45 protein-coding genes (2 of these 45 only partly in view) are annotated in these 57,671 nt (G+C 70.4%); 20 read left to right on the forward strand and 25 right to left on the reverse strand.

Features of this window, described 5'->3' with window-relative positions; genetic code table 11:
- Positions 1-481: the 5' portion of an SDR family oxidoreductase gene (locus AC6JA9_RS11370; protein WP_497959666.1), read on the reverse strand. The gene continues 389 nt to the left of window position 1, outside the view; the window shows 481 of its 870 coding nt (coding positions 1-481); it begins with the start codon at positions 479-481; its stop codon lies beyond the left edge, outside the window.
- A gap of 101 nt (positions 482-582) precedes the next feature.
- Here AC6JA9_RS11370 and AC6JA9_RS11375 point away from each other — a divergent pair, with 101 nt between their 5' ends.
- The gene (locus AC6JA9_RS11375) at positions 583-1,407 is read left to right on the forward strand and encodes a helix-turn-helix transcriptional regulator (protein WP_223750336.1); all 825 of its coding nucleotides are present in this window, start codon (positions 583-585) and stop codon (positions 1,405-1,407) included.
- Positions 1,408-1,790: 383 nt separating this feature from the next.
- On the opposite strand, the gene AC6JA9_RS11380 is transcribed toward AC6JA9_RS11375, so the two are convergent.
- From AC6JA9_RS11380 to AC6JA9_RS11390, 3 genes are all read right to left on the reverse strand, one after another.
- Positions 1,791-2,711 carry a hypothetical protein gene (locus tag AC6JA9_RS11380; RefSeq protein ID WP_497959667.1) on the reverse strand — a complete coding sequence of 307 codons (921 nt, stop codon included), beginning with the start codon at positions 2,709-2,711 and terminating at the stop codon, positions 1,791-1,793.
- A 141-nt stretch (positions 2,712-2,852) separates the two neighbouring features.
- Positions 2,853-3,953, reverse strand: coding sequence for an outer membrane protein assembly factor BamB family protein (locus tag AC6JA9_RS11385; protein ID WP_497960666.1), 1,101 nt, complete (start codon positions 3,951-3,953; stop codon positions 2,853-2,855).
- A gap of 19 nt (positions 3,954-3,972) precedes the next feature.
- The gene (locus tag AC6JA9_RS11390) at positions 3,973-4,755 is read right to left on the reverse strand and encodes a helix-turn-helix domain-containing protein (protein WP_497959668.1); all 783 of its coding nucleotides are present in this window, start codon (positions 4,753-4,755) and stop codon (positions 3,973-3,975) included.
- 98 nt (positions 4,756-4,853) lie between these two features.
- Between AC6JA9_RS11390 and AC6JA9_RS11395 the strand changes: the two genes are divergently transcribed.
- Complete coding sequence (locus tag AC6JA9_RS11395) at positions 4,854-5,681, forward strand: NAD-dependent epimerase/dehydratase family protein (protein ID WP_223785939.1); 828 nt, start codon at positions 4,854-4,856, stop codon at positions 5,679-5,681.
- A gap of 63 nt (positions 5,682-5,744) precedes the next feature.
- Here the strand turns inward: AC6JA9_RS11395 and AC6JA9_RS11400 are convergent, their stop codons facing one another.
- From AC6JA9_RS11400 to AC6JA9_RS11455, 12 genes are all read right to left on the reverse strand, one after another.
- Entirely contained in the window at positions 5,745-6,518 is a 774-nt protein-coding gene (locus AC6JA9_RS11400) for a PIG-L deacetylase family protein (protein ID WP_223750339.1), read from the reverse strand.
- Positions 6,515-7,801, reverse strand: coding sequence for a glycosyltransferase family 4 protein (locus tag AC6JA9_RS11405; protein WP_223750340.1), 1,287 nt, complete (start codon positions 7,799-7,801; stop codon positions 6,515-6,517). Before AC6JA9_RS11405 ends, AC6JA9_RS11400 begins: the two co-directional genes overlap by 4 nt.
- Positions 7,798-8,664, reverse strand: a complete 867-nt coding sequence (locus AC6JA9_RS11410) for a sugar phosphate isomerase/epimerase family protein (RefSeq protein ID WP_223750341.1) — start codon at positions 8,662-8,664, stop codon at positions 7,798-7,800. The genes AC6JA9_RS11405 and AC6JA9_RS11410 overlap by 4 nt, the downstream gene beginning before the upstream one ends.
- Positions 8,665-8,667: 3 nt before the next feature.
- Complete coding sequence (locus AC6JA9_RS11415; RefSeq protein WP_497959669.1) at positions 8,668-10,143, reverse strand: YcaO-like family protein; 1,476 nt, start codon at positions 10,141-10,143, stop codon at positions 8,668-8,670.
- A complete protein-coding gene (locus tag AC6JA9_RS11420) occupies positions 10,140-10,973 on the reverse strand; it encodes an MBL fold metallo-hydrolase (RefSeq protein ID WP_473571109.1) in 834 nt (277 codons plus the stop codon). The genes AC6JA9_RS11415 and AC6JA9_RS11420 overlap by 4 nt, the downstream gene beginning before the upstream one ends.
- The gene (locus AC6JA9_RS11425) at positions 10,964-11,998 is read right to left on the reverse strand and encodes a Gfo/Idh/MocA family protein (RefSeq protein WP_223785942.1); all 1,035 of its coding nucleotides are present in this window, start codon (positions 11,996-11,998) and stop codon (positions 10,964-10,966) included. The genes AC6JA9_RS11420 and AC6JA9_RS11425 overlap by 10 nt, the downstream gene beginning before the upstream one ends.
- 1 nt (position 11,999) lies before the next feature.
- The gene (locus AC6JA9_RS11430) at positions 12,000-13,199 is read right to left on the reverse strand and encodes a class I SAM-dependent methyltransferase (protein WP_267697283.1); all 1,200 of its coding nucleotides are present in this window, start codon (positions 13,197-13,199) and stop codon (positions 12,000-12,002) included.
- Positions 13,196-14,128: an HD domain-containing protein gene (locus AC6JA9_RS11435; RefSeq protein WP_497959670.1), complete on the reverse strand. Its 933-nt coding sequence runs from the start codon at positions 14,126-14,128 to the stop codon at positions 13,196-13,198. Before AC6JA9_RS11435 ends, AC6JA9_RS11430 begins: the two co-directional genes overlap by 4 nt.
- A 7-nt stretch (positions 14,129-14,135) precedes the next feature.
- On the reverse strand, positions 14,136-15,362 hold the full coding sequence (locus AC6JA9_RS11440; RefSeq protein WP_223750346.1) for an inositol-3-phosphate synthase: 1,227 nt from the start codon (positions 15,360-15,362) through the stop codon (positions 14,136-14,138).
- A 200-nt stretch (positions 15,363-15,562) separates the two neighbouring features.
- Positions 15,563-17,005 carry an MATE family efflux transporter gene (locus tag AC6JA9_RS11445; RefSeq protein ID WP_497959671.1) on the reverse strand — a complete coding sequence of 481 codons (1,443 nt, stop codon included), beginning with the start codon at positions 17,003-17,005 and terminating at the stop codon, positions 15,563-15,565.
- 266 nt (positions 17,006-17,271) lie between these two features.
- Positions 17,272-17,547 (reverse strand): hypothetical protein, encoded by a 276-nt coding sequence (locus AC6JA9_RS11450; RefSeq protein WP_141329207.1) that lies wholly within the window; start codon positions 17,545-17,547, stop codon positions 17,272-17,274.
- A 96-nt stretch (positions 17,548-17,643) separates the two neighbouring features.
- On the reverse strand, positions 17,644-17,955 hold the full coding sequence (locus AC6JA9_RS11455) for a hypothetical protein (protein WP_223785955.1): 312 nt from the start codon (positions 17,953-17,955) through the stop codon (positions 17,644-17,646).
- On the opposite strand from AC6JA9_RS11455, the gene AC6JA9_RS11460 reads away from it, so the two are divergent.
- The 3 genes from AC6JA9_RS11460 to AC6JA9_RS11470 all read left to right on the forward strand — a co-directional run bounded on the left by AC6JA9_RS11460 (position 17,893) and on the right by AC6JA9_RS11470 (position 22,094).
- Complete coding sequence (locus AC6JA9_RS11460; protein WP_223785947.1) at positions 17,893-18,111, forward strand: DUF1993 family protein; 219 nt, start codon at positions 17,893-17,895, stop codon at positions 18,109-18,111. The two genes, AC6JA9_RS11455 and AC6JA9_RS11460, sit on opposite strands and share 63 nt — an antisense overlap.
- 217 nt (positions 18,112-18,328) lie before the next feature.
- Positions 18,329-20,830, forward strand: coding sequence for an eCIS core domain-containing protein (locus tag AC6JA9_RS11465; RefSeq protein WP_497959672.1), 2,502 nt, complete (start codon positions 18,329-18,331; stop codon positions 20,828-20,830).
- Between the two features lie 238 nt (positions 20,831-21,068).
- Positions 21,069-22,094 (forward strand): alpha/beta hydrolase, encoded by a 1,026-nt coding sequence (locus AC6JA9_RS11470; RefSeq protein ID WP_497959673.1) that lies wholly within the window; start codon positions 21,069-21,071, stop codon positions 22,092-22,094.
- Positions 22,095-22,229: 135 nt separating this feature from the next.
- Here the strand turns inward: AC6JA9_RS11470 and AC6JA9_RS11475 are convergent, their stop codons facing one another.
- Positions 22,230-23,450 (reverse strand): CapA family protein, encoded by a 1,221-nt coding sequence (locus AC6JA9_RS11475; RefSeq protein WP_223750354.1) that lies wholly within the window; start codon positions 23,448-23,450, stop codon positions 22,230-22,232.
- A 161-nt stretch (positions 23,451-23,611) separates the two neighbouring features.
- On the opposite strand from AC6JA9_RS11475, the gene AC6JA9_RS11480 reads away from it, so the two are divergent.
- From AC6JA9_RS11480 to AC6JA9_RS11525, 10 genes are all read left to right on the forward strand, one after another.
- On the forward strand, positions 23,612-28,750 hold the full coding sequence (locus AC6JA9_RS11480) for an amino acid adenylation domain-containing protein (RefSeq protein ID WP_497959674.1): 5,139 nt from the start codon (positions 23,612-23,614) through the stop codon (positions 28,748-28,750).
- Positions 28,747-30,255, forward strand: a complete 1,509-nt coding sequence (locus AC6JA9_RS11485; RefSeq protein ID WP_223785951.1) for a condensation domain-containing protein — start codon at positions 28,747-28,749, stop codon at positions 30,253-30,255. Before AC6JA9_RS11480 ends, AC6JA9_RS11485 begins: the two co-directional genes overlap by 4 nt.
- A complete protein-coding gene (locus AC6JA9_RS11490) occupies positions 30,252-31,451 on the forward strand; it encodes a cytochrome P450 (protein ID WP_408891239.1) in 1,200 nt (399 codons plus the stop codon). The genes AC6JA9_RS11485 and AC6JA9_RS11490 overlap by 4 nt, the downstream gene beginning before the upstream one ends.
- Before the next feature lie 242 nt (positions 31,452-31,693).
- On the forward strand, positions 31,694-33,022 hold the full coding sequence (locus tag AC6JA9_RS11495) for a hydroxymethylglutaryl-CoA reductase, degradative (protein WP_497959675.1): 1,329 nt from the start codon (positions 31,694-31,696) through the stop codon (positions 33,020-33,022).
- A 191-nt stretch (positions 33,023-33,213) separates the two neighbouring features.
- Positions 33,214-35,478, forward strand: coding sequence for a family 2 encapsulin nanocompartment cargo protein terpene cyclase (locus AC6JA9_RS11500; protein WP_497959676.1), 2,265 nt, complete (start codon positions 33,214-33,216; stop codon positions 35,476-35,478).
- A gap of 60 nt (positions 35,479-35,538) precedes the next feature.
- Positions 35,539-36,936, forward strand: coding sequence for a family 2B encapsulin nanocompartment shell protein (locus AC6JA9_RS11505; protein WP_408891237.1), 1,398 nt, complete (start codon positions 35,539-35,541; stop codon positions 36,934-36,936).
- 22 nt (positions 36,937-36,958) lie between these two features.
- Entirely contained in the window at positions 36,959-38,359 is a 1,401-nt protein-coding gene (locus AC6JA9_RS11510) for a family 2B encapsulin nanocompartment shell protein (RefSeq protein ID WP_497959677.1), read from the forward strand.
- A gap of 152 nt (positions 38,360-38,511) precedes the next feature.
- Entirely contained in the window at positions 38,512-40,848 is a 2,337-nt protein-coding gene (locus AC6JA9_RS11515) for a DUF1588 domain-containing protein (protein WP_223785956.1), read from the forward strand.
- Between the two features lie 5 nt (positions 40,849-40,853).
- Positions 40,854-42,254, forward strand: coding sequence for a DUF1552 domain-containing protein (locus AC6JA9_RS11520; protein ID WP_497959678.1), 1,401 nt, complete (start codon positions 40,854-40,856; stop codon positions 42,252-42,254).
- Between the two features lie 301 nt (positions 42,255-42,555).
- Complete coding sequence (locus AC6JA9_RS11525; RefSeq protein WP_223750512.1) at positions 42,556-43,857, forward strand: DUF2254 domain-containing protein; 1,302 nt, start codon at positions 42,556-42,558, stop codon at positions 43,855-43,857.
- 144 nt (positions 43,858-44,001) lie between these two features.
- Here AC6JA9_RS11525 and AC6JA9_RS11530 read toward each other — a convergent pair whose 3' ends face one another.
- A complete protein-coding gene (locus AC6JA9_RS11530) occupies positions 44,002-45,756 on the reverse strand; it encodes a c-type cytochrome (protein ID WP_497959679.1) in 1,755 nt (584 codons plus the stop codon).
- 512 nt (positions 45,757-46,268) lie between these two features.
- Between AC6JA9_RS11530 and AC6JA9_RS11535 the strand changes: the two genes are divergently transcribed.
- Entirely contained in the window at positions 46,269-46,919 is a 651-nt protein-coding gene (locus AC6JA9_RS11535) for a TetR/AcrR family transcriptional regulator (RefSeq protein WP_223750514.1), read from the forward strand.
- A gap of 30 nt (positions 46,920-46,949) precedes the next feature.
- Here AC6JA9_RS11535 and AC6JA9_RS11540 read toward each other — a convergent pair whose 3' ends face one another.
- Positions 46,950-47,279, reverse strand: a complete 330-nt coding sequence (locus AC6JA9_RS11540; protein ID WP_141332079.1) for a hypothetical protein — start codon at positions 47,277-47,279, stop codon at positions 46,950-46,952.
- Between the two features lie 154 nt (positions 47,280-47,433).
- On the opposite strand from AC6JA9_RS11540, the gene AC6JA9_RS11545 reads away from it, so the two are divergent.
- The 3 genes from AC6JA9_RS11545 to AC6JA9_RS11555 all read left to right on the forward strand — a co-directional run bounded on the left by AC6JA9_RS11545 (position 47,434) and on the right by AC6JA9_RS11555 (position 49,432).
- Positions 47,434-48,624, forward strand: a complete 1,191-nt coding sequence (locus AC6JA9_RS11545; protein WP_408891234.1) for a glycosyltransferase family 39 protein — start codon at positions 47,434-47,436, stop codon at positions 48,622-48,624.
- A 65-nt stretch (positions 48,625-48,689) separates the two neighbouring features.
- A complete protein-coding gene (locus tag AC6JA9_RS11550) occupies positions 48,690-48,905 on the forward strand; it encodes a hypothetical protein (protein WP_223750516.1) in 216 nt (71 codons plus the stop codon).
- A gap of 41 nt (positions 48,906-48,946) precedes the next feature.
- Positions 48,947-49,432, forward strand: a complete 486-nt coding sequence (locus AC6JA9_RS11555; RefSeq protein WP_497959680.1) for a YybH family protein — start codon at positions 48,947-48,949, stop codon at positions 49,430-49,432.
- On the opposite strand, the gene AC6JA9_RS11560 is transcribed toward AC6JA9_RS11555, so the two are convergent.
- Positions 49,429-50,097: a hypothetical protein gene (locus AC6JA9_RS11560; RefSeq protein WP_426747485.1), complete on the reverse strand. Its 669-nt coding sequence runs from the start codon at positions 50,095-50,097 to the stop codon at positions 49,429-49,431. The genes AC6JA9_RS11555 and AC6JA9_RS11560 overlap by 4 nt on opposite strands.
- Positions 50,098-50,132: 35 nt before the next feature.
- Between AC6JA9_RS11560 and AC6JA9_RS11565 the strand changes: the two genes are divergently transcribed.
- The gene (locus AC6JA9_RS11565) at positions 50,133-51,170 is read left to right on the forward strand and encodes an AraC family transcriptional regulator (RefSeq protein WP_426747484.1); all 1,038 of its coding nucleotides are present in this window, start codon (positions 50,133-50,135) and stop codon (positions 51,168-51,170) included.
- 108 nt (positions 51,171-51,278) lie between these two features.
- Here AC6JA9_RS11565 and AC6JA9_RS11570 read toward each other — a convergent pair whose 3' ends face one another.
- From AC6JA9_RS11570 to AC6JA9_RS11590, 5 genes are all read right to left on the reverse strand, one after another.
- Positions 51,279-52,001 (reverse strand): helix-turn-helix transcriptional regulator, encoded by a 723-nt coding sequence (locus AC6JA9_RS11570; RefSeq protein ID WP_497959681.1) that lies wholly within the window; start codon positions 51,999-52,001, stop codon positions 51,279-51,281.
- On the reverse strand, positions 51,985-53,130 hold the full coding sequence (locus tag AC6JA9_RS11575; protein ID WP_497959682.1) for an epoxide hydrolase family protein: 1,146 nt from the start codon (positions 53,128-53,130) through the stop codon (positions 51,985-51,987). Before AC6JA9_RS11575 ends, AC6JA9_RS11570 begins: the two co-directional genes overlap by 17 nt.
- 123 nt (positions 53,131-53,253) lie before the next feature.
- A complete protein-coding gene (locus AC6JA9_RS11580) occupies positions 53,254-54,678 on the reverse strand; it encodes a DUF1552 domain-containing protein (RefSeq protein WP_497959683.1) in 1,425 nt (474 codons plus the stop codon).
- Positions 54,675-56,198, reverse strand: coding sequence for a DUF1592 domain-containing protein (locus AC6JA9_RS11585; RefSeq protein ID WP_497960668.1), 1,524 nt, complete (start codon positions 56,196-56,198; stop codon positions 54,675-54,677). The genes AC6JA9_RS11580 and AC6JA9_RS11585 overlap by 4 nt, the downstream gene beginning before the upstream one ends.
- Before the next feature lie 420 nt (positions 56,199-56,618).
- On the reverse strand, positions 56,619-57,671 hold the 3' portion of the coding sequence (locus AC6JA9_RS11590; RefSeq protein WP_223750521.1) for a hypothetical protein. It continues 324 nt past the right edge of the window; 1,053 of the gene's 1,377 nt are visible here — the last part of the coding sequence; its start codon lies off the right edge, out of view — the gene reads right to left on this strand; the stop codon is at positions 56,619-56,621.

Here is a 57,671-nt window from a genome sequence, read left to right on the forward strand (position 1 = left end):
CATGGACGGAGGGCGGCAGCCGCACCGTGGCCACGCGGACGCCGCGCTCGGCCAGCTGGATGGCCGAGGCCTCCGAGCGGCGCGGATAGTCGGCGTGGTCGACCGGCAGGTCGGCCTCGGTGGGGATGCGGCCGGGCGCCAGCCTCGCCATGCCGGACGTCACCAGCAGCGGCTTGTCCGTGCCGGCCAGGGCTTCACCCAGTACCTCGATGGCGCGCTGGTCCTGTCTGGCGTTGTCGGCGAACTTCGAGAAGTCGTGATTGAAGGCCAGGTGGATGACCGCATCGGACTGCCTGGCCGCGTCAGCCAGCGCCCCCAGGTCGTCCAGGGTGGCGCGCAGCACCCGGGCGCCGGTCCGCGCCAGTCCCGCCGCCTTGTCCTCCGAGCGGGCGAGCCCCAGCACCTGGTGCCCGGCCCCCAGCAGCTCCTGGACCACGCGCGAGCCGACCCACCCCGTGGCTCCGGTCACGAACACGTTCATGTGCACCTCCTGTTTGCGTGAGAGGCAGGCACTGTGGGCGCGTTCTTCATCCTGTTAAAGTCGAGAGCTTATCCAGGTATGGCGACCAACAGGATGGGCGTATGGCCAACGAGACTCCACTGGGTGCCTATTTGAGGGAGCGGCGGACCCGGCTCGACCCGATTGCGTTGGGCTATCCGGCCGGGCGGCGGCGCACGGCGGGGTTGCGGCGCGAGGAGGTGGCGCAGCGGGCCCACATCAGCCCCACCTGGTACAGCTGGCTGGAGCAGGGCCGGGGCGGCGCGCCCTCGGCGCAGGTGTTGGACCGCCTGGCGCAGGCGTTGATGCTGACCGACGTCGAGCGCGAGCACCTGTTCCTGTTGGGGCTGGGGCGGCCACCGGAGGTGCGGTACCGGCCCGTCGAGGGCGTCACACCGCGCTTGCAGCGCGTGCTGGATGCGATGGGCGTCTGCCCGGCGATGGTCCACACCGCGACGTGGGACATCGTGGCCTGGAATCGCGCCGCGACCGTGGTCCTGTCCGACTACGGCACGCTGCCGCCGGACCGCCGCAACGTGTTGCGCCAGATATTCCTGAACCCGAAGGCGCGCGAGCTCAACTTCGATTGGGAGTCGGTGGCGCGGTTCGTGGTCGGTGTGTTCCGCGGCCACGCGGCGCGCGCCGGGGCGGCCCAGACGGTGCAGCCGCTGGTCGACGAGCTGTGCCGGGACAGCCCGGAGTTCGCGGCGATGTGGCGCGAGAACGACGTGAGGTCCTTCGGCGAGGGCGTGAAGCGGCTGCGCCACCCCGTGCTGGGTGCCCTCACGCTGGAGTACTCGTCGTTCGCCGTGGATGGCCGGCCCGACCTGGCCATGCTCGTCTACAACCCGATGGAGGAGGCGGACGCGGTGAAGATTCGCGGGTTGATGGAGGGCCGGGGCGCATAGGGGCTTTGCGCAAGGGCCTCACGCGAAGCGCAGGCCCGAGAGCTGCTCCGACTCGTGCCACGACCGTCGGGCGGCCGCCTCGTCCCTGGCGGCGCGGGGGCACCTTCGCGTCAGCGGGCAAGCCCCGCGTCTCTCCGAGGTTCCTCGGGCCGTGGTAGCGAGCGGGTTGATGGGCGTGCTCTCGCCCCTCGTGCGAGGACTCGCGCCACGCTGAGCGAGGTTCGGGCAGGGCCGCAACCTGCGCGACTCCCGCTTCACCTCGCGAGGTCCGTGGAAACCCAACAGCCCTGCCGGGTTCGACAGGGGAGTCCGGAGCTCGAAGCAGGCAGCGCGGCGGCCTTCCGTGGGGAGGGCCGCCGTCTGCATGCCGGGAGGCACCGTGGCTACTTGGGCACCACCGTGCCGGTGAACGTGCCACTCAGGTCCCCGAACGCGTGGAGGCTGAAGACCATGGTGGACTGGAACTCGAAGGGGGTCGTCTCGGGATAGCCGCCTGGGTCCACGGTGCCCCTGAACGGCTGGCTCTCATGTGAGACGAAGTCGAGCGGAGCGCCGCTGCCCACGCCCTCAATCAGGAAGGTGCTGAGCACCTGATACCCGTTCGGGAGGCTGGTCACCCTGAAGAGGAAGGAGCGCCCCTTGAAGAAGGGGGACACGTGCTTCTCCAGCAGGGCCCCGTCCGGTCCGCCGAACTGGACGAAGATGGGGCCGGTCTCCACGGAGATGGCCTTCGGGCCGCCTCCCTCCCTGACCACGCGAGAGGTCTCGAAGCTGATGACGAAGGGCACGCTCTTGCCCACCAGCGACGCGAACTCGGAGTCCGGAGGACCTTCGTGCTGGGTGAACGTCAGGGTGCCTGAGATGGAGCCCCCGTTGTCCACCTGGATGCCCACGTCCACGCCGCCGCTGCCCGCGAGCTTGAAGAGGTAGCGCACCTCGGTGAGCTTCCCCTGGATGACCGAGAAGGCCAGCACGGAGGGCGACAGTCGCTGGGCGCTCAGGGGCGTACCGGGTGCCGACAGGCGCTCCAGGTGCCAGCTGCCCCCCAGCTCGATGGTGTAGTCGCCCTCGATGAGTGGCACGGTCAACGTGTCGGCGGACGTGTCCGAGATGAACACCGTCTGGGCGCCCGTGATGTTGAACGTGGCGCCGACCAGCTTGACCGCCCCCTCGGGGCTCTGCGCCGTCAGCGGCAACCGCAGCGTCCCCTGGGTGGCTTCGGAGGGCGGCTCCAGCCCGACTCCATCACCGCAGGCCACGAACATCAGCGCGAGGAGACACGTACCCCACCTGCTCAGTCCCATTCCTTGACACTCCTGTATTGAGAGGAATCACGGGTAGGGACGCGTGCCGCGTTCGTCAAGGGGGGGCTGCTCGATTCGTGGCGCAGCCCGCCTCCCAGACCCCGTGCGGTCCACGGAGTGCCCCGGCGCCGTGGGTCGCCGCTACGCCAGCGCGACGACGGCGCGATCACAGCCCACGTAGAGGGTGCCGTCGGCGATGAGCGGTGCCGTCGTCACGCGATAGGGGGCCCTCCACCGCCAGCGCTCCGTCCCGTCCCGAAGCGTCCAGGCGTGTACGGCGTTGCGGGCCCCCATGTAGACGAGTCCCCCGGCGATGGTTGGTGAGGCTGTGCTGGCGGGTGGTTTGTCGAGCGCGACCGACCAGCGCTCCTTCCCGGTCTCCTCGTCCACGGCGTGGAGCCTCGAGTGATAGCCGGTGAAGCACACGACACCGTCCGCGACGGCGGGCGCTCCCCAGAGCGCGCCGGGCGTCTGGTAGGCCCAACGCTGCTCGCCGCTGTCGAGGTCGAGCGCGTGAAGGCGCTGTCCCAGTCCGGACAAGGCATAGACCGTGTCGCCGTGGACGGCGGGGGCTCCGCCATGGCTCATCGAACCGGTCTCCACCGACCAGCGCTCGGCCCCCGTGGCGCGGTCGAGCGCGACCACGTGTCCCTGGGTGAAGCCCTGGCAGGTCCCGACGATGACTTGCTCTCGCGTCACGCTGACCGCGGACTGCACGCTCCCGCCACAGCGGAGCTGCACGCGCCATTGCTCGGTCCCCGTGCGCGCGTCGATGGCGAGGACCGCGCCGGACCGGGTCCCCACATAGACGACGTCGTCGACGACGATGGGCGAGGAGGTCGCCTCGGAGTCGCATGAGACGCTCCAGCGGAGGGCGTGCGTGCCCAGGTCGACGGCGTGACACTGCCCGCCGCCGACGACGAAGAGCAGGCCCCGCGCGACCATCGGATGCGAGAGGCTCTCGGGGCTGGCGCCGCCGACCCGCACGCTCCAGAGCTCCTTCCCCTTCGCGAGGTCGAGCGCGTAGAGCCTGTCGTTGTCGTAGTTCGCGAACAGCACGCCGTCGTGGATGGCGGGCGTGTTGCGCGTCGTCACGAGCGCGCGCGGCGCGAACTTCCAGCGGGCTCGCTTGACCGCGAGCGGTCCGGTTCCCTCGAAGTGTCCGGTCCGCGCGGCATTGGCGCCGAAGAAGATGGAGCGAGATGCGTCCGACAGAGGGGGTCTCCGGCCTGGGGGGGGCAGTGGGGCACTGGCCCGGGTGTCAGCTGATCAACTCCGTCGCTCGGAGCTCACGGAGGAACCCCTGGGGCGTCAGACCCGTGAACGCGCGGAACTCGGCGATGAGGTGCGCCTGGTCGTAATAGCCGGCGTCGGCGGCGATGTCCGCCCAGTGGGCGTGTGCGTCCTCGGATGCGGCGCGCAGCGCGCGATGGAAGCGGACGAGCCTGGCGAAGGCCTTGGGACCCACGCCGACGGTCTCCCGGAACACGCGACGCAGATGTCTGTCGCTCACCCCGATGTCACCCGCGACGTCGTTCACCGAGCCGCTCGAGAGCCGCTCGGCGGCGTCGAGGGCGAGTCGTGGGTGGGCGCGGCGTCCGTCGGTGCGCGCGAGGCGTTCGGCGATGGCGCGCTCCAGGATGTCCGCCGCCTGGGCCGTGTCGTCGGTGTCGCCGAGCCGCTCGAAGAGCCGCCGGGCCGCGGCATCGCCCCACAGGTCCTCGAGTGCGACGATGCTTCCGGCGAGGGCGGAGGCCGGGACGCCGAGCACCGCCTCATGCGCGCCCAGGTGGAGCCGCGCCGTCACGGTCCGCTGTCCGTGGTGGATGTGCTTGCGACGCACCCGCTGCATTCCGCCCATCGCGTGTGCGTCCAGGCCCCTTCGCGCCGCCGGCCCGAACCGAACGACGAGATGGACCTCGGGCCGCGGAATCAGGAGGCCCCGCACGTCGTGGTCGCGCTCGTCCACGAACAGCGCGGCTACAGCGGACGCGACCGAGGCGCCCGGCGCGATGTGATGGCGATGGACAAGGCCCGCATGCATGCCCTGACTCTGGCCCGCGCTCGACGGCGGCGCAAGCGTGGGGGCACGTGTCCGTTTTCTCCAATCCTCGCCGCGCCTGGGCGGGCGAAGGTCGGCCCATGAAAATCCTTGTCACCGGAGCGACCGGAAAGGTCGGAAGCCGACTCACCCAGCGACTCGCCGAGCGGGGCCATGACGTGCGTGCCCTCGTCCGTGAGCCCACACGCGCTGTCTTCCCGAAGGAGGCGCGGGTGGAGCTCGCCCAGGGCGACCTGCTCGACGCGGGCTCGCTGGTGCCCGCCGTGCGCGGCGTCGACGCCGTGGTCCACTGCGCCGCGTTCTTCCGCGGCGCGACGCCCGAGCAGGCGCACGCGGTCAATGACCTGGGCACGCAGCACCTCGCGGCCGCCGCACGTGCCGCGTCCGTGAAGCGCTTCATCTTCACGAGCACCGGCCTGGTCCATGGCTCGACGGGGGGACGGCTCGTCGGCGAGGAAGACTCCTGTGCGCCGACCGTGGCCTATCCGGTGAGCAAGCTCGCCGCCGAGCGCTTCCTCCTCGGAGTCGAAGGGCTCGACGTGCGGGTGCTGCGCCTGCCGTTCGTGTACGGCGACGGGGACCCACATATCGAGGAGGTGGTGCCGATGATGCGCGGCTTCCCGGCGGCCCAACGCATGTCGATTGCCCACCACGCCGACGTCGCGCAGGCCGTGGCACGTCTGCTCGAGGCGCCTTCGCCGGCGCACCGCATCTACAACGTGGTCGACGACGAGGCGCCTGACCTCGCCACGCTCTTCGCATCGGTGGGGCAGCCCCCGCCCGATGGCTCGAACGCCGAGTTCGCGCGCGCTTTCGACGTGCTCCTCGACGGGCGCCGCATCCGCGAGGACCTCGGGTTCAAGCCGGTGTTCCCCCGCCTCGCCGACGCGCTCGCGGCGGGTGCATAGAACAGACGTGCTCCCGGAGCAGCTTCAGCCAGCGAGCCCCGACGCATTCCGCCGAGCCGTGCGTCAGCGCGGGGATGCCGTCGGGAGTTGCTGACCCAGGAAGACCTCCGCGGCTCCCGAGCGTCCGTGGGCCTCCGCCTCCCGGTGGTGGAAGGCTTCCAGCATCGGTCCCACGCCCTCCGCGCCGCCGAACTGGAAGCCCAATTGGGTGCCGTAGCAGAGGCAGCCCTCCACCTTGGTCGTCAGGTGCGCCGTGATGTCCACCGCCAGGGGCCGCGGCTCCCGAGGCAGCGCCGGGTCGGGCTTCGCGCCCGGCTGGCGCACGGCGTAGGGCGTGTCGCGGTAATACCAGACGCGGTGGGACGGGATGCCCAACCCCCGCGCCGCGCGCACCACCTGAACGTGGTCCACGTGGCTCCCCAGCGCCTGCGGCACGAAGACCCGGCTGGGCGTCAGCTCCCACAACACCGGCTTCAGACGCCGCGCCACCTCCGCCTGGATGGCGTCATCCTCTCGCGGGGGATGGAACAGCGCCTCCGCGCTCGCGTAGCCCCGGTGCGGCGCCTCCTCCAGGTCCGCCCACGCCAGGACGTCCACGCCCAGCCGCTTCGCGAACGCCCGGTCCTCCTCTCGCCGGAGGGCCATGTAGTCCACCTCCGGCCCCAGCCCCTTCTCTGTCTGGCATTTCAGCGCGAAGCCCCGGGGCTCCGGCACCGAGCGCGTGAAGACGGTGATGAGCGCCACCGTCCACCCCTTGGCCTTCAAGGCCGCCAGTGTCCCCCCACACGAGAAGGCCACGTCGTCCAGGTGCGGCGACACGAAGAGGGCGGTGCTCATAACAGGTGCGGCGCCGCCCGGAACCTGCACGAGGGGTCCGCGCTCCGCTGCGTCGTCGCCGGGTCATACACGTTCGTCCACCGCGTGTCCGGCCGCGTGCCGGTCAGCGCCTTGTACACCCCCTGAATCTGTCGCCCCACCGTCCGCCACGAGTACAGCTCCCGCACCTCGCCGAGCGCCGTCGTCGCGAGCCGTCTTCGCAGCGGCGCGTCGTCCATCAGCCGCCCCATGGCCTCCGCCAGCGCGACGCTGTCTCTCGGCGGCACCAACAGCGCGTCCCGCCCGTCCTCCAGGCAGTCCACCACCCCCACCGCCTTCGTGGACACGATGGGCAGCCCCGACGCCATCGCCTCCAGCAGCGTGTTGGAGAACCCTTCCGAATACGTGGGCGACACGAACAGGTCCCCACTCCGGTACAGGTCCGGCGCCTGCGCGTAGGTGGACACGCCCGTCAGCTCCACCGTGCCCCGAAGCCCCTCCGCCTCCACGCGCGCGCGCACCGCCTCCACGTCCGGCCCGATTCCAGACACGCGCAGCCGGAACCGGCGCCCCTCCGCCACCAGCCGCTTCGCCGCGTCCAGCAGCTCCATCACGCCTTTTCGCGCGTCCACCCGGCCGTGGTACAGCCACACCGGCACGTCCTGCGGCTCCCCCAGCCTCGACTCGTTGCGCGGATGGAAGCGCTGGGTGTCCGTGGCGCCCGGGACGATGGTGAACCGCTCCAGCGGCGTCCCATGGTGCCCCCGCACCTCCTCCGCGAAGGACCGGCTGCCAATCAACAGCGCCCCCGAGTGGCCCAGCACCGCGAGCATCGCCTGCTTGTGCGTCCCACAGCACGTCCCCACCCAGTGTCCGTCACCGCCCTGGATGGAGACGACGTTGGGCAATCCCAGACGCCGCGAGGCCTCCAGCGCCGCCAGGCCACAGGGATAACCATACTGGGCATGGATGAAGTCGAAGGGCCGGCGCCGGTGCTCGCGAACCACCGTCTCCACCAGGTCCTCCACGTCTTGCTCGAAGCTGGCGGGCTGCCCCTGGTTGATGCGTTGCTCGCCCCGGGATTCGCACCCCAGCACGTGCGCGCCCGGAATCCCTGGCGGCGGCCCGCCCCCATACACCGCCATCCCCGCGGCGTCGTTGCGGTACTGGCTCACCATCGTCACGTCATGCCCGCACGCGACCAGCTCCCGCACCAGGTTGAGCGCATAGACACTCATCCCCGAGATGGCCGGGAAGAAGCGCCGGGAGATGAAGCAGATTCGCAGCGGGCTCACGGTGTTCACGCCGCCACCTCCGCGCCCGTGGGCAGGCGTGCCCTCAGCCACTCCAGCGCCCCGGGCACCATCTGATGCGCCCGGTGCGCATCCCTGGACAACTCCACGCACACCAGCCGGTCGTAGCCCGCGCGCGTCAGCTCCCGCAGCACCGACGGCACGTCCACGTCCCCCTCGCCGAACGGCAGGTGCTCATGCACGCCGCGCTTCATGTCCTCCAGCGCCACCGTGCCCAGCACCGGCGCGAACTCACGCACCGCCTCCGCCGGCGCCCGCTCGCCGGTCACCAGCAGGTGCCCCACGTCCAGGGCCAGGCGGACCGGAGGCGCGCCCGCCGCCACCACCCGCGCCTGCAGCAGGCTCCAGCCGTCCACGGTGTCCACCAGCATCCCCGGCTCCGGCTCCACCGCCAGCACCACCCCGCGCGCCGCCGCGTACTCCGACAGCCGGGCCACTGCGTCCACCAGCCACGGCCAGGCCGCCTCCTGCGTCACCTCGGCGCGGGGCACCCCCGCCCAGAAGGACACCGCTTCACCCCGACACGTCGCGCACACGTCCACCGCGCGCTCCAGGAACTCCAGGCGCCGGGCCCGACCCGCGGCGTCCGGCGTGATGAGCGTGGGCTCGTGCTTGCGCCGGGGGTCCAGCAGGAATCTCGCCCCCGTCTCCACCACCAGCCCCAGCCCCAGCCGCTCCAGCAGCGCGGCGAGCTGGCCGCTCCGCTGCTCGAAGTCCGGCGCGAACGGGTCGAAGTGGTGGTGGTCCAGCGTCAACGCGACGCCGTCGTAGCCACTGTCCGCGATGAGGCGCAGCGCGTCCTCGAAGCGGTGGTTGGACACGCCGTTGGTGTTGTACGCGAAGCGCAGCGCCATGGCTCATTGCCCCCCGAAGCGACGGCTCGTGCGCATCGCGTGCACGGCGTGACGGTCCGGCTCCCGGTAGAGGGGATACAGGCGTCCCACGCGCGCCTCGGCCAGCCGCGTGTCGAACCAGGCGGGACCGCCCAGCCGCGCCTCGGCCTCCGGGGTGAGCCGCACCGGCTGCGCTCCCGGCGGCGGCGCCCCCAGACCCGCCAGCGGCTCACGACGCTCGAGCAGCCGCGCCACGTTGCGCTCGCCCAGCCGGCCATAGGTCATCGTCTCCACCTCCAGCCCCGGCACCACCACCTTCACCACGTGCACGGGGTGGCCCGGAGGCGACAGGTCCGCGACGAGGATGTCGAAGCCCGCCGCGTGGAGCTGCTTCACCACGTGGTCGCACCGCCGCGCGGGGTCCTCCATCCCCGGCACCTGGGGCAGGTCCTCGAAGCGCACGGTGCGCCGGCGCAGCAACGTGCACGCGGTGAGCTCGCGCAGCGCCGAGGCCGGCAGCTGGGACCACTCCGCCATGGCCTGTAGCGCGCGGGGCTCCTCGGAGGCCACGTCCACCAGGGGGACGAACTGCTCCATGTATTCCCGGGGCGCGACGCGGGCCACCTCGCTCATCGGGCCGTGCGAGACGGCCTTGCGCGCCCGGGAGCCCGCGAACTCCAGCAGCGCCTTGCGCAGCGCCCGGTTCCGGTCCCGGTCCGTCGCCTCGCCGCAACCCGTCACGAGCAGCGGCTGGTTGCCCACGGACAGGTCGTGGCCCACCACGTAGACGTTCACGAGGCCGAAGTCGGTGCTCGCCAGCTTCGCCAGCACCTCCACGCCCGCGCGCTGGTAGCGCCCCAGCAGCTCCCGCACGTCCGGGTCCAGCGCCGCGCCCTCCAGGTCCAGCACCACGCCCTGGTCCATCGCGCGGAACTGGAGCCCGTTGCCGTCGCGCTGCAGCAGCTCCAGCAGCGCGTGCGCCAGCGCCTGCTGCCGCGTGCGTCCCGCGCCACGCCCGTTGGTCAAGGGTCTGGCGAGCGGCGTCTTCCCCACCAGGTTCCCGGGCCGCACGGCGATGAACTCCTCGGGCACCAGCACCCGCTCGCCGGTGGACAGGCGCTTCATCTCGCCCCAGACGAGCGGCATGTCGGGCCGGTAGGGACTGCCCGCGGGCAGGCTCAGGGTGAGGGGATTGACCACCGCCTTGGGGCCGAAGGTGGCCACCAGCTCCGCGTAGGTGCCGTGCACGCGGGGCATGCGCAGCAGGGCCTGGTCCGCGCAGACCTCCTCGGCGAGCTCTCCCAGGGCCCCGACGCGCGCCTCCTCCTCGGTGGCGCCGTAGCCGTTGGCGTGGATGATGTCGCCGGGGCGGTCTCCCATCCGCAGGCTGGCGGAGACCACCGGCACGCCCAGCCGGTCCAGCGGGTCGATGCGGAAGATCGGGAACGCTCCCGGAGGCATGACACGGAAATAGGCATCCAGGGCTTCGGTCAGGCTCATGACAGCTCCTCCAACGCAATGGGACGGGTGTGAGGCATGCCCGTGAGCAGCCGGTCGAACAGCGCCAGGGCATGCTCGCGGGTGACGCCGCGCGCGAACTCGAACGGGGTGAAGACGTTCTCGAACGGGAGCCGCTCGAGCACCGCGCGGTAGCGGCGCAGCTCCGCGTGGCTCAACGGAATCGCGTAGTGGAAGCCCTTGTGACACGACAGCGCCGTGGGGCGGCCGCGCGCGTCCAGCTCCACCTTCAGCGCGTCGCCGCAGAACAGCGAGCGGGTGCGCGCGTCGTACAAGGCCGTCTGGCCTTCGTAGTGCCCCGCCACGCAGTGCAGCGTCAGGCCCGGTGCCAGGGTGTGCTCGTCATCCACCGGCCAGCGCACCTGGAAGGCCTTGCTGTAGCGGACCGCGTCCCGGTGCAGGACGAGCAGCGGGTCGAAGCGCTCCTGCAACTGCCACAGCGCCCCGAAGCCGTGCGGGTGCGACGCGGACAGCACCTGGATGCCGCCCAGCGTCTCCAGGAACTCCAGCGCCGGCCGCGAGTACCAGGGCGCGCCCTCGAATGCGACGTTGCCCTCGGGGCGGCGCAGCAGCCACCCCGTGGAGCCCAGGCCGAAGCGCGGCGCGCAAGAGAAGCCCCAGACGCCGGGCAGCGCCTCCTCCCAGTGCGTGCTCAGGCGCTCCGATACCTGGCCCGTCGTCTGGAACTCCCAGCCGTCCGGCGGCAGGGCGTTGCGCACGTCCAGGCAGGTGGGGCAGCCCGCGGGCGGCTGGCGAGCAAACCCCGGCTGCCAGGTGCCGCAGTGGGTACAGGCATAGCGGGTCAGTGACATGGGGGAAACGCCTTCCCGGCGTGGAGCGCCTGCGACAGGAGCCCCACGAGGCGCACGTCGCGCTCCGGGGCGAAGGGCTGAGGGCGGCCGTCCAGCACGCAGTCGGAGAAGGCCTCCACCTGGTTGCGGAAGGGGCTCTGGTCCTCGTCCGGGGACAGGGGGAGCCACGTCTCCTCGCCCGTCGTCGCGTCGGTGAGCGACAGCGTCCCGCCGGGCGTCTGCCCCATCGTCTTGTACGCCAGCGCGCGCGCGCGGGTGCCGATGAGCTCCAGCGTGCGCCGGGGGTACGCGTCCGGGCAGTTGTAGGCCACCTGGAGGACGCCCAGCGCGCCGCCGCGGAACTGGCCCATCAGCACCGCGCCGTCGTCCACCGCGTAGTCATGCACGCGCCGCTGCGTCATCGCGACGAGCGACTGCCATTCATCCCCCAGCACCACCTCCAGCAGGTCCAGCCCGTGGGGCGCCAGGTCGATCATCGCGCCGCCGCCGGCGCGCTCCGGGTCGATGCGCCAGTTGTCGGGCGCCCAGTCCGCGGGCAGCCAGCAGGCGTAGTGGATGCGCGCCTGGGTGAGGGTGCCCAGCACGCCCTCCTTCACCAGCGTGCGCAGCTTGCGGTGCGCGGCGTGGTGGCGCTGGTCGAACGCGGTGGCGTAGTGCACGCCCGCGCGCCGACACGCGGACAGCATGCGCAGCCCGTCCTGCACCGTGATGGCCATGGGCTTCTCGCACAGCACGTGCTTGCCCGCCGCCGCGCACGCCTCCGTCATCGCGGCGTGCAGGTGGTTGGGCGTGGCGATGTAGACGGCCTCCACGCTCCGGTCCGCCAGCGCCGCCTCCAGCGCGGTGTGACGGACGACGTCGTCCGCCGGGATGCGCATCAGCGCCTCCGCGTCCGAGTCGCACAGCGCCACCAGCCGCGCGTTGCGCGCGCCCTGGAGCGCCGGGATGACGTACTCCCGCGCCACCAGACCGCACCCCACCACCGCCCAGCCCAGCGTGCGGCCTCCTGGCTTCGCCCCGGACATGTCACCACCTCTCTGGAAGGTTCAAAAGCCACCGCCGCCTGACGAGCGCGGCCCGCTGCTCGGGCGTCGCGTCGGTGGCGGCCCGCCGCAGCAGGGCCGCGTCCCCGGGCGCGTCCGAGCACAGGTAGTGGGCGCTCGCGTACTCGGCGGCCAGGCCAGGCGTGGGCCACGCGGGGCGCACCCGGCCGTCGTGCGCCTCCAGCAGCGGATTGGGGCTCAGCCTCGCGCCCGGCACGGCCACGCCGAAGTCGATGGACCTGCGTCCCGGCGTCGGGGGCCACGCGAAGCTCAAGGCCTCCGCGCGCTCCAGTTGGGGCAGCGGGGTATCGGCCACGGCGCCCCCGTCAAGGAAGCGGGTGACGAATCCAGCGTCGTCATAGCAGGCGGCCCCGGGCATCAGCGCCGCGTATCCGGCGGGGTCCAGCGGCGTGCCCCCCACGCCCCGCTGGTCGACGTGCCGGTTGTGGGCATGGCCCACGAGCACGCGGCCGGAGGGCCCCGCAACGCGGCGCAGCTCCGCCAGCGCGCGGGCCTTGTCCGACAGGAAGTAGAGCGCGTCGTGACACAGCACGGTGGCGCCCTCGAGCGGCGCGATGGGCAGGTCCGCGGCCGCGTCCGCGCAGAGGAGCACGGCCTGGGGCACGATGAAGTGACGCGCGAGCCACAGCTTGGCGAACACCACGTCCACGCCCACCACGGGGGTGCCCCGCAGGGACACCTCGCGCAGCACCTGGCCGATGCCACACGCCAGCTCCACCACGCACGGCGGCGCGTCCCAGTGCTGCGCCAGCAGGCCCAGCGCGCTCAGGAAGGTGGGCGCGGATTGCCGGTGCGCGAAGTAGGGCGCCACCGGCCCGAAGCCCAGGCGCTCCATGGCCTCGCGAAGCCCCATCGTCCCCGACTCGACGCCCGCCACGACGGCGGCGGTGGAGGACAGGGGAGGGGGCGGCAGGCGCGCATGGTCATCCTGGTCCCGCAGCAGCAGGGCGCGCGCGTGATGGCGGTCGCCCCGCTCCAGCGCGCTCACCACGGCCTCGCGCAGGGCCTCCCGGCCGGTGCGCAGGAAGGGGATGCCGTCCACGACGGGCCAGCACGTGGCGCCATCCGACCAGAGCTCGGGCGACACGCGCGTCAACGGCAGGCCCGTGAGGGGATGGCGCGGATGCGGCGGCGGCGCGGCGGTGTCCCACGGCTGCCTCATGGCCACACCTCCGCTTCGCGAAGCACGTCGTTGCCGAAGGCCTGCAGCGGGCCGGGGTGGAGCAGCTCCAGGTCCTCCAGCGCCTGGCGCAGCGTGAAGGCCGCCGCGCGGGCGTGGGCCTCCAGCTCCAGTACCCGGTCCAGCGTGTCCGCGGCGTTGAAGGCGCGCGCCTCCGCCGAATCCACGTTCCCGGTGAGCGTCAGCGCCTGGCGCACGGCCTCGCGGAGCCGGGGCGGGAGCTGTGTCAGGGCCGCCTCGGTGAGGCGCTTCATCAGGGGCTCGAGCAGGTCCCCCAGCAGCGTCTCGCCGCTGTAGCCCGCGTCCGGCAGCGCCGCGTTGAAGAGGTGATGCGACAGGCCCGCCAGGAAGGGCAGGGCCGGGGCCGCGCCGAAGTGGGGGGACACGAGCACCGCCCCCACCGCCACCGCGTAGCAGTGGTCGGCGTGGCTCTCCTGCGGTGGCACGACGAGGCGCGCCCGGCCGGGGAACGTGGCCCCGGCGCGGGGTTGGTGCACCAGCCGCTCCACGAACGCCGGCGGCGTGCCGGGGGTGGCGTCGGAGGAGGGCATCAGCGCCAGGGACAGCTGCTCGCGCAGGCCTGGGTCCAGCGGCCCCGCCACCGCGTCCAGGCCCCGGCGCAGCACCCGCGTCGTGTCCAGCGGGGACAGCCCCGCCCGCTGGAGGAGGTCCGCGTCCAGGCCGCACAGCCGCACCGCCGCCACCGCGCGCGCAGTCTCCTGGAGCGCCACGGTGCCGGGGTCCATGCCCGCCGCCAGGGCCGCCCACGCGCGACGGAAGCCATGGGCCGCCAGGCCCTCCGGATGGTCCGGAGTGCGGGTGCGCTTGAGGTCCATCAGCTCCGACAGGAGCGGACGCAGCTTCGCCAGGCGGCCGGGGGCCGCCGTCGAGTCACGCGCGGGTGTGTTCATGGTGGTGTCAGCCCCTGATGCGCTCGGGGGCGGACTCCGTGCGCTGCACGCGGCCCTTGGACAGCCACGCCATCAAGCGGCGCTGCTGCTCGGCCATGGCGTGCTCCACCGGCTGGCCGTCCGGCGACATGGGGGCCTTGAAGAAGCACCCCAGCGCGTCGATGACGCCGCCCTCGCCCCGGCGCTTGGCCAGGTCCAACGTGCGCGCCAGCTCCACCACGAGCGGCGCGGCGAGGATGGAGTCCTTGCAGAGGAAGTTGAGCTTGAGCTGCATGGGCTGCCCGAGGAAGCCGGTGACGTCGATGTTGTCCCAGGCCTCCTTGTTGTCCCCGCGCGGGCGGTAGTACTGGATCTGGACGATGTGGTCCTGGACCTTGTAGCCGAGGATGCTGTCCAGGGCCGCGCCCTTGGTGTCGAGCTTGTTCTGCCGCGACGCCGGGTCGTCGAGGGCCTCGCCGTCGCGGTTGCCCAGGATGTTGGTGGAGTACCAGCCGTCCACGTGCAGCGCGCGATCTCTCAGCGCGGGCGCGAGCACCGTCTTGAGCAGCGTCTGCCCCGTCTTGCCGTCCTTGCCGGCGATGGGCGCGCCGGTGCGCTTCGCCAGCTCGAGCAGCGCGGGCACGTCCGCGGCGACGCTGGGCGTGAAGTTGGCGAACGGCACGCCGTCCACGATGGCCGCGTACGCGTAGAGCATCGCGGGGCCGATGTCCGCGTCGTTCGCGTCCAGGGCCTTCTCGAAGGACTCCGGCGTGGCGAACTGGGGCCGGGTGAGGTCCACGCTCTTCTCCGTGGAGGCCAGGTTCACCACCACCACGCGGTCCAGCTTCTCGTCCTTCTTGAAGCGGGCGAGGTCGTCGCGGATGGCCTGCACCTGCTCACGCAGGGAGCGGGCCTTCTTCGCCGTCGTGTCGACGATGTTCTTGCAGAACCTCGGGTTGGAGGCCGCGGCCCAGGGGCGCATGCGCTCCAGCGTGGGCGTCACGGCCGCCAGCTGGGCCTCCGTCAGCACCGCGTGGTTGCGCGCCGCCTTCGCCAGGTCCTCGTCGAACAAATCCCAGCCGCCGAACGTGAGCGCGTCGTACTCCACGAGCCCCAGTCCCTTCACGTCCGCCAGCGGCAGCCCTCGCGTGTCCACGCGCCCCCGGCGCAGCAGCTCCATGCCCGCCACCGCCGTGGTGGCCACCGCTCCGCCCAAACCGACAATCGCCACTCCCAGCCGCTCGTTGCCCGCCATGTCTGACGCTCCCACCAACCGCCGCACCCTGGGACTCGCCGCGGTGGGTCCGGGAGCGCTCCGGGGTGTCGGGCGCCTCCGGTGTCCCGGATACTCCGGGGACTCACACGCTGCGAGAGTTCCGGGAAAGTCGGCACCTGGGTGGGTGCTTTCAACTCTGTCTCCGGGGCGTGCCGAATGTCGGATGCCAGCGGCGTGTATCAGACGTGTCGAAGCTTCCACCCGCCCCTGCGGAAGAGGGCGGCGCTCGTCAGACCCAGCGCGCCGTAGGTGATGGCGATGGCGACGAACGCGCCCGTGGGGCCCCAGCCCAACGGATGGCAGAGGACATACGCCAGGGGCAGCTGGAGGCCCCAGGAGAAGAGGGCGTTCACCACGGTGGGCGTGGTGGTGTCCCCCGCGCCGTTGAAGGCGTGGGGCAGCACGGTGACGAAGGCGTAGAGGGCGAGGCTGCAGCTGACGATGCGCAGGCAGCGCACGGCGTGCAGGGCCACCTCCGGCTCGGAGGTGAAGCGGTGGATGAGGGGCTCGGCGAAGACCAGGAAGCCCACGGCCACCACGCCCAGGAAGCCGAGCGTGTAGAAGCTGGCGCGCCACGCGGCGCGCTCGGCCCGCTCGGTGTCGCCCGCCCCCAGGCTCTGACCCACGAGCGTGCCCGCGGCGTGGGACAGGCCCCAGGACGGCTGCTGGGCGAACAGCAGGATGCGCATGGCCAGCGTGTAGCCCGCGAGCGCCGTGCTGCCGAAGGTGGCGACGATGCGCATCAGCACGAGCCAGCTGGACATGCCCAAGAGCGACTGGAGGATGGCGCCGCCGGACAGCTTGAGCAGCGAGCGCAGCGTGGAGGGCTCCACGCGCAGGTGACGGCGGCGCAGCTCCAGCCGGCCGCTGCCCTGGAGCAGGCGGTAGACCTGGTACAGCACGCCGGTGCCGCGGCCCACGGTGGTGGCCACCGCGGCGCCGGTGACGCCCATCGCGGGCACGGGGCCCAGGCCGAAGATGAACAGGGGCGCGAGCACGATGTTCACGGAGTTGGCCAGCCACAGCGCGCGCATGGAGGTGGCCGCGTCCCCCGCGCCGCGCAGGATGGCGCTGATGAGGAGCAGCAGCATGATGATGGGGAAGCCGCCCAGCATCAGCCGCGCGTACCCCAGGCCGTGCGTCACCACGCCGGGGGATGCGCCCATCGCGGTGAGGATGGGGCGCGCGAAGAGGCAGCCGGCCAGCGCCAGCGGCACGGAGAGGACGAGTCCCAACCCGAGGGCCTGAACGGCGGTGCGCGCGGCGCGCTCCGGGTCCTTCTGGCCGATGCGGCGGGAGACGAGCGCGGTCGCGGCGACGGCCAGCCCCAGCGGGACGGTCCGGAACAGCGTGAGCACGGCCTCGGTGAGGCCCACGGTGGCGATGGCGTCCGCGCCCAGTCGGGACACGAAGAGCACGTCCACCAGGGCGAAGATGGACTCCATCACCATCTCCAGCACCATGGGGACGGACAGCAGCAGGAAGGCGCGGTCCACGGGCCCGGTGGCCAGGTCCTCGGTGGAGCCGCGCACGGCCAGCCAGCAGGAGGCGAGCAGGCCCTTGCCCCCCGAGGTGGCGGGGGTGGCGCCGGGGGAGAAGGCGTCGGGTGGGGGTTGCGTCATGGATTGGGCGTTGCAACGGGATGTTGCATGCCTTTCATCCCGCGCGGTCCCCCGCCTGCCGGTGCCACGGTGCAGGGCGGCGCGAGCAGGCGTCCAACGGCGGTTCGGCCTGGAAGGGGCCTGCTCGGACGTCAGGTCGCTCGAAGTCCACGAGAGGCTCCGAGAACCCACCTTGTTGGAGTCAGCACGGGCCCTTCGATGGACGCCATGCCGGACAGCGCGCTCCCGTCCGTTCAGGTCCTGGACGGGAACGCGGTCGCTCCGGGCTACTTCCGGGAGATCTTCCCGTCCTTGATGATGATGTTCGCGTCACCGTCGAAGGTGATGGTGGTGCCCTGCAGCGTCACCTTGCAGGGCGACGAACCCTGGATGGAGACCGAGGACGTGGTGCTGGCGGAGAACTTCACCGGGTCCTGCTTGCTCCCGCTGCACACGGCCTCGGCGGCGTACGCCTTGGAGTCCTTGTTCTCGTAGCGAAGGGTCAGGGACGCCGCGGCGGAAGTGGACACGAGCAGGGTGAGGGCTGCGATGGCGGTCTTCATGGTTGCGGGCTCCTTGTGTTGTCGAACCGGGAGCATCTTGACCCGTGACCCTGACATCCCATCCGGCGTGGAGCGCGCTCGACGACGCGACGACCATCAATCGTCCAATGCATTATCAAGGCTGGCATCTCCAACATCCTCGTCCTTGTTGCCGAACAGCCGGCGGACCGTATCTCCCAGGGGCTCGGGTCGGATGACCACCTCGCGCGGAAAGCCATTGCCCAACCCGTGCCGGACGAGGGTGACGATAGGTCGGATGCCGCCGTCAGTGGCCTTGGTGACGCGGCGTTGCTGGATGCGCGGCCCGCTGGAGCCGTCGCGGGTGCCTCCGCGGCGGACCTGCACATGTACACGCTCGCTCCGAGCGACCTCGAAGCTGGCTTCGAGCGAGAGGTCGTCATCGCGCACCGCCGTGGCTCGGTGCGCGCCAGTGGGAGGCAGTTCCTGATGGCCTTCGCGATTCCCCACTTCTTCTATCACCTGACCACGGCCTACGGCATCCTGCGCAACGAAGGCGTGCGACTCACCATGGGCGACTTCCTGGGCAACTGGGGCGAGCGTTGAGCGGGACTTCGCCCGCGCCGGGTGACGCCCGAGCCCCCTTCTCTCCTATACTGGGCGCCAGACGCCGTGCGGCTCCATCGTTGTCGTCCAGGGGGAGGAGTGCTCCATGTTCGCGTTCGACCAGAAGCCGCGTCCGTCGTCGGCGCATGCTCCTGCCCCGAAGCGTGAATCGCAGCGCCCGGCCGTCGCGCGCGCCGCATCGGAATCAGGTGGCGGATTGACGGCGCCAGTCGCTCCCGGTTCCCAGTTCGACTTCGCCCGCATCTCCATCACGCCGCCACGGATTCAACGCGAGCTGACCCTCGGCTCACCGGGGGACCCGTTCGAGCGCCAGGCGGACACCGTGGCCGACCAGGTCATGGGGACGCCGCAACCGGCGCCCGTCGGCTCGGGGCTGCACCGGGGGAATGGGGACGTGGGGGCATCGCGTGCGCTCGCGCCGCCGGTCGTCCATGAGGTGCTCGCCCGACCCGGGCGCCCGCTGGAGCCGGCCGCGCGCGACGCGATGGAGGCGCGCTTCGGTGGCGCCGACTTCTCTTCCGTGCGTGTGCATGACGACTCGCGGGCCGCGCAGAGCGCCCTGGCGGTGGGCGCGCACGCCTACTCCGTCGGTCGCGACGTGGTCTTCGCTCCCGGGCGCTACGGGCCGGGGACGGCCGCGGGAGATCGGCTGCTGGCGCACGAGCTGACGCACACCCTCCAGGGCGGTACGCGCACACTCCGCCGGCAGCCCTTGGACACGCCCCTGCTGGGGGCCGACACGGACGAGCCGCAGTCACTGAAGAACAGCGTCAGTGCCACGAACCCGCAGGCCGCCCGGCTGGAGATCGCCAGGATTCACCGCTGGCTGGCCCGGCAGCCCCCCGGGGCCGACAACGCGACGATTCAACATCTGCGCGCCGAGCTCGCCCGCCTGGAGGCCATCGTCGGTCCGGCGTTGCCCAGGACGACGATGGCGGACGCGTTCACCTCCCTCTTCAACACGGAGTTCGCGGACGTGCTGAACGTGTTCGGCGTGCCGGCGGCTCCGCTGACCACCGCGCGGCTCCAGGTGCTCTTCACGAGCACCCAGCGCCAGAAGCTGCGGGACTTCATCGTCTCCAAGCGCATCCCCGAGCGCCTGTTCAACGGCTCCGACCGGGGGGCGACCACGGCGCAGCAGCGCCTGCTCCTGTCGGCCCACATCCTCGCGAAGGGCATCTACCAGCCCGGCTCGTTCGAGCAGCGGGTGCATGCGCAGTTCTGCTTCCACTGGGTGCAGATCGTCCACCACTACGCTGGCGCCACCCCGCCCGGGTCCGGTTTCGCCGGAGGGGTGATGGGGTCCTTCGACCCGCTGGGCGCCGCGATGCTCAACACGGGGAGGTCGATTGACGTCACGAAGCAGGACCGGGTGTCGAAAGACAAGCTTCCCCTCGATGAGGCCGAGGGCGCCGAGATGCCCCCGTCCTGCGGCGCAGGACACCCGGGGCCGGCGCCGAGCACCGTGAAGCCGACCGACGAGGGCTTGGGGCCGCTGCACGAGGGCACGAAGCAGGCGGAGGCGGCGGAGAAGGCGGCGGCGGAGAACCCCGGCAAGGGGTCGAAATACTACCGGCAGCGGCATCTCCCCCTGGCGAAGCTCAACGACATCCAGACGGGAGACTGGCTGTACCTCTACAACGCCAACGCCTCGGAAGGGGGCGGGCACAGCGTCATCTTCTCCCACTGGGAGAAGAAGGATCTCATCCAGACGCCACCTGGAGCCCGCTACCACGTGGCCATCGTCTGGAGCCAGCCGACCCCGGCCAGAGGCGGCGTGCAACACAAGGCGAGGCTGGGCGACCGCTTCGTGCCCAATCCCGGCAACAACCTGGACCCCTACGTCACGCCCGTCACGCACATCGCACGGGTGACTCCCGACACGGGGCCCGCGCTCACCGCGGCGCAGATGCTGCCGGGCCGCACGGGCGCGGCCGCGACGAAGCTGGCGAAGGAGAACGCGGACTTCATCCAGGGCAAGAAGCTCAAGGGCCCGGTGAACCGCAAGAAGCTCGTGACGTGGCTCCAGGCCAGGAACGAGTCCTTCCTGGGCTCGCTGGGGACGCACCTGGACCCGGGACAGCTCGCCGTGCTCCGCGGCGTCAACCGGGGCGACGACCTGGAGGCGCTGGTCCGCCTCTTCCAGCGGCTGCGCACCCTGAGCACCAACGCCAGGGTGCTCGACGCGAACCTCCGCGCCTACAACGCGAAGCTGGACCCGAAGCACCAGGCGGCCAAGGAGGGCAAAGAGGCCGAGGTGGCGGCCGCGACCCGGAAGCTGCGCGCGGTCGACGTGGAGATTGAGGCGGTGGAGAGCGACCCTCGGGTGAATGACCCGACGCTCGTCCGCGAGTTGGAGACCGAGGCGGCCAACCTCCAGCGGCAGCTCTCGAAGCTGGGGGCGGGGCCGGAGCGCGAGGAACTGGAGATGCAGCGGGAGCGTTATCTGGCCAAGGCCGCCGCGGCGCGCGAGGTGCAGCGCAGGAGAGGGGAGCTGCGCGTCGGCCGCGACAAGGCGGTCAAGGCGCGCGACGCGGCGCAGGCCATCAAGCTGCCCTACGGTGTCGTGCACCCCGGCGACCTCGAGAAGCAGGACCTGCGCCGGCAGAACACCGGCCGTCTGGCGGACATCAACGCGGATATCGACTGGAGCGCGGTGGTGGACCCCGCTCCGACCACGACACCCAAGAAACCGTGAGCACGAACGGCCCTGGGGGAATCGGGTCGTTCGACGGCGAGCCTTGCCGCCCAGGCACTCGTTGGAGCCACTCCCCTAGGCCTCCGGACCGCTCGGCCCCGTGGGCTCAGCGGGCCGCTCCAGGTCCGCCATGGTGCTCGGCATGGCTCATTCCATCTCCGCTCCCGTGGCGGTTCCCGCAGGCGTTCGTCGTGCTCCCGCGAAGGAGGGCACTCGGCCCCGCACGTGGCCCGGAGTCTTGCTGGGAGTCCTCCTGACGCCGGTCGCCGGGCTGCTGCTGGCGGCGGCGGCCCGCATTGGCGCCTCGCCTTCGGGGTGGAGCTACTCCGGAGGGCTCGTGCTGGTGGCCGTCGGCCTGATACTGCGTGCCCGGGGCCTGTGGCGAGCGGGGCTCGGGCTCATCGCGCTCGTCGCCTGCTCACGGCTGCTCTTCGCGGACGGCACGCTCCTGGAGACCGTGCGGCTTCCGGAGGGAGGCCACCGGTGGGTGAATCGCCTCGTCGACGAGCGGGACGGGACGCTGTTCGCGGCGCACGCGCTGGTGCGGCTGGGGAAGCTGCCGCGCTCGGAGGCGAGCGGGTTCATCCCCGCGCTGGAGGCAGCGTTCGACCGGATGGAGCTGGCGGAGGGCTCGGTGGCCACGCCCGCGATTGCCACCTACCTGGGGCTTCAGTCGCCGGAGTCCTTCGATGCGCTGGTCATCCCGCCGGCTCGAGGGGCGACGCCGGACACGGCCGTGGTCTTCCTGCATGGCCATGCGGGCAACTTCGCCGTGTACTGCTGGGAGATGGCGCGGGCGTCCTGGACCATCTCCGCGTTGACGGTGTGCCCTTCGGTGGGCCCCGCCGGAGACTGGTGGTCGCCCCAGGGGGCGAGCACCTTGAAGGCGACCCTCGAATGGCTCTCGGCCCGAGGGGTTCGTCGCTTCTACCTGGGAGGGCTCTCCAACGGCGGCGTGGGGGCGAGCCTGCTCGTCAATCGCGTCTCACACCCGGGGTTGGACCTGCGGGGCCTGGTGCTCGTGTCCGGCGCGCGGTCCTCGGCCCCCGTGCCGGAGGTGCCCACGCTGGTGATACAGGGGCGCCATGACTCCATGATGGGCACCCCCGCCATGCGTGCCTATGTCGAGCGCCTGGGGCCGCGAGCCACCTATGTGGAGCTGGACAGCGGGCACTTCGTGTTCCTCGACCGCCATCTCGAGTCAGAGAAGGCCATCTCCCAGTGGCTCCGTCAGCAGGAGGGGCACGACCTGCCCGACACCTGAGGCCGCGGGGCTTCCCGCGTGCAGCCCGCGTCCTGGGGGGCTGGTCGTCGTGGACCCTGAGGACCCGTCCAGGGTGGGCCTCGAGCTGGATGCGTTCGAGCCGCCGCCTCGGCGCAGGCCCCGCCCTGGTCCCGCTCAGTCGGTCGCCGTCGACACGAACTCGATGCACGCGCTGGGCAGTCCGGAGTCGGGCCGAGGAGCGATGAGCCGCGTCGGGAGCTGTTCGGCCGCGCAGCAGCGTTCGAGATAGGCCACCACCCGCCTGCCTTCGTCGCTGTCCGCGGCCACGTGGATGGGCTCGTTGGCGGGATTGATGATGGCGGGGAGGAAGCCCGCGCGGATGCGCCCGGACGGCGTGATGTGGACCACCGCCGCGCCGGTCATCCTCGAGTCCGGGTGGAACGGCAGCAGCGGGTAGCCCTCCCTCGGGCGAATCATGTACTCGCCGAACTTGCGGGCCCAGGCCGCCATCTCCTCCGGCCGTCCCACGCCCAGGTAGCCATCCTTCGCGAGCCGCTCGGTGAGGTTCGGCAGGTCGAACACATAGTGTCCCAGCCCGTAGAAGATGGGCTTGCCGGCGTGGAACTCGACCCCGCGGAGCATGTGGTGATGGTGGCCCAGGACGACGTCCGCCCCGTGGTCGATGGCGAGCCTGGCCGTGCGACGCTCGTGGTCCGTCAGCGAATACGGCACGGTGGAGTCACCCCAGTGGAAGCTGGCGACGACGATGTCCGACTTCGCGCGGGCCTCGGCGAGGCTGTGGAGGAACGCCCGCTGGTCCTCGACCAGCGGCTCGGTGCTCACCACGGGCGCCATGCCTGGATTCCACACGTTCAGGTCCACGGGCGTGTAGCGGGTGTGCGCGCGCAAAGGCGCGAGCCCCGGGACACCGGGTCGCGCCTCATAGCCATAGGGAAACACGGAGCTGAAGGCCAGGAAGGCCAGCCGTCTGCCATTGCGCTCCAGATACACGGGCGCGGTGGCCTCCGCGAGATGGGCGCCCGCGCCCACCGTGGCGATGCCCAGGTCGGCCAGCGTCCCGCGCATGGACAGGAGCGCGGCATGTCCCCCGTCCAGACTGTGATTGTTGGCCAATGAGAGGATGTCGAAGCCCGCCTGGGCCAGGGGGGCGGCGTTCGCCGCGGGCGCGGTGACGGCCGAGCCGGCGCTGGGGGCCCGCTGGATGTCGTCGCTGAAGACGCCCTCGCAGTTGCCGAAGACGACATCACCGGCCCGCAGGACGTCGCGGGCGGAGGCGAAGGCGGTCGCCGGCTCGTCGCGGTCCACGAAGACATCGCCCACGGCGAAGAGCGACAACCCAGGTCCACTTGGAGGCGCGATGTTGTTCGAGGCCACGGTGCACTCCTACATCCTGCGCGGATGCGTTCCTCGCGCCTTCTACCAGACAAGGGTGTCACCGTGGTTTTTCGCGTGTTAAAGGCCCGGAGCCTCGAGCCGCATCGGAAGGCCGCTCCACGCGGCGGTCTCGATGTATGTCATTGCCTCCAGGAGTTCCCTTGCCCGCCACGCCCCCGTCCGCCCTGGTGACAGGAACCGAGTACGAACGCCTGCTCTCCAGCCTCCGTCTGAAGAGCCCCTGGGCGCTCGAGGGACACACCCCGGAAGAGGTGCGCCGTGCGCTGGATGTCGCGGCGCAGGCGGCCCGCGTGCAGGGGGGACGGGTCGACCATGGACCGTGGCGCTCGGTGGTGGACGTCATCGCCGAGCAGTGCCGGCGGCATGCCGACCGCGTCGCGCTCTCGGCGGGTGTTGCTGAAATCACCTACGCGATGCTGGAGGCGCGGACGCGTGCCCTGGCCGCCCGCCTGCGGGCCCGGGGGCTCGGGCGCGGAGACGTGGTCGCGGTGGTGCTGGAGCGGGGCGCGGCCTTCGTCGAGCTCGCCCTCGCCGTCTGGCGCGTGGGCGCGGCCTACCTGCCCCTGGCGCCGTCACACCCCCAGGCGTGGCGCGAGGACATCGTCCGCAGGGTCGGCGCGGCGCTCGTGGTGGGCGCGCCCGAATGCCAGGTGCGGGGCGTGCCCTTCCTGGAGCCAGGGGCCGACGCGGGCGAGGGGCGCGTGGAGGACACGATGCTCGTCCCGGAGGACCTCGCGTACATCATCTGCACGTCGGGTTCGACGGGCGAGCCCAAGCTGGTGATGACCGAGCATCGCGGCGTCGCCAACCTCCTGCATGCGCAGCGGGACTTCCTGGGCGCGCTGGGGCCGGACACGCGGGTGCTGCAGTTCTTCCACCCCTCGTTCGATGCCTCGCTGTTCGATGTGCTGATGGCGCTGCCCAACGGAGGCCGGCTGGAGACGCTGGAGGCGTCGCCGCTCTCCGGAGCGTCGCTGGCCCAGGTGATGGTGGACCGGCGCATCACCCACGCGGTGCTGCCCGCCACGGTCCTCCGCACGCTGCAGCCGGGCGGCTTCCCCGACCTCCAGGTGGTGATGAGCACCGGGGACGTGTGCCTGCCGGAGACGGCCCGTCAGTGGAGCGCGCACCACCGCTTCGTCAACGGCTATGGCCCGACGGAGGTCACGGTGGCCAGCACGCTCCAGGCGGTGCACGACGTGGAGGGGGAGCGCGTGCCCATCGGCCGCCCCCTGTCCAACGACCACGTGGTCATCCTCGATGAGCAGCTGCGCCTCGTACCCGACGGGGTGGCGGGTGAGCTGTGCATCGGCGGGGAAGGGGTGGGGCGTGGGTATCTGGGGCGGCCCGACCTGACCGCCGAGCGCTTCATCCCGGATGCGTTCGGTCCGGTGCCGGGAGGTCGGCTGTACCGCAGCGGCGATTGGGGCCGGTGGTTGCCGGACGGCACGCTGGAGTTCCTGGGCCGGCGCGACGACCAGGTGAAGATTCGCGGCGCGCGCATCGAGCTGGGCCAGGTGGAGGCGGCGCTGGCCGCGCTGCCGGACGTGCGCGACGCGGTCGCCCTCATCGACGACACGCGGGAGCGCCTGCTGGGCTACGTGATGCCCGACACCGGAGCGGCGCTGACCGGCGACGCGGTGCGCGCGGAGCTTCGACGCCGGCTGCCCGGCTACCTGGTGCCGGACGTGGTGGTCGTGGTGGAGGCCTGGCCCCTGAACACCAGCGGCAAGGTGGACCGGGCGCGGCTGCCTCGCCCTCCTCGCGCGGAGCGGACGGACTACCAGGCCCCGCGGTCGCCCGGTGAGGTGGCGCTGGCGGCCATCGCGGCGGCGCTGCTCGGGATGGAGCGGGTGGGGCGCGATGACAACCTGTTCGAGCTGGGCGGTCACTCGCTGTTCGCCACCCAGCTCGTGGCCCGGGTGCGACGCGTGCTGGGCGCGCAGCTGGAGCTGAGCGAGGTGCTCCAGACGCCCACGGTGGCCTGCCTCGCGGCGCGCTTGCAGGAAGCACAGGGTGGGGTGGACCTGGGCCCTCGACGTGGCGCTGTGGGAATGGCGCTCACGCCGTCGTTCGGCCAGGAGCGGGTGTGGCTGATGCACAAGCTCAACCCGGACGCGCGGGCCTATCACACGCAGGCGGTGTTCCGTCTCGAGGGCACGCTGGACCTCGCCGCGCTGCAAGCGAGCCTCACCGACATCGTGCGTCGCCACGACGTGATGCGCTCGCGCTTCCCCGAGGTGGATGGCGAGCTGCGGTGTGAGCTGGAGGCCCCGTGGGAGGTGGAGCTCTGCGTCCAGGACTTCAGCGGCGTGGACGAAGCGCAGCTGGACTCCCACGTGGCGGAGGCGGTCCGGGACGCGGTGCAGGCCCCGTTCGCGCTCGCCGAGGGCCGGCCCTTCCGCTGGCGGCTGCTGCGACTGAGCGCGGGGGAGCACCTGTTCGTGCACGTCGAGCACCACATCGTGCACGACGGCTGGTCCTTCAACGTCTTCGTGCGCGAGCTGCTCAACGGCTACGCCGAACACGTCCGCCACGGCCAGGTGCGGCGCCCCGCGCTGGCGGTGCAGTACTCCGATTACGCGCGCTGGCAGCGCGAGTGGGTGGGGACCGAGGCCGCCGAGGCGCAGCGCCGCTTCTGGCGCCGGGAGCTGGAGGGCGCGCAGACCCTGCTCCAGCTCCCCCGACGGGTGGCCCCCCATGGGCGACGGTTTCGTGGGGTGGCGCCCCGGGTGGAGCTGGACGGTGAGCTCGCGCGGCGCCTCCAGGCGCTGGCGGACCGCAACAACGCGTCCCTCTTCACCACGCTCCTCTCCGCGTTCTTCGTCCTGCTGCACCGGTACACCGGCTCCCAGGACCTGCTCGTGGGCTCCTCGGTCGCCAACCGGCGCTGGCAGGACACCGAGGGCATGCTGGGCATGTTCATCAACACCGTCGTCCTGCGGGGCAGGCTCGACGGGGACCCCTCGTTCGAGGAGCTCCTGGCGCGGGTGCGGCGCACCACGCTGGAGGTCTATGACCACCAGGAGCTGCCCTATGAGCAGATCTTCGCGCAGTCGCCCGCGCGGCATCAGGGGGGCTTCAACCCGTTGATACAGACGATGTTCAACTTCCACGACTCGTCGGTGGGCACGCTCGATGCGTCGCCGCTCGACGTCTCCTTCGTGGAGGGGCTGGGCAACGGCTCCGCCAAGTTCGAGCTGTCCGTCGTCGCGGTGCCGCTCTACGCCGAGCCGGGGCACATCCAACGGCTGGCCGGGGACGTGGTGCGCATCCCGCGCTCGGAGGCCCCCGTGCGCTCCAGTCCCCGCTCATCCCTGAGCGGCATCCTGCTCTCGTGGGAGTTCGACTCCGACCTCTTCGAGGACTTCTTCATCGCCGGCATCCTGTCCGCGTATCAGCAACTGCTGCGCTCCATCGTCGACGCGCCGGACACCCGCGTGTCCAGGCTGTCGATGCTGAGCGACGCGGACCGGCGCGCGCTCGTCAGCGTGGGGGCTCGCCAGGAGGCGCCGTCGTATCGGGTGCATGACCTGTTCGCACATTGGACCCGCCGAGCGCCCGACGCTCCCGCGGTGAGGTCCGGCGACCGGGTGCTGACCTATGCCGAGCTGACGCGTCGGGCGGAGCACCTGGCGCACCACCTGCGCGACCTGGGCGTTGGCCGTGAGGCCCTCGTGGCGGTGTGCATTCCGCGCTCGGAAGCCCTGGTCGTGGCCCAGCTGGGAATCCTCATGGCGGGGGCGGCCTTCCTGTCGCTGGACCCTGGTGCTCCCGCGGCGTGGCTGGAGCCGCTCATGCGCGAGGCCGGGGCCCGCGCCCTCGTCACCACGGCGGCGTTGGACGGCCGACTCACCGGTCTGCCCACCGTCGTGCTGGAGGCGCTGCCTCCGGTGTCATCCGGGCCGCTGCCGGAGGGGAGCCCGTCGGACCTCGCCTACGTGCTCTACACGTCCGGGTCGACGGGCAGACCCAAGGGCGTTCAAATCGAGCACCACTCGGTCGTGTCCCTGCTGCACCGCACGGCCCTGGCCGAGGACCTGGGCCCCGGCAAGACGATGCTGGCGATGGCGTCGGTGACCTTCGACATCTCCGTGCTGGAGGTCTGGGGCGCGCTGCTCAACGGCGCCGCCGTCCACTTCCTGCCGCCGGGGTGGGACGTGCCGGGGCTGGCGCGCTGTCTCGTCGACCAGCGCATCACGCATGCGGTGATTCCTCCCGTGGTGCTGCCCCGGTTGGCGGCCGACGCTCCGGAGGCCTTCGCCGCCCTGGACCGCGTGGTGGTTGGTGGAGATGTCTTCCCGGTGGAGGCGTTCCGCGCGCTCCAGCGCGAGGGCTTCACGAAGGTCACGAACGGCTACGGCCCCACGGAGATCACCGTCATGGCCAGCGGACACCGGCTGGACGACGGGGTCGACGCCGAGGCCACCCACGTCCCCATCGGGCGCCCGCTGTTCAATGCGCACCTGGTGGTGCTCGACGCGCACGGGCAGGTGGCTCCGCCGGGCGCGGTGGGGGAGCTCTGCATCGGTGGGGCCGGTGTCGCGAGAGGCTACCGCGACCAGCCGGGCCTCACCGCCGAGCGCTTCGTACCGGACCCCTTCGGGACCCATCCGGGGGCGCGGCTCTATCGCAGCGGGGACCTTGCTCGGTGGTTGCCAGGAGGCGTCATCGAGTTCCTGGGCCGCCGTGATGAGCAGGTGAAGGTCCGTGGCGTCCGGGTGGAGCTGGCCGAGGTGCGCGCCGCCCTGGCCGCGCATCCCGGCGTGGTGGACGCGCTCGCGCGGGTCGACTCGCGGGGCGGGGAGGCTCGCCTCGTGGGCTATGTCGTGGCCGGGGCGGCGACCCAGGTGTCGGGGCAGGCCGTGCGCGAGGACCTGGCGCGCAGGGTGCCGGCGCACCTGGTGCCTTCGGAGGTCATCGTCCTGGCGTCCTGGCCGCTGACTCAAAACGGGAAGGTGGACCCCTCGCGGCTGCCCACGACGGACCGGCGCCCGGACGCGCCCTACACGGCGCCGAGGACCGAGGCCGAGGTCCGTGTCGCGTCGGTGGTCACCGAGCTCCTGGGCGTGAGCCGGGTGGATGTGCATGAGAGCCTGCTCGCGCTCGGCATGCATTCGCTGCAGGCGATGCGGCTGGCCTCGCGGCTGAGCCGGACGGTGGGGCGCGAGGTCGGGCTCGCCACCATTCTCACCGGGCCGACCATCGCCCAGCTCGCTCATGCGCTCGCCGAGGCTCCGGTCGCGAAGCCCACCATCAAGAGGCTGCCACGCGGATGACGACCGTGTTCCCGATGTCGTTCGCCCAGCAGCGGCTGTGCTTCCTGCACCGGATGGACCCCACCGGCGCGGCCCACGCCACCGTTCGCTGCCACCGTGTCACGGGGCCCCTGGATTCGCGAGCCCTGCAAGAGGCCCTGGACGCGCTGGTGGCCCGGCACGAACCGCTGCGCACCGTCTTCCCGCTGGGGACGCAGCAGCTCATCGCTCCGGAGGGGCGCGCGCAGGTTCGCTTCGTGGAGGTCAAGACGGAGGCCGAGGCCCTGCGACACGCGCACGAGGAGGCGCTCCAGCCGTTCGACCTGGAGCGCGGTCCCTTGCTGCGGCTCACCGTGCTGCGGCTGGAGCCCCGGACGCACTTCCTCCTGTTCGCCGTGCACCTGCTGGTGGCGGACGGCACCTCGCTCCAGGTGTTCACCGAGGAGCTGGCCATCGCATACCGGGCAGCGCTCCTGGGGCGGCCTCCCGCCCTGCCCGAGCTGCCCGTGCAGTACGTGGACTGGGCCGCATGGCAGCGCGAGCAGCTCACCGCCGAGCGGCGCGAGTCGCTGTCGCGCTGGTGGAGGGAGCAGCTGTCGGGTGTCCCCCTGTTCCTGGACCTCGTCCCTCCGCGTCCCGTGTCGGGGCGGGGACGGCGCATGCACCGGGTGCTGCCCGCCGCGGTCTCCGACGGCGTGCGTGCCCTTGCGAGCACCGAGCGTCAGACGGTGTTCACGGTGCTGGCCGCCGCCTGTGGGAGGGTGCTCGGGCACCGTGCGGGACGTGAGCGGGTGCTGCTGGGGCTGGCCGTGGCGAACCGGGACCTGCCCGAGGTCGAGCGGGTGCTCGGGTTCTTCGTCGAGACCGTGGTGCTCCAGGTGGACCTGCGTGGTGACGTCGACCTCCGCGCGCTGCTCACCCGGGTGGCATCGGCCACGGCGGCGGCCACCGCGCACAAGGCCCTGCCCTTCGAGCAGCTCGTCGCGGACCTGGCTCCGCCCAGGGACCCGACGCGCTCTCCCGTCGTCCAGGTCAACTTCGCCTACCACCCCGTGGGCACGGCGGGCGCCCTGTCATTGCAGGACTGTGAGGTGACGGAGCTCCTGCTGGACCTCCCCTCCGCGAAGTTCGAGCTGACCGTTCGGGTGGAGGAGCGCTCCGACGGCGCGTTCACCGTGTGGGGCGAGTTCGACGAGAGCCTCTTCGAGCCCGCCTTCATCGAGGCGCTGCTCGCGGACTACGAGGACGTCTTGCGGACGGCGACCCCCGACGCGCGGACCTCGCCTCGGCGCTCCTCGACCCGGGAACAACAGCTTGGCCGCATCTTCGCCGACGTGCTGAAGGTCGCCTCGGTCGCTCCGGACGACGACTTCTTCCAGCGCGGCGGCCACTCCTTGCAGCTCGTCGAGGTCGCGGTCCGCATCCGGAATGAACTGGGCCAGGACCTCGGCTTGCGCGAGCTGTACCAGCATCCCACCGTGGCGGGCATCGCCGCCCGGCTCGACCGAACAGGAGCCCCCCGATGAGCCCTTCCTACCCCTTCCCCAAGGACTGGAGCCTCCCGCTGGAGCCGCCCGCTGAATACGAGCGGCTGCGCAAGCAGGCCCCGGTCTGCCCCGTGAAGTTGTGGGACGGAAACACGCCGTGGCTGGTGAGCCGCTACAGCGACGTGCTGGCGGTGCTGGGAGACCCCCGGCTGGTCGCGGACTCCACGCTGCCGGGGTTCCCGCACCTGTCGCCCGCGGCCGCTGCTCGACAGGGCAGGCCGCTGGCCTTCTTCCTGCGCCCGGATGCGGAGTATCGGGCGCAGCGGGCCATGCTCGTGCAGGAGTTCATGCCCCGGCGGATGGAGGCCCTGAGGCCGCGCATCCAGGCCACCGTGGACGCGGCGCTCGACGCGATGCTGGCCGCCCCGAGGCCCGTGGACCTGATGTCGGCGTTCGCGCTCCCCGTGGCCCTGCAAGTCATTGGCGATCTGCTCGGCGTGCCCCAGGAGGGTGCCGAGGCGCTGCACGTGCTGAGCAGGACCGTCGGCTCGCGTGCGTCCTCCCGCGAGGAGGCGACCGCGGCCTTGATGGCGTTGGATGATGTCTTCCTGCGCCTGGTGGAGGACAACCTGCGTGAGCCTGGGGACACGCTCATCGGTCGCGTCGTCACGGAGCAGGTGGCGACGGGGAAGCTGAGTCCCCCGGACGCGGCGTCCCTGTTCCACGCGCTGTACTACGCCGGGCACGGACCGTCGGCGTACATGTTCGGACTGGGGACGCTGGCGCTGCTCATCCACCCCGAGCAGCTCGCGAAGTTCCGCCAGATGGAGGACCCCGCCGCCATCACCGCGGCGGTGCAGGAGCTGCTGCGCTTCGTCAATGTCTCACATCTCGCCCGGCAGCGCGTCGCCACCGTGGACCTCACCGTGGGCGGTCAGCTCATCCGCGCGGGGGAGGGTGTCCTCGCGCAGCCGGACTCGGCCAACCGCGACGGCACGGTCTTCGAGGCGCCGGACCGGCTGGACCTCCAGCGGGAAGCGCACCGCAACTTCGCCTTCGGTCACGGCATCCACCTGTGCACGGGGCGCGCGCTGGCCCTCATCGAGTTCGAGGTGGTGTTCAAGACGCTGTTCCAGCGCATCCCCACGTTGCGGCTGGCCGTGCCGCTGGAGGAGGTCCGCTTCAAGAAGGACGAGAACCTGCTCGGCGTCCATGAGCTGCCGCTCACCTGGTGACTCGCGGCCCTCGGCTCCGGTGAATCCGCGAGCCAGTCGGTTCGCGGTGTGCGCTTCCTGGTCGCCAGTGGGTGTGCCGGGTCTGTGATTCGGTGAGTTGACGCGTCAGCCACGGGGGTTGACACGTCAACCGAGGAGCCAGGCTGTTTCATCCTCCTCGAATCCCGCGAGATGTGGCCCGGCGCTTCATGGCGCCACCGTTGCAAGGGGGCCCGCTCCAGGTTCTGCACCGAAGGAACAACATGTCCGACACCGTGACCTCCCGGCTCCCGAGCTTCCACAAGCTGCCGATGGAGGAGCGCCACGCGCACCTCGCTCGAATGTTCCGGCTCCAGCCCGAGGACCTGCGACAACTGCTGGGCTCCGAAGCGCTGCCGCCTGTCCTGGCGAACCAGATGATCGAGAACGCGGTGGGGACGTTCTGCCTGCCGCTGGGCCTGGGCCTCAACCTCCAGGTCAACGGGCGCGACCTCCTGGTGCCCATGGCGGTGGAGGAGCCGTCCGTCGTGGCGGCCGTGTCCTTCGCCGCGAAGATCGTCCGCGAGTCCGGTGGCTTCACCGCCGAGGCGGACCCCTCGCTGATGATTGGCCAGGTGCAGGTGTCGCGCTACGGCGACCCGAAGGTGGCCACCGAGCACATCCTGGCGCACAAGGAGCAGCTCCTCGCGCTGGCCAACAGCTTCCACCCGGCCATGGTGGCGCGCGGCGGTGGGGCCAAGGACGTGGAGGTGCGCGTGCTGCCAGCGCCCGAGGGCCCGTGCGGAGAGCCGTTGCTCATCGTGCACCTCCTCATCGACACGCAGGAGGCGATGGGGGCCAACCTCATCAACACCATGGCGGAGGGCGTGGCGCCGCTCATCGAGCAGCTCACCGGCGGCAAGGTGTACCTGCGCATCCTCTCCAACCTGGCGGACCGGCGGCTGGCGCGCGCCATCTGCCGCATCCCCGTGCCGCTCCTGGCGGACTTCGAGATGCCGGGCGAAATCATCGCCGAGGGCATCACCCAGGCCAGCCGCTTCGCCGAAGCCGACCCGTACCGCGCGGCCACGCACAACAAGGGCGTGATGAACGGCATCGACGCGGTGGCCATCGCCACGGGGCAGGACTGGCGCGCGATTGAAGCCGGCGCGCACGCCTTCGCCTGCCGCAGCGGGCAGTACCGTCCGCTGTCCACCTGGTACCTGGAGGAGGGGCACCTGGTGGGCCGCATCGAGCTGCCCATGGCGCTGGGCGTGGTGGGCGGCCCCATCAAGGTGCACCCCGGCGTGCAGCTGGCGCTCAAGCTGATGCAGACCCCCTCGGTGCGCGAGCTGTCGATGGTGTTCGCGGCGGTGGGGCTGGCGCAGAACTTCGCGGCGCTCCGGGCGCTGGGCAGCGTGGGCATCCAGAAGGGCCACATGGCGATGCACGCGCGCTGCGTGGCGGTGACGGCGGGCGCGCGGGGCGACTGGGTGGAGAAGATCGCCAACCTGCTGGTGAAGGCGGGTCACGTGAAGGTGGAGAAGGCCCGCGAGCTGCTGGCAAGCCTCCCCGCAGAGGACGCCGCCGCCGCGACCGGCACGAGCGTCTGACGCCGCCGCGGACGTGTCATGCGCCCCGTTGACACGTCCTCGGTGACGACTGACGTGTCAGCCGCGCGAGCCGGGGTGTTTCAACCGCTTCGAATCACACGAGAGGCGGCCTGATTCATCCCGGCACCACCGTTGCAATGGGCGCGCGGGCCCGATGAGTTGAATCATCTTGAGACTGGCGAAGGGTGAAGATGTCAAAGGCGCGTCAGAAGCAACCATTCCAGCTGCCTGAGTTCTACGTGCCGTGGCCGGCGCGGCTGAACCCGAACCTGGAAGCCGCCCGCGTGCACACCAAGGCGTGGTCCTACCAGATGGGCATCCTGGGGCCGCCGAGGGACGGGACGGACCGGGAGGTCTGGTCCGAGCGCCGGTTCGACGGCATGGACTACGCGCTGCTCTGCGCGTACACGCACCCCGAGGCGCCGGGGCCGGTGCTGGACCTGGTCACGGACTGGTACGTCTGGGTCTTCTACTTCGACGACCACTTCCTGGAGGTCTTCAAGTACTCGCGCGACGTGAAGGGCGGCCAGGCCTACCTGGACCGGCTGCCGCTGTTCATGCCGCTGGACATGAGCCAGACGCCGCCGGAGCCCGTCAACCCGGTGGAGCGCGGCCTGTGGGACTTGTGGCAGCGCACGGTGCCCGCCATGTCCATGGACTGGCGCCGCCGCTTCTTCGAGAACACCAAACACCTGCTCGATGAGTCGATGTGGGAAATCGAGAACATCAGCGAGGCGCGCGTCTCCAACCCCATCGAGTACATCGAGATGCGCCGCAAGGTGGGCGGCGCGCCCTGGTCGTCGGATTTGGTGGAGGTGGCCGTCGCGGCGGAGATTCCGGACCGGGTGGTGAAGAGCCGGCCGATGCGCGTCTTCAAGGACACCTTCTCCGACGCGGTGCACCTGCGCAACGACTTGTTCTCCTACGAGCGTGAAATCCTGGAGGAGGGCGAGCTCTCCAACGGCGTGCTGGTGGTGGAGAAGTTCCTCGACTGCGACACGCAGCGCGCCGCGGACCTGGTCAACGACTTGCTGACGTCGCGGCTGCAGCAGTTCGAGACGACGTTCGCCACGGAGCTGCCGTGGCTCTTCGCGGAGTACGGACTCAACCCGGTGGAGCAGGCGCAGGTGCTCACGTACCTGCGGGGCCTCCAGGACTGGCAGTCCGGCGGCCACGAGTGGCACATGCGCTCCAACCGCTACATGAACCAGCACGCCGAGGAGCGCCCGGCGCTGTCCATTCCGGTGCCCGCGGGCCTGGGCACCTCCGCGCTCCGGCTGCCGCTGACGGCGGGCGCGCTGGGGATGGGGCCTCGCGCCCGCTCGCTGAGCCACACGCCGCGCCAGCACGTGGGCCCCACGACGTTGCCGAAGTTCTACATGCCGTACAGCACGTACCTCAGTCCCCACCTGGACCATGCGCGGAGGGCCTCCAAGGCCTGGGCGCGGAAGATGGGCCTGCTGGAGGTGGTGCCCGGCGTGGGCTTCTACGTCTGGGATGACCACAAGTTCGACGCGGCGGACGTGGCCCTCTGCGGCGCGCTCATCCACCCGGACGCGACGCCCGAGCAATTGGAGCTGACGGCCTGCTGGCTGGTGTGGGGGACGTACGCGGACGACTACTTCCCCCTGCTCTACGCGAACACCCGGGACATGGCGGGCGCCAAGGCCTTCACCGCGCGGCTGGGGCAGTTCATGCCGGACGACGTGGAGACGGCCAGCGCCGCGGTGCCCCTCAACCCGGTGGAGCTGAGCCTGGCGGACCTGTGGAAGCGCACGGCGGGCCCGTTGACGCCGCGCGGCCGAAAGCTCTTCCGCAAGGCCATCCAGGACATGACGGACAGCTGGGTGTGGGAGCTGAACAACCAGCTGCTCAACCGCGTGCCGGACCCGGTGGACTACGTGGAGATGCGCCGCAAGACGTTCGGCTCGGACCTCACCATGTCGCTGGCGCGCCTGTCCCACGGCGACGCGGTGCCGGAGGACGTCTTCAATACCCGCACGTTGCGGGCGCTGGAGAACTCCGCCGCGGACTACGCCTGCTTCGTCAACGACCTGTACTCCTACCAGAAGGAAATCCAGTTCGAGGGCGAGCTGAACAACTGCGTGCTCGTCGTGCAGAAGTTCCTGGGCGTGGACAAGGACGCGGCGGTGCAGGTGGTCAACCAGATGATGACCGCGCGCATGAAGCAGTTCGAGCACCTGGTGGCCAAGGAGCTGCCCGCCGTCATCCGCACCTTCGAGCTGGACGAGAAGGCGCAAGGCAAGCTGCACAAGTACGTGGAGCAGTTGCAGCAGTGGATGGCGGGCATCCCCCGGTGGCACGCGGGCGTGACGCGCTACACCGAGGTGGAGCTCATCCACGACGCGGCGCCGAAGCTCAAGACGGGCAAGCCCGCCCCGCTGGGCACGTCGGCGATGCGCCTCTCCGAGCTGCTTCACGCCACGCGCCCCTGAGAAGTCCCCAGACACATTCCGCAGTGATTTCGAGTCTTCAACTCCGAAGAAGGGTGACCCATGTCCAATGATTCGAAGAAGTTCGACGACAACAACCAGAGCCTGGGCACGCAGGCGGCGCGGCAGCTGGCGACGACGACCAAGTCCGAGCCGCAGATGCAGGGCATCTCCTCGCGGTGGCTGCTCAAGCTGCTGCCGTGGGTGCAGGTGTCCGGCGGCACGTACCGCGTCAACCGCCGCATGACGTACGCGGTGGGCGACGGCCGCGTCACCTTCACCAGCACGGGCGCCAAGGTGGCGGTGATTCCGCAGGAGCTGGGCGAGCTGCCTCTCCTGCGCGGGTACGAGGACGTGGACGCGCTCACCGCGCTGGCCAACCGCTTCGAGCAGAAGGAGTTCAAGGCGGGCGAGGTCATCACCGAGGCGGGCAAGGAGGCCGACTCCATCGTCCTCATCGCGCACGGCAAGGTGAACCGCATCGGCACCGGCAAGTACGGGGAGCCGGTGGTGCTGGAGACGCTGGCGGACGGAGACCACTACAGCTACCAGGCGCTGCTGGAGTCGCAGGACTACTGGCAGTTCACCGCCAAGGCCGTCACGCCCGTGATTGCGCTGGTGCTCCAGCAGTCCGCCTTCGAGACGGTGGTGGCGCAGGTGCCGTCGCTGCAGAAGCACATCGAGAAGTTCAAGGCGCGCTCCAAGAAGAAGCAGGACCACTCGGGCCAGAAGGCGATTGAGCTGGCGGCGGGCCACCACGGCGAGCCGGTGCTCCCCGGCACCTTCGTGGACTACGAGACGAGCCCCCGCGAGTACGAGCTGTCCGTCGCCCAGACGGTGCTCCAGATTCACACCCGCGTGGCGGACCTCTTCAACGACCCGATGAACCAGACGCAGCAGCAGCTGCGCCTGACGGTGGAGGCGCTCAAGGAGCGCAAGGAGCACGAGCTCATCAACAACCGCGAGTTCGGCCTCCTGCACAACGCGGACCTCAAGCAGCGCATCCACACCCGCTCGGGCGCGCCGACGCCGGACGACATGGACGAGCTGCTCGCGACGGTGTGGAAGGAGCCGTCGTTCTTCCTGGCGCACCCGCGCGCCATCGCCGCCTTCGGCCAGGAGTGCAACAAGCGGGGCATCTACCCCACCAGCGTGGAGATGAACGGCAACCACGTGCCCGCGTGGCGCGGCGTGCCGATTGTTTCCTGCAACAAGCTGCCCATCTCCGAGACGCGCACCACCTCCATCATGCTGATGCGCGCGGGCGAGAAGAACCAGGGCGTGGTGGGCCTGCACCAGGCGGGAATCCCCGACGAAATCGAGCCCAGCCTCAACGTGCGCTTCATGGGCATCAACGAGAAGGCCATCATGAACTACCTGGTGACGGCGTACTTCTCGGCGGCGGTGCTGACGCCGGACGCGCTGGGCATCCTGGAGAGCGTGGAGCTGGGCCGCTCGTAGTCAGCCAACGGGAGACCACGTCATGGCGAATCCAGACAGAGAGCTGGCGGCCCACGAGGGCACCAGCCTGAGCACGGCCGGCGCGCGGCAGCTGGCGACGACGACGAAGACGCAGCCGGTGATGCAGGGCATTTCGCCCCGCTACCTCTTGAGCATCCTGCCGTGGGTGCAGGTGTCGGGCGGCACGTACCGCGTCAACCGGCGGCTGACGTACGCGGCGGGCGACGACCGGCTGAACTTCAGCAACATCGGCGTCAAGGTGGAGGTGATTCCGCAGGAGCTGCTGAAGCTGCCGCTGATGCGGGGCTTCCAGGACGCGGATGACCTGCTCATCCGCACGCTGGCGGGACGCTTCACCCAGCAGCAGTACAAGGCCGGGGACGTCATCGTGGAGGCGGGCACGTCCGCGCACCAGGTGTTCCTCATCGCGCACGGCAAGGCGCAGAAGCTCTCGAAGGGCAAGTACGGCGACCCGCTGGTGCTGGACACGCTGGCGGACGGCGACCACTTCGGCGACCAGGCGGTGGTGGAGTCCAACGACGTGTGGCCCTTCACCGTCAAGGCGCTCACGGCCTGCACGGTGATGGCGCTGCCGCAGGACGTGTTCGAGGCGCTCATCGTCCAGTCCCCGGCGCTCAAGGCGCACGTGGACGGCTACAAGGCGAGGCTCAAGAAGCCCCAGGACAAGGCGGGCCAGGCGGCCATCCCGATGTCGGCCGGCCACCACGGCGAGCCCGTGCTGCAGGGCGGCTTCGTGGACTACGAGCTCAAGCCGCGCGAGTACGAGCTGAGCGTGGCGCAGACCATCCTTCGCGTGCACACCCGCGTGTCGGACATCTTCAACGACCCGATGAACCAGACGCAGGAGCAGCTGCGGCTGACCATCGAGGCGCTGAAGGAGCGCAAGGAGTGGGAGCTCATCAACAACCCGGAGTTCGGCCTGCTGCACAACGCGGACCTCAAGCAGCGCCTCAACACGCGCTCGGGGCCGCCGACGCCGGACGACATGGACGAGCTGGTGACGCGCCGTCGCAAGACGCGCTACTTCCTGGCGCACCCGCGCGCCATCGCGGCGTTCGGCCGGGAGTGCACCAGGCGCGGCCTGTACCCGACGGTGGTGGACGTGGGCGGGGCGAAGTTCCAGGCGTGGCGCGGGGTGCCCATCCTCCCGTGCGACAAGCTGCCCATCAGCCGGGAGAACACGACGTCCATCATCGCCATGCGCACCGGCCAGGAGGACCAGGGCGTGGTGGGCCTGCACAACGCGGGCATCCCGGATGAAGTGGAGGCGAGCCTCACCGTCAAGCGCATGGCCATCAACGACCAGGCCCTCACCCAGTACCTGGTGAGCACCTACTACTCCGCCGCCGTGCTCGTCCCCGACGCGCTGGGCGTGCTGGAGAACGTGGCGCTCGGCGCCTGAAGCACCTCGCCACATCGTGAAACATGACGGCGGGCCCGGTGCGTTACCTCGCGCCGGGCCTGTCGCGTTGGACGCGAGCCGCTCCACGGAGCTGAGCCTGCTTTGCAGAGCTTGCTTGCTATCCCACCCGCCGTCCGTGCCAGTCTGGCCGCATGAACCGCGTCCTCTTGCTGGCCGGACTGTTGAGCCTCGTTGCGTGCAAGGGCTCTTCCAACGGGCCCAACGACACCCCCGACGCAGGCCCCCACAACCCAGGTGACCCTGATGGTGGGCCCGGAGGGAACCAGGCCGCCGCGTGCGTGGTGCAGACGGTGCTCGCCGAGCGCTGCGCCAGCTGTCACGGCGCGATGCCGAGCCAGGGGGCGACGATGCCGCTGCGCACCCTGCACGACATGCGGGTGAGCTCGTCGATGGACGGGCGGCTCAGCAACGCCGAACGAGCGCTCATTCGCATGCGTGACAACGCGTCTCCGATGCCGCCGGCGCCGCATGCGCGCGCGAGCACCGCCGAGCTCACCGCGCTCGAGACCTGGATAGGGGAGGGGATGCCTCTCTGCAATGGCACGGGGGGCCCGCCCGTGACGGAGGTGGCCGAGCCCAACCTGCTCGACCAGTCCACGCTCTTCAGCTGCACCGCGGGCGTGCGCTCGGATGCGCCGACGCGCATCCGCCGCATGAACCGGCGCGAGTTCACCCGCAACGTCGGTGGCTCGGTCGAGCGCAGCTGGACGGGGTTCAGCTTCTACGACAACCCGCTCGACCCCAGCGCCATCGAGCAGTACAGCTCCTGGGCCACGGACGAGACGCTGGACGAAGCCACGGTGGAGCTGTTCCTGCCGGTCGTCGGCGAGGCCGCCTCGCCGTGGACGATGAACTACCCGGACGGCAACCGGATGGAGCGCGTCTTCACCAACAGCCGCTTCAGCTGCATGTTCAACGACGCGAACCCGAGCGACACCTGCAAGCGCTTCCACCTGGGCCAGATGCTCGAGTTCGGCGTCTTCTTCCGCCCGCCCACCGAGGATGAGCTCACCCGCCTCACCGCCTTCGCGACCGAGGTCATCGCGCAGGAGCCGAGCAAGTCCGCGCAAATCCGAGCGGACTCCATCACGCGCATCTCCAACGCCGCGTGGATGATGACCGGCGCCCTGTTCCGCCGCGAGATGGGCGGCGAGCCGGTGGACGGCCGCGTGGAGCTGACCGGCCTCGAGCTGGGCTCTCAGCTGGCCTACGCCCTGGGAGGGCGCGCCCCCTCGGCCACGCCGAGCTTCGTGTGGCCGCACTACTCCGCGCCCCTGGAGGGGCACCTGGCGGACGTGGCCACGGCCGCGAAGGATGGCTCGCTCACGCAGGACGCGACGACCACCGCGCTCATCCAGAAGTACCTGGGCGGCGTCGACGCCAACCAGAACGGGACCCCGCGCTTCGACCTGGTGCAGGACTACAACGAGGAGCAGCGCGCCAAGCGTGGACAGTACTGGCTGGGGGACGGCGTCGCAGGCTTCTTCCGCGAGTGGCTCGGCTACGGGCACGTGGCGGGGGTGTTCAAGGAGTCCCCGGCGGCGACCTCGCGCTTCGAAATCGAGGGGCTCGGCTACATCAGCTCCGTCTCCTACGACAACCTGCTCACCAACTTCCATCCGCTGGAGCCGACCTTCATCCAGCAGTTCGACGACCTGATTGCCCGGGTGGTCGTCGAGGACAAGGACGTGCTGGCGAACCTGCTCACCACGCGTACCTTCTACGTGCCCTCCATGCAGAACGCGGCCTATGACTCGCACAAGGGCCTGTCGCATCCCTACAACGTCAGTGAGATCCTCCCGGCGACCGTCGCGGGCCGCTGGAAGACGCTGCCCGCCACCGAGCGGGCGGGCGTGCTGACCCACCCGGTGTGGCTGGCCGCGCACGGCGGCAACTTCGAGGACGACCCGTCCATCGTTCACCGCGGCAAGTGGGTGCGGGAGAACCTCCTGTGTGGCTTCGTCCCTCCGCTGAGCACCGTGCAGGTGGCGGCCCAGGTCGGCGCCCACGCTCCCGACAAGAACGCGCGCCGCCGCCTCCAGGAGGCGACCGCCGGCGCGCAGTGCCAGGGCTGTCACCGCCTGATGGAGCCGCTCGGCCTGCCGTTCGAAATCTACAACCACGCGGGCTTCCTGCGCGCGCGGGACCATTCGACGAGCGGAGGGTGGACGACGCCGGACGGGAGCTCGACGCTCACGTCGATGCCGGACCCCGCGCTGGACGGCCCGGTGCGCGACGCGGTGGAGCTGAGCGAGCGCCTGGCGACCTCGCGGCACGTGAAGCGCTGCTTCCTGCGACAGACCTTCCGCTACTTCATGGGGCGCCCGGAGAACCCGAGCGACGCCTGCACGCTGACGCAGATGGAGCAGGCCTATGACCAGAACAACGGCTCGTTCTCCAAGATGCTGACCACGCTGATGACCAGTGACACCTGGAAGACGCGGCGCGTGCCGCGGGCTGGAGAGTGACCGCCATGTTCTCGCGACGAACCGTCCTGAAGGGCATGGCCGCCGGCCTCTTCGCGCCCTACTTCCACGACGTCTACGCCCAGTCGTCGTCGAAGCCGCCGGCGCGCCTGGTGCTGGTGCTCGAGTGCAACGGCGTCTATCCCCGCGCGCTCCTGAGCGCGGGCACCCGCGCGGCGCTGGGGGGGCGCGCCAACACCACCGACCGCATCTTCTGGGACGCGTACAAGGACACGGCGCTGGTGCGTGAAGGCGACAATCTCGCCACCGCGACCTGTCTCGGACCGCTGGCGGCGTCCTCCGGCAACATGGATCTGGTAAACCGCTCCGCCGTGCTGCTGGGGCTCTCCAGCCTCATCGCGGGCGGTGGGCACTCCAGCGGGACGGGGGCGCTGAGCTGCGCGGTGAACGGCGCGGGCGCGACCTTCGACGCGGTGATTGCGCCTCGCCTGCGCCGGGGGGCCCCGTTCGACGTGCTGCGCCTGGGCACCAGCTCCGCGCGCGTGTCGATTGTGTACGAGACGTGCGCGCTGGGGCCTCGCAAGCCCGCGGGCATCATCGTGAACCCGTCGCTCGCGTTCGACAGCACCTTCGGCTCGCTGCTCGGTGGCTCGACGAACGGGCGGGACAGGAAGATGCTCTTCGACTTCGCGCTGGCCGACTCGCGAAAGGCGCTGGCGGAGTTCAAGGGCAACTCCAACGAGCGGCTGAAGCTGGAGCGCTACCTCTCCTCGCTCGAGTCACTGCGCACGCGGGAGGACCAGCTCGCGGGCATGGCGGACCGCGTGCGGCCGTACCTGCCGCCGGCGCCGAAGGACAACCCGCTCATCACCGGCGCGGGCTCACCGCCCGACTCGCTGAAGTGGTTCGAGGCGCAGTTCCAGATCGCCACGGCGTCGCTGCTGGGTGGATTGACGAACACGGTGGTGCTGGCGACGGGAAGCTCGGGCTTCGACGTGGCCTACGGCGCGGACGTGGCCGACGTCGCGCGACACAGCCTGCAGCACGGCCTGGACGCGGGGCAGAACTGGGACCGCGTCGCCGAGGTCACCCGCCGCCACGTGCAGTTGGTGGCGAACCTGGCGAGGACGCTGGCCGCCACGCCCGAGGTCGGCGCGAGCGGCTCGATGCTGGACCACACCGCCATCGTCTTCATGTCCGACAACGGCGAGCAGCACCACTCGACCTCGCGGGAGTGGCCCAAGCTCGTGGTCGGCGGCAACGCGCTGGGCCTGAAGACCGACGGGCGCACCGTCGTGTACCCGAAGTTCGACGCGGCCCGGAACCGGCAGGTCTCCAACCTCTTCAACACGCTCGGCCACGCGTTCGGGGACGCTGACTTCAACACCTTCGGGCAGGAGGGCAGTACGCGCATCGCGCCGGGGCCGCTGAGCGAGCTGTATGGCTGAGCCGTGGGCTCGGGCTGGGTTCTCGGGCCTGCTGTATCAGCAGGTCAGCCTCTTCTGACCCCTCGGCGGGTCAAGGAGCGTTCCGCGGCTCAGGGGCACACCCGCGCCGACAGGCCTGACGCATGGTCGCCTGGCGGTCCCCCGACGGAGCCCTGTCTTCTCCTGTCTGGCCGTGCCGCGGTCCCTTCCGTCCGGATGCGGCGTGCCCAGTATTGCCTGAGTCGAGCAGGAAGGCCGAGCCTCCTCCCGCCAGCCGGGCTCGCGGCGCCGCGTCCGCGGCCCGGTGCTCGTCGCGACCATCATGACGCCTCGATTCGCGCGCCTCACCGAGCGGCTGAACATGAGCTATTGGCTGGTGCCCGCGCTGTGTGTCGTGGGAACCATCGGCCTCTCCTACCTCGCCCAGGCCATCGACTCGCGACTGGAGCAGACGGAGCACGCCTGGTACCTCTTTCGAGGCGGGCCGGAGGGCGCCCGCTCGGTCCTCACCGCGGTGGCCTCCTCGATGATGACGTTCGCGGGCCTCGTTTTCTCCGTCACCATCCTCGTCCTCCAGCAGGCCAGCAATCAGTTCTCTCCGCGCGTGATGCGCACCTTCCTGGGGGACCGGCGGAGTCAGCTCGCCCTCGGCATCTTCGTGGGGACGTTCGTCTACGCCCTGCTGACGCTGCGAGGCGTCCGAGGCGCGACGGAATGGCGGGGCAACGAGGGCTACGTGCCCTCGCTCTCGGTCTGGCTCGCCGTCGTCCTCGCGCTGCTCTGCGTGGCGACGTTCATCTACTTCATCCACCATGTCGCCCAGTCCATCCGCGCCGTGGTCATCCTCGAGCGCATCCGTCAGGAGACCTGCCGCACCCTGGAGCGGATGTACCCGGAGGGCATCGGCCAGGACGCGGAGGAGGGGCGCCTGGAGCGACCCGTGGCGCCCGCATCACTCCTCGTCCCCCATGACGGGCCGTCCGGGGTCCTCGTCGTCATCGACGAGTCACGTCTGCTGGCCTGTGCCCGGGAGGCCGACGTCCTGCTGGCCCTGCTGCCGATGATGGGTGACTTCATCCCCCACGGCGGCCCGCTCTTCGAGGTGTGGGGAGACGCCGCGAAGCTCGACGTGAAGGCCTTGACGGAGGCCGTGGTCGTCGGCCCCGAGCGGACGCTCCAGCAGGACACCGCGTTCGGCTTCCGCCAACTCGTCGACGTCGCGGAGCGGGCCCTCTCTCCGGGCATCAATGACCCCACCACGGCCGTGCAGGCCATCGACCAGCTCCATGACCTGCTGCGGCGCATGGTCCATCGGCGCTTTCCCGCCCCGTCACGCAAAGACGAGGAGGGCGCGCTCCGACTGCTCTGCCCGCGCCCGGACTGGAGCGCCTACCTCCGGCTCGCCATCGACGAGCTTCGCCAGTATGGCGAGCGCTCCGTCCAGGTCGTCCGGCGCCTGCGCTTCCTGCTGGAGGACCTGCTGCGCGTGGCGCCCCCCTTCCGGCGCGCCGAGCTGGAGCGACAGCTCTCGCTGCTGGACGCCAGCATCGAGCGTGCCTTCCCGGACGCGCGTGAAGCCGCCATGGCCCGTCGCGCCAGCCCCCAGGGGAGCGGCCCCTCCTGAGGCGCCACGACCATGGGCCTCGCCTTGGCCCGGACCCCTGAACGGATGCGCTCGCGGGGCCTCGAAGGGGAGCGCCGCGGGGGCCACTCCACGGAGCGTGCCGGAGCGTGGCGAGCGAATCCCCGCCACGCTCCAGCGGACGGCTCACAGCGTCTTCATGTACTCGATGAGCGCGGTGCGCTCCGCGTCCGTCAGCACGTCGGTGAACGTGTGGCCCGAGTTCGACTGGCTGAACATCCGGGTGTTGTAGATCTTCCGGTCCTCGATGTCCGAGTTCGTGAAGCTCGGGGCCACGATGCTGCCCAGGAGGTTCCAGGCCAGCGCGCCGTTGCCGTACAGCAGCGACAGCCCGCCCTCGATGAGCGGCGTCTCGTTCGGGTCCCACGGGTTGCAGTGGTTGAACGGCGAGAAGGTCAGGTAGCTGCACGGAATCGTGTCGTACTTCCACCCGACCTTGCCCTGGTCATAGCCCTTCGCCAGGTCGGTCTCGAAGCCCATCACCACGCCGAACCTCGCCGGCTTCGACTTGCGACGCCAGATGCGCGGTCGGTCCGACGACTTGAGCAGGCTCCAGAGGTCGGGCACCGAGCCGTTGTGGAAGTACGGGCCGGACGCCCAGATGCCGTAGAGCGGCTGCGCGAGATAGCCGATCATGTTGTACTTCTCGGCGCAGCCCTCCTGCCCGTTGTAGCCGAAGAAGCTGTACTTCGCCTGGGTCTCGACGGCGCCGTCGTTGGCGAGCATCCGGGCGTCATCGGTGTCGATGATGTCGATGGGCGTGACGTTGGCCGCCATGCCCTCGAACAACGGAGTGGCGAGGAAGCTCGGGTCGTTCACGTAGCGGGGCGCATAGGCGCCGTGGCAGCTCGCACACGAGCCGTTGCCGGCCTGCTGCGGCTTCGCGACCGGGTTGTTTCGGCTCGGCGCCCACAAGTCGAGCGTGTGGAACAGGACCGACCCCTGCTGCGCGAGCGCCGTGTTGACCGGCAGCGGGTAGGCCGGCGACTTCAGCCCGAGCATCCAGGTGTTCGCCTGGTACTCGTTCTCGAGGATCCACTCGTAGCCGCCCTGGTAGGTCGGCAGCGCGGCGCCCGGCATGTACCAGGAGAGCTCGATGCGCGTGGCGTCGCTGCTCATCCCGGCGTCGTAGAACTTCACCGGCCGGTGCCCGAGGTTCCACCAGTTCGGCGGGTCCTCCGTGCCCGTCGAGCCGGCGGCCCAGATGCTCGGATTGAGGATGACGCCGGGAATCGTCCCGTCGGGGTCGAAGAGGGTGAGCAGGGCGAAGAGCTGGAAGTTGGTGATGTTGCCCGTGCCGCGGATGCGGTTCAGGGAGGCAATGGTGAAGGCGGGGTTGAGGCCGCCCAGCTCGCCCAGGAACAGGGTCGCGTCGGTGAGGCCGTTGGTCCCGTGCAGCGCCCCCAGGCCCGCGCCGTCGCTCGCCTTGCCAATCTGACCGCTGTGACAGACCGAGCACGTGACGCCAATCTGCCCGCTCCACGAGCCGTCGGCGTTGCGTGTCTGCGTCAGGGCCATCGGCAACTGGCCGGAGCCTCCGTTCGTGCGGTTGGGGTCCTCGAAGGGGAGGGGATACGGATTGCGCTGCTGGCTGAGCGGGACGCCGTAACGCTCGGCGACGAGGTTGTCGAAGTCAGAAGGGCGGAACGGCAGGCCCCACCTGAGCCACAGCGCGTTGTACTGGGCCGCGGACATCGACCAGAGACTCCACGCGGAGTGGCCGCTGAACTCCCAGCCGGCGTCGGGGTCTCCATTTCCCCCGAGCAGCCGCCCTCCCGCCGCGTTGACCGACCGCAGCTCGCCGCACGTCTGCGGCGTGCGGTTCATGCACGAGTTCCATCCCACGTTGAACACGACGTTCTTGTTCGACGTCGGCGTCACGAGTGAGCGTGGATCCGCCGGCAGGGGCGTCGCATCCGACTTGCCAGTACAGAACTCGAACCAATAGTGCCCGCCGCGCTTGCTGCCGAGCAGGTCGGATTGCGCTGCCGCCGGTGTACTGCCGGCAAATACGAAACACATCGCGACGAGACCGCTTCGAATCAGACGTGCCGCCATGACGTCCCTCCTCCTGTCTGCCTGTGGGTCGGTCGGATGGGGTCGCGGTCCGACCGGTGGGCATGCGCTCGAAGACGTCCGTTTCAGGGCGCACGCTCGGTGTGAGACTAGTTCACATTTGTCGCCAATAAGGGACATTTGTCGCGAAAGTGCCTTGGGCGACTTTTGCTGCTTATTGACGTTTTGGGGGACACCGGAGCCAGGTGGGGCCCGTGCGGGCATCCAGTCCGAGGCATGTCCTGGCCGCCACCGCTGGGTTGTCGAGCGAACCCCGGCGTGGAAGAACGCGCGGTGCCGACTTCGCGTCCGCGACGAACGCAATGGAGTCACGAGCCATGGCTGACGATGCGCGTCAATCCGCCCCCCACCCCGACTTCGTGGCGCGCAAGCCGCAGCAGCAGCGCGCCAAGGTCCGGGTCGATGCCGTGCTCCAGGCGGCGGAGGGGCTGCTGCTCGAATCAGGGCTCTCGGCGTTCTCGATTCCGACGCTGGCGGAGCGTCTGGAGTACCCGCGGTCGACCATCTACAAGTTCTTTCCGACCCCCCAGGCCCTGCTCAACGAGCTGGCGGAGCGCCAGCTGGCGGCGCTGGAGGCGCACCTGACGCGCTATGCCCAGAGCCTGCTGGGGGCCAAGGACTGGCAGGAGCCGATGACGCGCATGGTGCATGCGGCGGCGGACTTCTACCGCGCGCATCCGGCGGCGCAGGTGGTCCTGCTGAGCGGGCCGGTCTCGGATGTGAGCTTTCGCGCGTTCGAGTCCACCATCGCGCGGCTCGGCACGCTCGCGCGCAACCTGCTCGCGACGCACGGCATCGACATCCCGCGGGGGGCGCCGGACATCGCGGCGCTGGCGGTGGAGTTCGGCACCGCGAGCCTCCGGATGTCCTTCTACCTTCATGGCCGCATGACGGACGAGTACACCCAGGCTGCGGCCGACGTGATGCAGTCCTTCCTGGCCATGCGGCTGGGATTGCCGCTGCGCTGAGTCAGGCCCCCGCGAGGTCTTCCAAGGAGCTCACGGGGAGACGAACAGCCGGGTCACGGCGTAGTTGTACTTGCCTGCTTCCTTGAGGGTCACCGCCGAGGTGAGCACTTCCCCTTCGTAGGTGTAGGTGATGCCCCATTTGCCCGAGTGGATCAGCGCGTCGAGCATCTCCGGCGAGGTGCAGGTCTGGAAGTCGGGGAACAGCGCGTGGGGGATGTAGTACGTGCCCGTGGTGAGGTCGATGACGAGGGTGACGTCGACGGGGCCCACCAGGAAGCTGCCTGGGCGTTTCAGGCCCATCAGGCGGACGCGATGCCCGCGCGGAATCGGAGCGTAGAGGTCGAGGTCGGTGCTTCGCATCGCGCCAGGATAGCTCCTCCGATACTCGGGGAAGAGTCCATTTCGAGCCGTGTCTCAGGGCCCGAGGGAGCCGTCCTTCGTGCTCGCTTCAGACAGGTCCGTGAGTATCCTCCGGCCATCAATCATGGACGCGCCTTCTCGATGGAGTCTCAAGATGCGTCGGTGGGATGGCTCGACGCCGCCGAAGCCCTCGACGTCCAGTGAGGGCTGGGCACTCGTGGCGCTCGTGGCGGGGGTCCTGCTGCTTCACCTGCTCATCATCGATCAGCCGACCCTGTCCTATGTCTTCGACGAGGCCCACTACGTACCGGCGGCCAGGTGTCTGATGGCCGGGACGGGATGCAACGAGGAGCACCCACCTCTGGCCAAGGTTCTCATCGCACTCAGCATCCAGGCGTTCGGTGACCGGGGATTCGGCTGGCGCCTGCCCTCCGTCTTCGCAGGCAGCTTCACGCTGGTGCTGCTCTACCTCCTCGCGCGGAGGCTCACGGACGGCCGTGTCGCGCTCCTCGCCGCCTTCCTGCTCGGCTTCGAGAACCTCTGGTTCGTCCACTCGTCGATCGCCATGCTCGACATCCCGGCGTTCTTCTTCGCGATGCTGGGCGTCTACTTGTTCACGGGACAGAGGTGGTGGCTCGCTGGACTCGCGCTCGGCGTTGGCATGCTGGCCAAGGGCGTGGTGGCGATGGTGTTCATCGCGCTGGTCCTCTACGCCTTGCTCAGCCAGGAGCGGTGGTACTCCAAGGCCGCGCTGGCGGTCACGACACGGGTCGGTCTCAGCGTCGGCATCCCCGCGGCCCTGACCTTTGTCGCGGGACTGGGGCTCTACGACCTCGTGTATCAAGCCTTTCCCAGTCCGCTCCATCACCTCGCCAGCATGGCGAGCTATCATCAGACCATCGGTTCGCCGGCAATGAGCGACAGCGTGCATCCGCTGCGTTGGTTCTCGGGGTTCCCGAACTCGCCGTATTTCGTCACGTCCATCCAGGCCGAGGACGGCAGCATCCCTCGAGATGTCCTGCAGTACATGGACCAGCCCAACCTGGTCATTCTGCTGTTCATCTGGCTCGCCATTCCGCTCGTGTGGCCGGACATCCGGGCGCGACAGCCGCTGGCGCTCCTCTCCTCGCTGCTGGTGGGGGTCCCGTACCTGCTCTTCCTCCTGGTCGCGCACGTGCGCGTCACCTATCCGTTCTACATGCTGCTGTTTATGCCAGGCCAATGCATCCTGTCGGCGCTGGCGCTCTCGAAACTGCCGCGCGGGGCCACGCTGACATTCTGCGCAGGCGTCCTGGCGTGGTTCTTCTTCTGGTTCCCACGCAATCCGCTTGCGCCTTGGGAGTAGGTTTCGGACGGCTCCTCTCCTTGATTTCCCGGGTTCCACATGACACGCTGTCGACAGGAGGTCGTATGAAACAACTGGCAGGTGTCTTGTCTGTTCTTGCGGTCGTCGCGCTCTTCATGAAGGGCTTTGATTCGAATGGCGTGGTGTCGACGGCCGAGGCGGCGGCGGCCTCGAAGGCGACAACGATAGTCACGAAGACGTCGACGACGAAGGCGACGAAGGCGACGACAAAGACCGTGACGACGGTGAAGACGGCGACCAAGACGGTGGCGCCGAAGTAAGGGCGTCTCCCCAGCTCGACATCCACCGGTGCCCGAGGTCCATGAGCCGCTATCGTCTTCCGTGGGTCGTCCTTGGCTCGATGCTGGTGACCGAGCCCATCCTGGCTCAGAGCGCTCCTGCTCCCGCCGCGGCCGTGCGCCTCCCCGAGGTCGCACTGCCACCTGCGTTGGACCGCGTGCTGCGCGACTATGAGCGTGCATGGCGCGCGGGCGACGCGGCTGCGCTTGCCTCGCTGTTCGCGGAGGACGGGTTCGTACTGCAGAGCAATCGCCCGCCTGTCCGTGGTCGTGCGGCCATTCGAGCCGCCTATGAGGGGCAAGCCGGCGGGCCATTGCAACTGCGCGCGCTCGCGTTTGCCGCTGAAGAGACGAGTGGCTACATCATCGGCGCATACGGCTACGGCAACAAAGCCGACGACACGGGGAAGTTCACCCTCCCCCTGCGTCGTGCACCCGGTGGGCCGTGGCTGATCGTCTCGGACATGGACAACGCGAACGCGCCGCCACGAAACCGGCAAGGGGGCTAGCGAAACGGCGCAAGATAGACATAGGTCACGTCAGCGTCCGTGGCACGGCCATCTCGCAGTGGAGGCACGCGTCCGCGATACGCTACGACCTGCTCGCCCGGACCCAGGCGGAACTCTATCGGTGAGACCGCCAGCGCGACGAAGAAGCTCGTCGCACGCATCTGGACGGTGTCGCCGGTCAAGGTCAGCTCGAAGGCGTATTCGCTGCCTCGGTCCCAGAAGACCAGGGGGACGGCCTGCCCCGCACGCAGCTCACGCAGGTGGGTGCGCGCGAACCCGAACAGCGTTGGTCCGACGACGATGTTCGCATCCCCGCCCTCACCGCCCGCGAAGTGGTGTGCCTCGCCGCGTTGACCGTGGACCTCCTCGAAGGCAATCAGCCGACCGTTTTCGTCTTGTGTCGCCTGTTGCAGCACGACAGGCACGTCGTCCGCGAACGTGATGTGCGTCGAGACGCGCTCACCGTTCGCACGCTCGATGACGCGCCGCTCGTAGCGAAACGCGGGTGTGGGGCTCCCTTCGGGCGTCACTGTCCCGACGTAGATCAACTCACCGTGGTTCGCGGCCGGTGTCGCCAGCCGCGCCGCCTGAACGGGGGTGATGGATGCGTGCCCACAGCCCACGACTCCGCAAACAGCGAAGAGCAACGAATAGCGCCGGTTCATGTGAAGATGGTGCAGCACCCTGGGAGTCGCCAACAATGTCGCAGGCCGCCAAACCACTGTCCGAGGGCGACATCGCCGCGTGCAACGTCCTGCCCGCGTTCGAAGCGTCGCTCCGGTTCGGAGCCACCGAGGACGAACTGGCCGACCGGATTGGCTGGCGCCGGAAGGCGTTGCTCGAGCCTGACGCGCGGGTCAGCGGTGCGTCGACCTACCAGCACATGGCGCTGATGTACTCGAAGCCCCGTTATGCCGAGTTCGTCATCGCCGCGGTTCGAGCCTATGACGTCAAGAGCCTCGGCGTCGTGGGCCTCGCATGCAAGACCATGCCGAACATCGGCGTCGCCATGGCGTGTCATGCCCGATTCCAGAAGCTGACCAACCGCACCGCGACATACGAGACGGGGCTCCGAGACGACGGTCTGTACATCCGTGAGCAGCGAGAGGACCCGAGTCTCGGAAGTGAGCTCATCTCCGACTACACCCTGCTCGTGGCCATCCGCCTGCTCTCCCTGCTGAGCGACGCCCCCATCCCCGTGCGGGCGATGTACAGCCGCCGGGCGCGGATGCCAGCGAGGGAGCGCGCGCTCTATGAGGAGACACTCGGCGCGGCCGTGACGACGGGGGCTGCCCGCGCCGAGCTGGTCTTGGATCCGGGGGTCCTGGCCCTTGGCGTGCGCAAGGCAGACGCGGAGATGGAGGGCTATTTTCGCGGGGTCCTCGAGGATGCCCTGCCAAGGCCAGACGAGGCACCTGAGCTGCTCGTCTCGGTACAGGCCGTCATTCGTGACCACCTCCAGCAGGGCGCGCCGACCCTGGGCCAGGTCGCCCGGGTCATGGGGCTCGGCGAGCGCACGCTGCAGCGCCGACTCAGCGAATTCGGAGTCGGCTTCCAAGCGTTGCTGGACGACACGCGCAAGACGCTGGCGGAAGGGTACCTGAAGCAGCCCGCGCTGACGCTGGCCGAGGTCGCATACCTGCTCGGCTTCGTCGAGCAGGCGTCCTTCTTCCGGGCATTCCGTCGCTGGTACGGCGTGACACCCCAGGCCTACCGGATGAGCATCGCGCCACGGTGACACCGCGCGACGGGCCGTGCTGGGCCGGCCGGGGAACCACACGAAGTGCGGGAGCGCCACCGGAACGGGTGACGCGCAAGGAACCGCGCCTCACGCAGGTGGCCGCGCTCAATCGGGATACAGGCGCTTCCATTCCTCCCGCCATTCCCGCGCCAGTGTGGACCGGGGGCGGCCGTAGCGGGCCTCCGTCGCCGAGGCCGCGGTGATGCGGTCGACGCGGAAGTGGCGGAAGGCCTGGCGCAGGCAGCACCAGGCGGCGACGAGCTGTTTGCCCTCGTGGAACGCGAGCTGTACGGGCCAGATGTCGCGCTGGCTCGGCTGGCCCTTCTCGTCGGCATACACGATGAGGAGCGCCTTCTCCTCGCGAATGGCCCGGCGCACCAGGCCGAGCACCGGGACGGGCGCGGCCCCGCCGCGCATCAGGATGGGCCAGAGCCCGGTGTCGTTCATCCGGTCGCGCAAGTCCTCGGGCGAGGCGGTGGCGATCTTGGCCAGGGCATTGCGCGCCGCCCCGGCGAGGCCGGCATCCGGCTGGGCCTCCACCCAGCGGGAGCCGAGCACCAGCGCCTCCAGCTCCTCGGCCGTGAACATCAGCGGCGGCAGGAAGAAGCCCGGCTTCAGCATGTAGCCCACGCCCGCCTCGCCCACGATGGGCGCGCCAAGACCGATGAGTGTCCGCACGTCGCGATAGAGCGTGCGCAGGGACACCCCCTGCTCCTCGGCCAGCGCCGCCGCGGTGACGGGGCGGCGGTGCCGGCGAAGTGCGTCCATGACTGCGAAGAGGCGTTCGGTCTTGTCCATGCGCGCCCGGGGCTCACCGGATGGTGCCATGGAACGCGCGGAGGTCGGCCGCGTAGTGCTCCGGAGCCTCGAGCGCCGGGAAGTGCCCGGCCAGCCGCGCCTCGGTCCAGTGGACGAGGTTCTGCAGGTGCCGCTCGCCCCAGGCGCGCGGCGCGGGGTTGTCGACGTCGGCGGGCACCAGGACGCCCTGCTTCACGTCATGGCGGGGCATCGGCGCCAGCAGCTCCTGGTCGGCGAAGGCCTCCTTGTACAGCCGGACCGATGAGCCAATCGTCTGGGTGAACCAGTAGACGGAGAGCAGGGTGCACAGGTCGTCGAGCGAGTAGACCGACTCGAGGCGGCCGTCCCGCAGGTGGCTGCAGCCGTGGAACTTCTCGAGGATCCACGACGCCAGGCCCGCAGGTGAGTCGTTGAGGCCGACGGCGAGCGTCTGCGGCTTGGTGCCGTGAATCATGACGTAGGCGCTCTGCGTGGCGGTCCACAAGTCGACGCGCCGGAAGTAGTCCACCTCCTCGGGCGTCGGCGCCTGGGGCCGCGGGTACCCCGAGAAGACGTTGAGGTAGTGCGCGCCCAGGAGTCGGCCGGGGTGGTTGCGGACCAGGCTGAAGCAGACCCCCGAGCCCAGGTCCGAGCACGCCACGAGGAACTTCTCGTAGCCCACCCGGGTCATCAGCTCCGCCCAGAGATGACCCATGCGGCTCATGTTCATTCCCCGCTTCGTCGGCCGGCCCGAGAAGCCGAAGCCCTGCAGCGAGGGGATGATGACGTCGAACGACACCCCGTTGCGCTCGGCGGTGAGCAGCGGGATGAGCGGCAGGAACTCGACGAAGTTCGAGGGCCAGCCATTGGCCAGGACGATGGGGACGCGCGTCCCGCCCTGACCCGGTGCATGGACGAAGTGGACTCGCTCGCCGTCGACCTCCTCGATGAATTGAGGAACCGCGTTGAGGCGCTGCTCGGCGGCGCGCCAGTCGAACCGCTCCGCCCAGTGGGTGACGAACCGCCGGAGCAGCTCGGCATCGGTGCCATCGTTCCAGCCGACGCCTTCGACCGTCGCGGGGAAGCGGGTGGCCTTCAGCCGCGCGCGGAGGTCATCCAGCTCGGCGTCGGAAATGGAGAGGGTGAATGGGCGGGTCGTACGTCGCTTGGGTGCGTGCATCCCCAGGTTGTGCCCGAGGGGTGCTGACAGGGTGTGTCAGCAGCGTGCGCCTGCCCCAGCGCCACGGCCTCGCTCGACGACCTGCTCCAGCGTGAAGCACGGGAGCAGGCCGCCATCAACGCCTCAGGCGATGAGCTCGGAGAGCACGCCCTTGGTGAGCGCCGGGTCGCCGAAGTCGTCCAGGTTCCCGCCGGCCGCGTTCCTCAACCCCACGGCGGTGCCAATCGTGTTCAGCATCCGGTTGTGGTTGGGATTGCCGCCGCCCGACGCCTCGACGTAGACGCCCTGCTTGAGGAAGCCGTTGCAGCTGCCCGCCAGCACGAACGGCACGTTGCGCGCCGAGTGGGCCGGCCCGTTGCCCAAATCGTTGTACCAGACCGACACGCCGTGCTCGATGAGCCGCTTGCCGTCCGGCATCTGGTAGGCCGCCAGCTTGTCCAGCAGGTGCTTGAAGGTGCTCGCGAACTGCACGTCCACGTGGTGGTGCAGCAGGTCCGAGCCCGTGATGATGCCGCCGCTGGCGTCGTGCGACGTGCGCCGGTGGGACACGTAATGGAAGTTCTCCATCAACTGCCCCGTCTCCGGGTGGCGGTAGCGCGTGTCGCCGTCGTTGCCGTTGCCCACCTGGATGACGGCCGCACGGTTGGTGCCGCACGCCATCGCCATCACCGCGATGTCCATGTGCAGCCGGGCGGTGGCGAGCACCTCGGTGCCGTCCGTGCTGTCGTAGCCGGGGGCCTGCTGCTGGAGGATGAGCTCCTGGTCCGCGCGCATGCGGCAGCTCAGGGCGACCTCCAGGTCCCGGACGTTCGACAGGTGCAGGTCCACGCGCTCATGGTCGGACGCGCTCAGCTCGGGCCGCTGCTTGAGCGACTGGAGCTGGGCCTTCACCAAATCGTTCACGCTGCGCTGCCGGACGAGCAGCTGCTCGCGAGCCTCGGGCGTCAGTCCCCCCGGTCCGCCAATCATCGTCTGGTACGCATTCCACGGGTCATGCAGCGCGGCCCGGCGCACGTTGCTGCTCCGGTAGGACAGGCAGGGCCCCCCGAGCCAGCCGCCCCGCCGGCCCGCGTAGAACACGAGCGAGTCACGCTGCTGCGGGTTGAGCTCGCGCCCGATGCGGTGGTCGATGGACTCGCCCGCGGACTCGGAGCCGCCGCCCGCGCCCTCCACCACGGGGCCCCGCGCGGTCAGCCCCTGCATGGCGCCGCGGGCGTGGCCGTCCCCGTAGTTGTAGTCCCGCATGTTGACGTTGCGCACGAGCAGCAGGTGCGCGCGGTGGGCCTCGAGCACGCCCACGGCCCGCCCGGCCATGCTGTCCGCGGTGAGCGCCCCCAGGGTGCGCGGCCAGAAGCGCTCCGGCTCCGCGCCCAGCTCCGACGTCGTCTGGGCCGAGGCGACGCCGTTGGCCTGTCGGAAGAAGATGGCGTACGGCCGCACCACCGGGTCCGCCGCGAGGGCGGTCCTCGGCATCAACCCCTCGAGGAGCGGCAGGCTCAGCATCGTCCCGCCCAGGCCCTTCAACACCATCCGGCGACTCAGCTTCATGGCAGCTCCTCCGGGTGGCGATTCACGAAGCCCTCGCTGGTGACGACCTCCACGACCAGGTCGACGATGGACAGGTTGCCCGCCTTCGACAGCTTCCCGAGCCGCTCCACCAGCGGCGCGTCCTCGTGGGCGGACGGGCGCCCGTGGAGGTACTCCACCCAGTGCTTCGCGTAGCACGCGTGCACCGACTCATTGGCCGCGAGCGCGTCCGCCAAATCCAGCGCGTCGCGCACCGGCACCGTCTCCCCGTTGATGTTGGGCGTCGAGCTGGCGTCCACCGGATGCCCGTTGTCCGTGGTGCGGAAGCCGCCGATGGCGTCGAAGTTCTCGAACGGGAAGCCGAGCGGGTTGATGAGGTGCGAGTGGCAGCTGGCGCACGCGCTCCCCGGCGCCTCGGTGTGCGAGGCGACGACCTCGCGATTGGTGCGGCCCTGCGGGGCGGGGAGCGGCGGGATGTTGGCCGGCGGCGCGCCAATCTTCCGGCAGATGATGCGCTCGGAGACGAAGACGCCGCGGTGGATGGGGTCCGGGTCCACCGACGTCGCGTGCGAGGCCAGGAAGCCCACCTGGGTGAGCACGCCCTTGCGCTCGCGCGAGTCGAGCGTCACGGGGACGAAGTCGGCGGTGAACGCGCCGCTCAGCCCGTAGACGCGCGCCAGCTCGTCGTTGACGAAGGTGGACGGCGAGGTGAGCAGGTCGCTGTAGCCGCCCTTGCGGGAGAAGACGACGTCCTGGACGAAGAGGCTGGTCTCCCGGGCCGCGTACTCGCCGAGCCGCTCGGTCACCTGGGGATAGCGCGTGAGCGAGGGCCGGATGGCGGCATAGCGGGGCACGTCGAAGAGGGTGCGGTGGAAGGCCTCCACCACCTTGTTCGAGCGCGCGTCCTGGAGCATGCGCCTGGCCTGGGTGGCGACGCCCTCGCGCGAGTGCAGGGTGCCCTCGCTCGCGGCGGCGAACAGGGCGTCGTCCGGCATGGCGTTCCACAGGCCATAGCTCAGCCGCGAGGCCACCTCGTAGTCGTCGAGCGGCACCCGGTCCTGCACGGCCTGGGTGCTGCGCTCCACGCGGTAGAGGAAGTGGGGCGACTGGAGGAAGGCCTCGATGACCAGCCGGAGGCCCCCCTCGAAGGCCGCCATGTCCGCGTAGGCCTGGGGCCCCTTGCGGTACAGCTCGAGGTAGCTCTCCACCTCATCGGGCGTCAGCGGGCGCCGGTGCGCGCGCAGGCCGAAGGACTCCACGAAGGCGCGGGCGCGCGCTTCACCGGTGGCGGTCGACGCGGGCACCAGGCGCGCGAGCTTCGCCGCGTCCGTCGTCACCTGTCCGGCGAGCTCCGCGGCGGCGCGCTGGTAGGCGCCCCAGAGGGCCTCGTCGACGGAGAGGGCGCGCGCATCGTTGTCGAAGAGGAAGCCGCTCTGGGCGGGGTCCGCGCGGAAGGTGCCCGCGAGCGTCGTGGGCGGCGCGTCCAGACGGAGCAGCTCCTGCACGCTGTGGGTCCACTGCACGTGCGTCAGGCGCGCCATCCTCACGGAAGGGGCGGGCTTCTCGACGGCGGGGGGCGGGGGATTGCCGGGACCGGGTCCTCCACCGGGGCCCTCCGGGTTGGAGAGGGTTCCTTCGCAGCCAGCAGCCCCGCTCAAGAGCAACCCGAGCACCACCGGGCGCCACCACCGTCCCCGCTCCGCTGGCTCTCGTGACAACCGTTGTGACCGCATCCTCGGCACGAGCGCCTCCATCATTGGGAGACATACCCATCGGCTGGATGACGCGGTCCTGTCAATGTAGCCGCGACGCGCACGCATCGGTCGGATGGCCCGGTGACACGGATACTGAAAAACTCGTGTCACGCATGCATGCGCGTTTCATCTTCCATGCGGGCCTCGGGCGAAAGTGTGGAGGAGGCGCCACAGGCGTGGGGGACAGACCCCCTCAATGCGCGGGTGCTACAGCCTGACGTACAGGCCGAGCTGGCCGCTGAAGTACAGGTCCTTGGCGCCGCCGGCGAAGACCGGGGTGCCCTCCGCGGCGCCGGCGGTGAAGGAGTAGCTGCGCACCTCTCCGCCCACGCGCAGACCGAGGACGCGCGTGAGGGCGAACTCCACGGCGAGCTCGCCATCGATGCCGGAGCCGCTCAGCTCGGGGAGGTAGTCGTCCGAGGACAGCTCGCCGCCGCTCAGCACGTGCTGGTAGCCCACGCGCGCGGCGATGGCCCAGCGCTCGTTGAGCGCCTTGCGCAGGCCCAGCTCCACGTGCGCGAAGCGGTAGTCCACGTCGGGCAGGGCGAAGGTGCTCTCCGGCGGGAGCTCCACCGCGAAGGAGTGGGTGCCGTACAGCGCGCCCACGGAGAGCTCCAGCCACCGCAGCGGCAGCCGGAAGCGCAGGCCGCCCTCGATGAGCTGCGCGGTGGTGGGGTGACTGGAGCCATCCGGGAGCCGCGTGGACAGCCCGAAGGAGCGTGAGCCCCGCGCGACGAGCCCCAGGTTGTGCACCATCCCATCCGTGAAGTGGGAGAGGGGGAAGTAGCTCACCGCGAGGCTCGCCGCCGCGGCGCTGTTGAGGCTGTAGTCGGGCAGCTGGCTGGCGTTGCTGCCGGAGAAGTTGAAGCGACGGAAGAGGCCCTGGCCGGAGAGCAGCGCCTCCAGGGTGGGGCCGTCCAGGTCGCGAGGGCCGGCGGCCTTGGGCTCGGGCTGCGCGGGCGGCTCCTCCTTCTTCGTCACCGTGGGCGGAGGAGGCTTCACGACCGCCTGGCGAGGTGCCTCCGCGATGGGGGCCGGGGGCGCGACCTCCGGCTCGGAGACGACAGGCGTCGGAGGCGTGACGGCGGTGGGCGGGAGGCTCTGCGGCGGGCCTTCCTTCAGGGCCGCGCCCAGCTTGGGCTCGAGCTCGCGCCGCACGTCGGGGAAGGCGCGGTTCGTGCGGACGTCCCACGCTTCCTCCGCGATGAGGGAGCCGTCCTGGCCGGAGTAGGCGCGGACCTGCACGTCCCAGCGCTTCGT

The sequence above is a fragment of the Myxococcus sp. MH1 genome (assembly GCF_059738865.1).

Coding starts and splice junctions, on each gene's coding strand:
- AC6JA9_RS11575 (WP_497959682.1), bottom strand. CDS start 53,130: ATGCACGCACCCAAGCGACGTACGACCCGCCCATTCACCCTCTCCATT.
- AC6JA9_RS11380 (WP_497959667.1), bottom strand. CDS start 2,711: ATGGGACTGAGCAGGTGGGGTACGTGTCTCCTCGCGCTGATGTTCGTG.
- AC6JA9_RS11505 (WP_408891237.1), top strand. CDS start 35,539: ATGTCCAATGATTCGAAGAAGTTCGACGACAACAACCAGAGCCTGGGC.
- AC6JA9_RS11580 (WP_497959683.1), bottom strand. CDS start 54,678: ATGAAGCTGAGTCGCCGGATGGTGTTGAAGGGCCTGGGCGGGACGATG.
- AC6JA9_RS11555 (WP_497959680.1), top strand. CDS start 48,947: ATGAGCCGCTATCGTCTTCCGTGGGTCGTCCTTGGCTCGATGCTGGTG.
- AC6JA9_RS11585 (WP_497960668.1), bottom strand. CDS start 56,198: ATGGCGCGCCTGACGCACGTGCAGTGGACCCACAGCGTGCAGGAGCTG.
- AC6JA9_RS11560 (WP_426747485.1), bottom strand. CDS start 50,097: ATGAACCGGCGCTATTCGTTGCTCTTCGCTGTTTGCGGAGTCGTGGGC.
- AC6JA9_RS11490 (WP_408891239.1), top strand. CDS start 30,252: ATGAGCCCTTCCTACCCCTTCCCCAAGGACTGGAGCCTCCCGCTGGAG.
- AC6JA9_RS11375 (WP_223750336.1), top strand. CDS start 583: ATGGCCAACGAGACTCCACTGGGTGCCTATTTGAGGGAGCGGCGGACC.
- AC6JA9_RS11450 (WP_141329207.1), bottom strand. CDS start 17,547: ATGAAGACCGCCATCGCAGCCCTCACCCTGCTCGTGTCCACTTCCGCC.
- AC6JA9_RS11440 (WP_223750346.1), bottom strand. CDS start 15,362: ATGGCGGGCAACGAGCGGCTGGGAGTGGCGATTGTCGGTTTGGGCGGA.
- AC6JA9_RS11545 (WP_408891234.1), top strand. CDS start 47,434: ATGCGTCGGTGGGATGGCTCGACGCCGCCGAAGCCCTCGACGTCCAGT.
- AC6JA9_RS11420 (WP_473571109.1), bottom strand. CDS start 10,973: ATGTCACTGACCCGCTATGCCTGTACCCACTGCGGCACCTGGCAGCCG.
- AC6JA9_RS11550 (WP_223750516.1), top strand. CDS start 48,690: ATGAAACAACTGGCAGGTGTCTTGTCTGTTCTTGCGGTCGTCGCGCTC.
- AC6JA9_RS11460 (WP_223785947.1), top strand. CDS start 17,893: ATGTACACGCTCGCTCCGAGCGACCTCGAAGCTGGCTTCGAGCGAGAG.
- AC6JA9_RS11570 (WP_497959681.1), bottom strand. CDS start 52,001: ATGGCACCATCCGGTGAGCCCCGGGCGCGCATGGACAAGACCGAACGC.
- AC6JA9_RS11525 (WP_223750512.1), top strand. CDS start 42,556: ATGACGCCTCGATTCGCGCGCCTCACCGAGCGGCTGAACATGAGCTAT.
- AC6JA9_RS11515 (WP_223785956.1), top strand. CDS start 38,512: ATGAACCGCGTCCTCTTGCTGGCCGGACTGTTGAGCCTCGTTGCGTGC.
- AC6JA9_RS11540 (WP_141332079.1), bottom strand. CDS start 47,279: ATGCGAAGCACCGACCTCGACCTCTACGCTCCGATTCCGCGCGGGCAT.
- AC6JA9_RS11415 (WP_497959669.1), bottom strand. CDS start 10,143: ATGAGCCTGACCGAAGCCCTGGATGCCTATTTCCGTGTCATGCCTCCG.
- AC6JA9_RS11535 (WP_223750514.1), top strand. CDS start 46,269: ATGGCTGACGATGCGCGTCAATCCGCCCCCCACCCCGACTTCGTGGCG.
- AC6JA9_RS11425 (WP_223785942.1), bottom strand. CDS start 11,998: ATGTCCGGGGCGAAGCCAGGAGGCCGCACGCTGGGCTGGGCGGTGGTG.
- AC6JA9_RS11435 (WP_497959670.1), bottom strand. CDS start 14,128: ATGAACACACCCGCGCGTGACTCGACGGCGGCCCCCGGCCGCCTGGCG.
- AC6JA9_RS11495 (WP_497959675.1), top strand. CDS start 31,694: ATGTCCGACACCGTGACCTCCCGGCTCCCGAGCTTCCACAAGCTGCCG.
- AC6JA9_RS11445 (WP_497959671.1), bottom strand. CDS start 17,005: ATGACGCAACCCCCACCCGACGCCTTCTCCCCCGGCGCCACCCCCGCC.
- AC6JA9_RS11395 (WP_223785939.1), top strand. CDS start 4,854: ATGAAAATCCTTGTCACCGGAGCGACCGGAAAGGTCGGAAGCCGACTC.
- AC6JA9_RS11520 (WP_497959678.1), top strand. CDS start 40,854: ATGTTCTCGCGACGAACCGTCCTGAAGGGCATGGCCGCCGGCCTCTTC.
- AC6JA9_RS11400 (WP_223750339.1), bottom strand. CDS start 6,518: ATGAGCACCGCCCTCTTCGTGTCGCCGCACCTGGACGACGTGGCCTTC.
- AC6JA9_RS11410 (WP_223750341.1), bottom strand. CDS start 8,664: ATGGCGCTGCGCTTCGCGTACAACACCAACGGCGTGTCCAACCACCGC.
- AC6JA9_RS11390 (WP_497959668.1), bottom strand. CDS start 4,755: ATGCATGCGGGCCTTGTCCATCGCCATCACATCGCGCCGGGCGCCTCG.
- AC6JA9_RS11485 (WP_223785951.1), top strand. CDS start 28,747: ATGACGACCGTGTTCCCGATGTCGTTCGCCCAGCAGCGGCTGTGCTTC.
- AC6JA9_RS11510 (WP_497959677.1), top strand. CDS start 36,959: ATGGCGAATCCAGACAGAGAGCTGGCGGCCCACGAGGGCACCAGCCTG.
- AC6JA9_RS11430 (WP_267697283.1), bottom strand. CDS start 13,199: ATGAGGCAGCCGTGGGACACCGCCGCGCCGCCGCCGCATCCGCGCCAT.
- AC6JA9_RS11565 (WP_426747484.1), top strand. CDS start 50,133: ATGTCGCAGGCCGCCAAACCACTGTCCGAGGGCGACATCGCCGCGTGC.
- AC6JA9_RS11500 (WP_497959676.1), top strand. CDS start 33,214: ATGTCAAAGGCGCGTCAGAAGCAACCATTCCAGCTGCCTGAGTTCTAC.